We start from the raw sequence: 57,671 nt of genomic DNA on the forward strand, positions 1-57,671 counted from the left end.
ATTTTAATTAAAATTTACCAGCTTTAGCAGCTTCTTCAATACTAACTGCAACAGCAACGGTAGCACCTACCATTGGGTTGTTACCCATTCCGATAAGTCCCATCATTTCAACGTGTGCAGGTACAGAAGAAGAACCAGCGAACTGTGCGTCAGAGTGCATACGTCCCATAGTATCTGTCATACCGTAGGAAGCAGGTCCTGCTGCCATGTTGTCTGGATGAAGTGTACGTCCTGTACCACCACCGGATGCAACGGAGAAGTATTTCTTACCCTGCTCGATACATTCTTTCTTGTATGTACCAGCTACCGGATGCTGGAAACGTGTTGGGTTGGTAGAGTTACCAGTGATGGAAACACCAACGTTTTCATGATGCATGATAGCAACACCTTCCTGAACATCATCAGCACCGTAACATTTTACAGTTGCACGAAGTCCTTCAGAATATGCTTTTTCATATACTACGTTTAATTTTGCTTCTTTGTAGTCATATTTTGTTTCAACAAATGTAAATCCGTTGATACGGGAAATAATCTGTGCTGCGTCTTTTCCTAAACCATTTAAGATAACGCGTAATGGTTTCTGACGTACTTTGTTTGCTTTTTCAGCAATACCGATAGCACCTTCTGCTGCTGCGAAGGATTCATGTCCAGCTAAGAAACAGAAACATTCGGTTTCTTCTTCTAATAACATTTTTCCTAAGTTACCATGTCCAAGACCTACTTTTCTGTGGTCTGCAACGGAACCTGGAATACAGAATGCCTGAAGACCTTCACCGATTGCTGCAGCTGCATCTGCTGCTCTCTTACATCCTTTTTTGATAGCGATTGCTGCACCTACAGTGTAAGCCCAACATGCATTTTCAAAACAGATTGGCTGGATTTTCTTAACCTGTTCGTATACATCAAGTCCAGCGTCTTTTGTAATTTTCTCAGCTTCTTCAATAGAGCTGATTCCATAACTATTTAACACAGAATTGATTTTGTCAATTCTTCTTTCATATGATTCAAATAAAGCCATTTGAAATGTCCTCCTATTTTCCTGATACAGTCTAACTCTTATTTATTGGTGATTATTCTTCTCTTGGGTCAATAATCTTAACAGCGTCATCTACACGGCCGTACTGTCCTTTTGCTTTTTCCCAAGCAGTGTTAGGATCGTCACCTTTTTTGATGAAGTCTGTCATTTTTCCAAGACTTACGAACTGATATCCAATTACTTCGTTATCTGCATCCAGAGCGATTCCAGTTACATAACCTTCTGCCATCTCTAAGTAGCGAACACCCTTTTTGTTAGTTGCGTACATAGTACCAACCTGAGAACGAAGTCCTTTTCCAAGGTCTTCCAGACCTGCTCCAACCGGAAGTCCGTCATCAGAGAATGCACTCTGTGTACGTCCGTATACAATCTGTAAAAACAGTTCTCTCATAGCTGTATTGATAGCATCACAAACAAGGTCTGTATTTAATGCTTCTAAGATGGTCTTTCCCTGTAAAATTTCTGCTGCCATAGCTGCAGAATGGGTCATACCGGAACATCCGATTGTTTCAACCAATGCTTCTTCGATAATACCCTCTTTTACATTTAAAGTAAGCTTACATGCACCCTGCTGTGGAGCACACCAGCCTACACCATGTGTAAGACCAGAAATATCTTCAATTTTCTTGGAATGTACCCATTTTCCTTCTTCTGGGATTGGAGCCGGCTCATGCTTTGCACCTTTGGCAACCGGACACATCTTTTCAACTTCCTGTGAATAAATCATTTTAAGACTCCTTTCAATCCATACATTAAATTTTGATTGTTATGTATTTAACATACTTACTCATATTTAATCACATTTTGACGAATTCGTCTAGTAGTTTTACAAAAAAACTCTTTTTGCCCTATGACAAAAAGAGTTTTTTCATTTCATTATATCTCTAACATTTCCATTTTCATAAATGAAACGGATGCTCCCGCTGCACCTGCAAAAGTCAAAATTCCCATTACAAGAATCATCAGGAAAAATCCGGCTTCTAATCCCCAGATAAAATATCCGACTACTGCTACTAAGATTGCAATACACATGGCAATTCCCTGAAGAATCATTTTAACAATTGTTTTCCCGGTATTTCCGAAATTTTTTCCAATAATTACATCTGCAAACATTCCATAGTAAAGACGATTTGCCATTAAGCAAACATATAATAATATGGTAAGTACTGTCATAACGGGTCCAATTCCAAATGCGATTGCTCCGGGAAGTGTTACAAAAATTCCATCTACAATGGCACGAATATGCTCGATTTTGGTAGAATACCATACTTTTTTTAACGCTGAATCCGGTATTAGATAAGTATACGGATTTTCTAACTCCTTAGACCACTTGGTAGCATAACCACTAAATATGAATACGACATAAGCGACAACGCCCGGAATAATGAATACTTTCAACGAACCAAACTCTTTCTCTATGTTGTTCATGTAACCATAAACTCCCATTGCTATTCCAATACCAAAACATAAAAGTGTATTCCATCCAAAAATAAAAGTTTTATTCTTTTTATACTCCAAAAGTTGCCGGAAATAAATTGCTTTCGCGTAATTTCCCTTATACTCAACGGAAGCTTTTCGATATTTTTTCTTCTTGCCAAATCCTATGGAAGCAACACCTTTTTGGGCTTCCCTTCGTTTTGTCTGATACTCATCTGCAAATTTGGTTGCATCTTCAAAGTATTCTCCGGTACATTTCATTTTTACTGCTGCGATAAGCATTCCTATGGTTGATACTAAAAATAGTACCGTTCCAATTACATTAATAACACTAGGACCTATAAAAATAAGATGCATCACCGCGATGTTCCATCCTACAATCGGTATCAACTGGATAATTGGCATTGCAAGATATTCCCGTATCACTGAAAATTCTGCCTTCTGTGTAAGCAACAGATAAGCACCGATTCCTACCATCACTGCCATAAAAATATACATGACAACGGTCAGTCTCTTAAAAAACTTCTCATGAAATCTTTCATTTCCATAACAGAAAATAATAATACTTGCTTCCAGTATACTTTCAAACACTACAAAGAACACGAAATATAGCAGCATCTGTCCGATTCCTGCATGAAACCAATAAACTCCACCAATCGATACAATAATTCCTATTATTATATTACCTATAAATGATTTCACTCCTGTAAACATCAATATTACCTTCGGACTTACCGGAGCCGGAAAGACAAAATGTGCCTCCGATGGACGAAACAAAAGTCCATGCCGCTTACTATAACTGATTACATTACTTGGAAGAAGTAATAAAACAATACACGATAATACTGTTACCAGATTCTCCGGTGTTGCAATCTTGGCATCCTTGATGACTAAATTAAAACTTCCATATATCATGATAACATACAAAACAAAAACAAATGCCCACACATATGTCATCGGACGCTTTAACGCCTTCTTTACTCGGTTTGCGATAGTTCTCTGATAAAGATAAATCAATCCCTTCATTCTGACTCACCGCCTCCCGTAATCTTGAAGAACAGTTCCTCTATATCCTCATCCTGCGCCTGCTCTCTGGTAAAGCTTCCTACGATTTTTCCTTTTTCCATAATGAACATAACATCCCATAGGTCTTTTACCATCTCCAGCATATGAGTACTAATTAAAATGGTAACGCCCTGCTCTTTTAATTCCAACACTACTTTCTTTAATTCTTTAATCGCTGCCGGGTCTAATCCCACCATCGGTTCATCTAACATAAGCACTTTTGGCTTTACTGCCAAAGCACAACAGATACTTACTTTCTGCATCATTCCCTTAGAAAGTTCATTTCCTAGTTTTTCCTGTTTGTCATCTAATTCAAATCTTTTTAATAATGCCTCAATTTCTTCATCCGTAATACCGGAATTGTAGGCACGACGTATATACTCAATATGCTCTCGCACTGTCAATGCATCAAACATCGCCGGCATCTCCGGTACATACCCAAAAATTCTTTTAGCTTCAAGGCTTCTGGAAGGTATTTTTTGAATTCCAACTCCACCCTGATAGCGTAACAATCCTGCAATACTTTTTATTATGGTAGATTTTCCTGCCCCGTTAGGTCCTAGTAAAATTCCAACCTTTCCATCCGGAATAGAAAAACTCACTTGATCTACTGCCAAATTCTTTCCGTATTTCTTTGTCAACTCTTGAACTTCTAACATAGCTCTTCTCCTCTTCTTTTAATATGTAAAAACAACGCATGTTTCTGTATTAACTACTTAATACAATAATACATGCGTTGCTTTGTGTCAATATAATTAACCTTAAGATAACCTTAAAATTTTCTATCAGCTACTGTTTCTCTACTACTTCATTTTTATTCTTATAAATGGATTTTTCGGGCACTACCCCACGCACCATAGACAATGGATACACATTGCTATGATTTCCAATGACAGTTCCCGGATTCAACACACTGTTACATCCCACTTCTACTTCATCCCCCAACATGGCACCAAACTTTTTCAGACCTGTTTCGTATTCTTTCCCAATTGTTTTATCCTTTACTACAACTAATGTTTTGTCTGACTTTACATTAGAAGTAATGGAACCGGCCCCCATATGTGCTTTGTATCCCAAAATAGAGTCTCCTACATAATTATAATGAGGCACTTGTACCTTATTAAAAAGAACTACGTTTTTAAGTTCTGTGGAATTTCCTACTACTGCACCTTTTCCCACAATCGCATTACCTCTGATGAACGCACAATGACGAACTTCAGCTTCTTCATCAATAATAGCAGGACCATTAATAAATGCTGTCGGTGCTACTTTAGCACTTTTGGCAACCCAGATATTTTCTCCACGCTTTTCAAACTTTTCAGTATCCAGTTTTTGACCCAATTCACAAATAAATGCACTGATTTTGGGCAATGCTTCCCACGGGTAGGTAAGTCCTTCAAATAAATCTGCTGCTATGGTTTCTTTTAATGTATATAAACTGCTGATTTTTGCTGTTTCCATTTTTATTTCCTTCTTTCCAAAATATTTCTTCTTATATTAAGATATCGGCTCTGTTTCTTTTACTTCTGCTTCTTTTTTCTTGCCTTTTGCTTTCCCAGTCTGCTTGGCAGGTGTTTTATAATAAGTTGCTGCCTTTTGAAAATATCCTCTTAACGCATACTGATTGTTCAATCCTAACACACCGCTGGTTCGTGACCGTATGAAGTTCTCCAGTTTCACCATATATTCTTCCGGCGTGATACTTCCTTCTGCCACATAGTTCAGGCCTTTTTCCCAACTTGCAGTTAATTCCGGATTCAAAAGTGAACGAATCGACGCATTTACCACATCATATATCATTTCCCCAAGCAATGTCGGTGTAATAATCTGGGTCTTTTTATTCAACGCCAGATATTTATTATTTACCAGTTTTTTCAAAATCTCTGCACGGGTAGCACTAGTGCCGATACCACTTCCTTTAATCTGTGCACGCAGCTCCTCATCTTCAATGAGCTGTCCTGCATTTTCCATGGCCAGAATCATAGAACCAGAATTGTAACGTTTCGGAGGCGCGGTCTCTCCCTCTTTGATATTCAATTCTTTTACGTTCAGTTCCATGCCTTTCTTTAATCCGGAAAGAATCTCCATAAAACTTACATCACAGGATTCTTCACTCTCTTCGCCATTATTCTTACTATTATCGCTTTCCTTCTTTTTCTGGAACGAATATTCCATTACTTTCAAATATCCCGGTTCTGCCAACACCTTAAAGTTTGAGAAAAACTTTTCTGTTCCCACTCCTGTCACCAAACTTATCTTCTGATAAATCGCCGGTGGACAGAAAATGCCAAGAAATCTTCGCACAATAGTCTCATAGACATTAAGTGAGGTCTGATTCAGTGTCCTAATCGCTCCGAATCCCTGTCCGGTAGGAATAATCGCATAGTGGTCTGTAATCTGCTTATCATTGACATATCTTGTTTTGGCAATATTTTTATAGGTGCCTTTTTCCAGAATAGCCTCCGCATATGCCTTTACAGATGGAATATTTTTCAGTCCACCGATATTTTTATGTATTTCCTTTGCCACTGCACTGGAAAGCACACGAGCATCGGTTCTCGGATAAGTCACCAGTTTTTTCTCATAAAGTTCCTGTACTACCTGCAAAGTCTGGTCCGGACTAATTTTAAAAAGTCTGGAACAATCGTTCTGAAGCTCTGCCAGGTTATACAACAACGGTGGATTTTTCGTCTCCTTCTTTTTTTCCATAGAAACTACTACTGCCTTGAGTTCTCCTTCCGGTATACTACCTTTCAAATCCTCAATAAGCTGCTTAGCGTCTTCTTCCTTTAAAAAACCGTTTTCCTTATATAATTTTGGAGACTGAAAGTAAGCAGAACCTTCCACAGCACGCCATTCCCCATCCACCTGATTACCTTGAATATCTAAGGTACTTAACACACGATAAAAAGGTGTTTTTACAAAATCGCGAATCTCCCGTTCCCTTCTTACTACCATACCAAGGACACAGGTCATAACACGTCCTACACTAACTACGGTATACTTTGTATTCAGGAAATTAGAAATGGTATTTCCATACTTTAGGGTGAGAAGTCTTGAAAAATTAATACCCATCAGATAGTCTTCTTTTGCACGCAAATAAGCGGATTCACATAGATTATCGTACTCTGATAAATCCTTTGCTTCTCGTATTCCACGTAAGATTTCTTCCTCTGTCTGAGAGTCAATCCAGACTCTTCTTCTCTCTTTTCCTTCTACCTTTGCTTGACGCTCCACTAACCGGTAAATATATTCTCCTTCTCGCCCGGAGTCGGTACAAACATAAATGGTTGTTACGTCCGGACGATTTAAAAGTCCTGCTACAATATCATACTGCTTTTTCACTCCCGGAATGACTTCATACTTAAATTCTTCCGGAATAAATGGCAGGGTAGCAAGACTCCACTTTTTGTATTTTTCATCATAGACCTCCGGATAGCTCATGGTAACCAGATGTCCTACACACCAGGTTACAATTGCCTCCGAAGATTCCATATATCCATCATGATTTTTTAAATCCAGTTTTAATGCCTTAGCAAACTCTCTGGCAACACTGGGCTTTTCTGCTATATATAAAGCTTTCGCCATAAATCCATATCCTGCTTTCTTTTATAACTGATTCATATCCACTAACAGGATACGTTTATCGGCAGAAACCATTTTTCTCAACTTTTCATCAAAAGACTTTGCAGAAAAGAGATAATAATAGTTTGCCGCGAGTTTCGCTTGTTCCATACTCTGAAACAGTTTCTGACACATTTCAAAAGTCATCTCGGGTTCTGACCAATTGCACAAACAAATAAGATTTTCACGCACCTCATTCTGCACGATAATGTCAATATGTCCCTGTTTTCCAATCCAAGTTCCCATCTTATGCATCTGCAACGGAAGCTTATGTACCTGATTCATCAATTCCAAATATTCTGCACACACTTTCACAAAATAACGGTTCAAATACTCTTCTAAACCATTTGCAATATATGTGTCATAAAATTTCTCCGGTTCCATTCGATATAAGTCAGACAGATGAGGATATACAAACTTAAACCAGAAATTAATAAAAGTATCTTTTATCTGATACAATCCTTTCTGGGCATTCTCCCATCCTCCCGTTTCAAAGGATGTCACCTTTTCCACCATATCAAATGCCATCAGATTCTTCAAATATACGCTAATTTTTGCTCTGGAAAATCCTGTCTCCTGATACAAGTCATTGAGCTTACGCTTTCCGGATGCTAACGCTTCCAAAATGGTATTATAAACAGAAAATTCCCGTAATTCCTTACTGATAATTCGCTCTGCTTCTCCAAACAAAAAACCATCCGGAGACAAAATATGTTTACAAATATTGTAACGAATATCGCGAGACTCATCCCACTTTTCCATATATTCCTGCACACCGCCAATCACGCCATAAACTTCCACGCTCTGACTTACGGTATAATCTGGAAAAGACTGCACCATCTCCACGAACTTTAACTCAGAAAGTTGCTCTGTTGCGTCAATTTTCTTTTTATACTTTTCCAATGTTTTGAACATATTCTGCTGCGCCCAGGCAACTGCTGAAGTATACAAAAGAATCATAACCGGACCAGGATACAACTTATGCTGTTTTAATTTTAAAATACTTTCCATAAATTGTTGGTCTTTTTTTACAATATGCTCAAACTCATCGATAATCAACACCAACTTACTGGCATCCCCGCTTTTCACACGGCTAAAACAGCTATCATAAGATTCTTCGGAAAGAGAAACATCATACTGCTTCTCTACCTCACGAATCATCCTTTGTTGCTGTGCCTTTGCCGAAACCTCCGGCGCATAGTAATAAAAGGATTTTTTCTCTTTACAAAAATCCTGTAACAATTCACGGATTCCATTTTCCCGTCTTCCATACAATATTACCAGTTGGTTTCCATCCTGCTGATACAATTCTTCTAATCTTTTTATCTGTGCTTTTCTCTCTGTCATGGCTATCTCCTTTTGAAATTATAAGGTATTTGCCCTGTCCTTAATGTTCTTCTTAAAATTAATGATTTTATGATCATAAGACTCATTCATGAAGGATGAAGTAATCATAAAATCTGCTGTTGCTCGATTATTGGCAATTGGAATATCATATACTTGAGCAATTCGAAGAAGTGCCTTCACATCCGGGTCATGCGGCTGTGCTGCCAACGGGTCCGAAAAGAATACAACAAAGTCAATCTTTCCTTCTACGATTTTTCCACCAATCTGCTGGTCTCCACCTAAAGGGCCACTGTTATATCCTTTTACCGGAAGTCCGGTCTGGTCTGTAATCATTCTGGCTGTAGTTCCTGTTCCGCACAAAAAATGCTTTTTTAATTCTTCCTTATGTTCCTCACACCAAGAAATCAATTCATGCTTCTTGCTGTCGTGTGCAATTAATGCAATATTCTTTTGTTTTCCAATCGTTAATGTAATAAAATCTGGTTCATTCATAAGTGTAAATTCCTTTCTCGCTTTAACTACTCTGCATAACTATATTATAAGCAAAAAGAGGCTGCCTGCGCAACCTCTTTTTTATATCATGATTTTATTTTGCTGTAATATATCCCTGTGCCTTTAAAAGTTCTGCACAAAGTACTGCTCCGCCGGCTGCTCCTCTTACGGTATTATGGGAGAGACCAACAAACTTCCAGTCATATACAGTATCTTCTCTCAAACGACCAACGTTGATTCCCATACCATTTTCATAGTTTACATCCTCTGTTACCTGTGGACGATTATCTTCTTCTAAATAGCGGATAAACTGCTTTGGAGCACTTGGAAGATCTAATTCCTGTGGCGCACCTTTGAAGTTTACTAACTTCTCAATCAACTGCTCTTTGGTTGGTTTTTTCTTGAACTTCACAAATACAGCTGCAGTATGTCCATTTAATACCGGAACACGGATACACTGACATGTGATAACCGGGCTTGTTGCCGGTACAATAACACCGTCTTTAATTTCACCCCAGATACGAAGTGGCTCTTTTTCAGATTTCTCTTCCTCTCCACCGATGTATGGAATGATGTTTCCAACCATTTCCGGCCAATCCTTAAAGGTCTTTCCAGCTCCTGAAATTGCCTGATATGTAGTAGCTACTACTTCATATGGCTCAAATTCCTTCCATGCTGTTAAAACCGGTGCATAGGACTGAATGGAGCAGTTTGGTTTTACTGCAACGAATCCTCTTGTAGTTCCCAGACGTTTCTTCTGGAAATCAATTACTTTCATATGTTCCGGATTGATTTCCGGTACTACCATTGGTACATCCGGTGTCCATCTATGAGCACTGTTATTAGAAACAACAGGTGTCTCTGTCTTAGCATATGCTTCTTCAATTGCCTTGATTTCATCCTTAGACATATCTACTGCGCTAAATACAAAATCAACTTCAGCAGCAACTTTTTCTACTTCGTTTACGTTCATAACAACGATTTTCTTTACTGCTTCCGGCATTGGAGTATCCATCTTCCAACGATCTCCTACTGCTTCTTCATATGTCTTTCCTGCGGAACGTGGGCTTGCTGCAATAGTTGTTACCTCAAACCATGGATGATTCTCTAACAAAGAGATAAATCTCTGTCCTACCATACCTGTTCCACCAAGAATACCTACTTTTAACTTTTGACTCATTTTTCTAATCTCCTCGTTTTTATTCTGTCCGTTTCTCACGCACAACTGTCTTTGTAGTAAATATATTATTACACTTTACGAGAAAATGCAACCCCAAATATTATACAAAATTACCATTTTATCTAATTCGTTTATAGGTAATCTGTATAAATATACATTTTTTTCTTATTTCATCAGCTTACTTTCCCAATCGGTAAGTTCGTCCTTCCAATCCTTAGAAAGATAGTCTTTTTCTATGGCAATTACCTTCTTCATCGCCTCCTGTCCCGGAGCACCAATGGTAAGACGCTTATTCACACAGGTATCCATAGAAATTGCTTCAAATATATCCTCTTCGAATACCGGGCTGATTTCCTTCAATTCTTCCAAAGACATATCATCGATGGAGATTCCTTTGTCTATACAGTAAAGAACAATTCTTCCTACGATACCATGTGCGTCACGGAAAGGCACTCCATGATTTACCAGATAATCTGCGGCATCTGTTGCATTGGTAAAACCATTTTTAGCACTTGCTTCCATTTTATCTTTATTAAATTTCATAGTTTCCAACATTCCGGTAAATAAAGCAATACATCCCTTTACAGTATCCATTGCATCAAAAGTCAGTTCTTTATCTTCCTGCATATCTTTATTGTAAGCAAGAGGAATACCTTTCATTGTGGTAAGAAGTGCTGTCAGCGCACCATAGACACGTCCTGTCTTTCCTCTTACCAACTCTGCGATGTCAGGATTCTTCTTCTGAGGCATGATACTGCTTCCGGTACTATATGCATCGTCAATTTCCACAAACTGGTATTCATTCGAATTCCAGATAATAACTTCTTCCGAAAAACGACTCAAATGCATCATAATCGTAGACATAGCAGATAAAAATTCAATCAAGTAATCTCTATCTGATACTCCATCCATACTGTTTAAAGTTGGTCCATAGAAGCCCAACAATTCTGCAGTATAGTCACGATCCAGAGGATAAGTTGTTCCTGCCAGCGCACCTGAACCTAATGGACAATAATTCATTCTGTGATAAATGTCCTTCAGACGTAGACGGTCACGCTTGAACATTTCAAAGTATGCTCCCACATGATGTGCCAAGGTTACCGGCTGTGCTTTCTGCAAATGTGTAAAGCCCGGCATAAAGGTATCTGTGTTATTTTCCATGATTGTTAAAATTGCATTTAATAATTCTTTTAACAATTCATCTACTGCCAAAACTTCCTGTCTGGTGTAAAGACGCATGTCAAGTGCTACCTGGTCATTTCTGCTTCTTCCGGTATGTAACTTTTTCCCGGTATCTCCCAAACGATCAATGAGAGTTGCTTCCACAAAACTGTGAATATCTTCGTATTCGTGAGAAATCTCCAATTTTCCTTCTTCTACTTCTGTCAAAATTTCATGGATGGTCTTTACAATATCATTCATCTCCTGTTCCGTAAGAATGCCCTGTTTTCCAAGCATCTTTACATGAGCAATACTGCCCTCCATGTCCTGTTTATAAAACTTCTTGTCAAATGATATGGACGCATTAAAATTATAAACCAACTGATCGGTTTCTTTGGTAAAGCGTCCGCCCCATAACTGTGCCATATAATTTACCTCTTTCTTTTTGTATTTTATTTATATAATTATAATTTAATTATTTACTTATTTGTATCTGTTGCAATACTTTTCCATTAATAACAGAATCTTCCTCTATCTCTTTTTGGTATAAAACTTCATCTATTGCTTTTATGCATAACTGTTCTTTTGTTTTTATATTTTCCAGATATACGGTATCTGTTGGCTTCTCGCCCTCCGGTCTGCCTTCACATCCAAAATCCGGTTCTACAATCCGTAGTATCCGATATTCCTGCTTCTGGCGTTCCCGCTCCTGCATGGAAAATACACATCCACAATAATCCTGGCGATACATCCCGTATTCCTTTGAAATCTCTGTAGAACGCTTGTACCCGTTTTTTTTCTTAAAATCCGAAATAAGGTACTGTATACCATATTCCTGTGATAACTTTTCTCCAATTTCATTGAGCTTCTTAGCATTTTTCATGGGACTAATGGACAAGGTCGTTGTAAAATAGTCCATCCCAAACTTTTTGGCATATTCTGCCGCTTCCCTAATCCGCAGTTCATAACATAAGAAACAACGCTCACCGCCCTCCGGTACTTGTTCCAAGCCCTTTGTCTTCTCGTAGAACCTGTCCTTATCGTAATTCCCTTCTATAAAAGAAATCTTATATTTTGCCGGAAAACGCTCGATAAAGTGCTTTTGTTCTTCCACTCGCTTGTAATACTCCTCATCCGGATAGATATTGGGATTGTAGTAGAATACCGTAATGGAAAAATATTCCGACAAATACTCCAATACATAACTACTACACGGCGCACAGCAACTGTGCAAAAACAATGTAGGTACTTGTCCCTGTTCTTTTATTTTTTCCAAAAGTTCATCCAACTCTTTTTGATAATTACGCTTCATGCCTTTACCTCATAAAAGTACATTGCACTTATTTTACATTAATCGTAACCAAAATGCAATGTTTATCCTCATCTAAATATCTTTTTCAAAATGCTGGTAATCCTTAACCGAATTCCAACTTCCGCCCCATGTAAAACCATGCTCTATAAATAACTGATAACATAGGTCGCTCTCTGTTATCTTATGTGAAAACTCCTGTGTCCGGTCGACATACTCCGCTCCATTAGCAGGTTCTACAGAAACTTCACCATTTATGGTTCTAACGCAAGGATTAAATCTAGGATTAATATCTACAGCAAGTCCCAGACTGTGCTTGGATAATTTAGAACTGCCATTGACGGTACGATAATTAAAGGCGGATGTATTGTTGTCTTCCATGGAATTCTCATCATTTGCATCATATTCGTCAATTAATACCATCTTTTCGATGGGGTATTGATTCTTGTATAATTCCTGCATAATTTCTAAAATGTCAGTTTCTATTTTCCGGTTAACAATCAGTTCTCCTATATGAGTTTCCCCGTCAAATCCATAATACAGTACTCGCAAATAACGTAATTCTGATAGTGCTATGTTATCATTTTCTCGATAGGAATTTCCTATGATACGATTTTGCAGTTCTTCAGTAATTTCTGTGCTATAGAATAGACTGTCGATTCCTTTCGTTTCAAGTGTTGCATTGGTGACGATATCACCGGGGGATAATGGTTCAATGATGTCGCTGACCGGAATATCATGGTATTGAACACCAGTCGTTGTATGGGACTGATTTTCCCTTTCGTTTTCTACTATCTCAGAATCCTGTTTTTCTCTTTTAAAAAAAACACATATTGCAAAAATACATATGATAACTATAAAGAATATAAAACGCCTATATTTCATGGTTTTCTACTTCCTATTTTGCATCACAATTTTTATATGGTCTTAATCTTAGCATAATTCTTCCTCCACTCACACTTTATCGTTCCACAACATATCTTCGCTGATTTTTTCTTTACAATGAAGGTCACAAAAGAAATCTACAACTTCCTTGGGATAATATTTCGGATATATATTTTTAATGGTCTTTTGAACTACATCAAATATCTGCTCTGTGTCTTTCTCTATTGCTCTTATATACTTCATTATGCTACCTCTCTTGTGTCCGTTTTTATATTAACGTATTATACCATATGCTTCTTAGTTTTTTCCACACACATCTTGTATTATCTTCATATAATATATAAAAGAAAACGGAGATTTTTATGGAAAAACTTATGGAAATCAGCCATGTGGGTTACTCCTATCACACTATGGAAGGCGAAACCCCGGCTTTAATTAATATAAATTTTACTGTTCATAAAGGTGACTTTCTAAGCATTGTAGGCCCCAGCGGATGTGGCAAATCCACGCTTCTTTCCTTGCTTTCCGGACTGATTGAACCGGAACATGGTTCCATCCTGCTCTACGGTCAGAAACTATTCCAAAAAGGCAGTGGAACCATTGGTTATATGCTTCAGCATGACCACCTGTTTGAATGGCGTACGATTGAAAAAAATGTACTTCTCGGGCTGGAAATTCAAAACCGACTTACACCGGAAAACAAAGAAAAAGTTATGGATATGCTAGAACGCTATGGCTTGTACAAGTTCAAAGATTCCAGACCTTCACAATTATCCGGTGGTATGCGTCAGCGTGCCGCACTGATTCGCACCCTTGCTCTGGAACCGGAACTACTGCTTTTGGATGAACCCTTTTCTGCCCTCGATTATCAGACAAGACTTACCGTCGGAGATGATATTGGGTCTATTATTAAAAAAGAACAAAAAACTGCCATTCTAGTTACCCATGACCTTTCCGAAGCAGTCAGTCTTGGCAGTCAGGTTCTTGTTCTTAGCAAACGTCCCGGTACGGTAAAAAGTATGATTCCTATCACTTTTTCAGATAACCTAACCCCTTTGGAGCGGCGAAACACACCGGAATTTAAGGACTATTTTAACATTATATGGAAGGAGTTGAACTCAGATGACTGATATTTCTCTTGCACAACAGAACTTTCTCTCAGCACAAAAAAGACATAAACGCTCTGTCACAATCAGCCGTCTATGTGTTTTTCTTTTATTTCTTGGCTTATGGGAAGTTACTTCTCAAACAGGATTGATTGACTCTTTTATCTTCAGCAGTCCATCCAAAATCTTTCTCTGTGCTTATGGTATGGCACTAGACCATTCTCTCTTTATCAATATCGGAATCACACTTTTCGAAACACTGGTAAGCTTCTTTCTTGTGATTCTTTTCGCTCTTATGGCAACTATTATATTATGGTTTAACAAACATATATCCGAAACATTAGAGCCATACCTGGTAGTCTTAAACAGTCTTCCCAAGTCTGCTTTGGCCCCTCTACTAATTGTATGGCTTGGTGCTAATTATAATACCATTATTATTACCGGAATGTCTGTTGCCATCTTTGGCTCTATCTTGAGTCTTTACAACAGCTTTCAAGCAGTGGATAAAGAAGAAGTGAAATTAATCTATACCCTTGGCGGCAACAAATTTCATGTGCTTACCAAGGTGGTACTTCCCTCCAGCTTACCTTCTCTTTTTTCTATCATGAAAGTGAATATTGGACTATGTCTGGTCGGTGTCATCATTGGCGAATTCATTGCTGCCCGTGCCGGTCTTGGCTATCTTATCATCTATGGCAGCCAGGTATTCAAGTTGGATTGGGTCATTATGAGTATTGTTATTCTGTGTATTATTGCTGTTGCTCTTTACCAGGGAATTGCAGCTATGGAAAAATTCTGTTTGAAACATCATTAATATTCTTTTTTCTAAATCTAAAACAGGCTGCACGCTATTTTTTTCTTAGCGTGCAGCCCATAGAAAGCTTTCTTTCCTACAAATTAATATTTTTATGAATGTTCTTTAGATTAATTTGAATCAATCCTTTTTCACTCAAATCAATCAACGTATACCGTTGCTCTTGGGTCAAATCATCACTATATACCTGATTCTCATAATCTACTACTACTGCATTTGTCTGAAATATCATATAAAACAGTGGTGAAATATCATCTGGAAGTTCCACCAGCAGATTCCTTGTTCTCCCCAAATCCATCAATACCTCTAAGTGTCCTTTAGGACATTCAAACACTTCTCCCTGCGGATCTATCACGCAAGGGCAATAACCCTTAGGGTCATTTTTATGCTTTTCCATAAATTCTTGCTTTGTCATATTATTTTTCTACCATATCCTTCTTCTAGTCTCGTCTTATACTACTTCTGCTACACTTCATTTGAATCTTATTTTCATACATCCGTGCATCTGCTTCTCTATATATTTCTCTTGCCGTCTGAGTAGCATTTTCACCTTTTTTACAAAATCCATAAGCTGCACTCATATTCAGTTCCGGATGCTCCTGATTCATTTTTTCTAACTGCTTCCAAAATTTTCCCATAAGTTTATCGATATCGACATTTGTCATATCCGGTAATACTACAATAAATTCATCGCCCCCCATACGTCCTACCATACCGTAGGGTTCAAAAACTGCCGAAAGACTCTCTGCAAACTTTTTAATCAGAAAGTCTCCTGCATCATGTCCCTTGGTATCATTCGTTCTTTTAAGATTATTCAAATCGAAGGATATCATTCCATATTTTTTTCCTTCTCCATCTAATCTATCCCACTCAAGTTCCACTTTTCTCCTATTTGCAATTTCTGTCAACACATCAATATATGCCATTTTTTCTAACGTTCTCACTCTTTCTGTTTTACGAAGAACCTGAGTAATTCCTAAACAGAAGTCCACCATCGCCAATATCACAAAAATCAATGCTCCGATACAAAGCCAGCTTATAAACATTCCCCCCTGAAATGCCGTTATGTATTTCTGCAAGTTAAATCGAATCATATCACACAAACCAATGCCAATCATTATTAACATTCCAATGAGTGTTGCCTTGTTTCTAATTTGTCCGATTCTTATATCATATATCATACTTATCAAAGAATATAATACAAACACGAAAAGAATCACATGCTGATACTTCAAAACAGCCGGCAAATGACAAACATTTGTAATTTGAAAAATGATTGCAACTAATGTAAATACTGTCTGACACGCAAGCAATAACGTATACATAATTCTCAATTTTCGTTTTCTTCGCGATTTCATATCCTCTTTAAAATACAAGATTACAAACAACGTAGAAGCATAAAGAGAAGTATATTCTATATAGGCTTTTACAAGAACATTATATGTAAAGATTGTAATCAAATTATAGTTGCACAAAGACCATAGTCCAATCCCTATAGAAAAAAGGGCTATACAAGACAGTTTCCCAAACTCATTATTCTTAATTGCAAATATAAGACTTACTACCAATACACAAACTCCAAATACAATCAAAAACAGATTAACTGCTAGTGGAAGTTTATTCTCCATAATAAAATCCTGAAGCACCTCATGTGCATTGCAAATTACCGGAACTTCAAAACTAGTAAATGCATTGTTTTCCGTAACATACATCAAAATTTCAAGTTTTTTCCCTGCATATGATTCCGAAAGTTCAATAAAATGATAGCCTAAACCTACCATCTTCCCATTCTCACGCAGTTTTTGACCATAAGAATAAATTTCCTCTCCGTCAATCCATACCTGAATATCTGTATGCACCGTATAAATGCGCAATTCAGGATTCAACATCAATTTTTCCGGCAACACAAGAGACATTCGTACTTCGTCTCCCTTATTCTGCTGTTGCAGTTTTAATTCATTCAAATCAACATTCTCATATTGAATACCATCTGCCGTAATCTTCCAACCGTTCTTCAGAAATATATAATCTGCCGGATTCTTCTGATACGCAGTCACTTTGCACACCAATAACACACCAATAACACTCAAGCACAATATTCCACTTAATACAACTGTTCTGACTTGCTTCTTCATAACGCCTCCTCGACATCAAACATCTGGAACTTCCCGAAACTTATCGTCCTTCATTTACCAGTATCCACTTTACATTGGCACTCTCTTTGGTACACAATGACATCCAGTATTCCTTCTCATCCTGTTGATAAAACTTTCCTTCTTTACTGCATATAATCTGAATATCTTCCTCTTCCTCTATAATGTCAAATTCTACTTCATTTAATGGAATTCGCATTCCCTCACCCGTCATCTTTATATAGCTCTCTTTCAAGGTCCAAATCCGAAAAAAACGCTCTTGTTGTTCTTTCTCCTCTGCATCAAGAATGTATGCCTTTTCACCGGGACCTGCACATTTTCTCAATATTCCCTTTCGAAAAGGCTTTTTTTTCTCTGCATCTACTCCAATTTCCATATCAGATACAGCACAAACTACCAGCCCATCCGTATTGCTAATATTAAAATGATACTGTTCCATTCCTTTCAAAAAAGGCTTTCCATTGGATTCTTTCCCAATCCGCTTTTCCGTTCCATCTACATGAAACATCTCTTGCAATCCATAATTCAACAGTTCATCTGCCAGTTTTCTCTGATACTTATGATAATCTCCTGTCCAATTTTTCTTTTCCATACAATAGGTATAGTAAACATTTACCTGTTGATTCATAGCCATCCTTCCTGTTTACTCATAAAATGAAGCGCAAGAATTGCAGCAATGTAAATCAAAGCTCCAATTATCATAAAAACGGTCTGCCCAAAAATGATTCCTGCTACAATACTTATCATAATTTCGATTCCGTGCACCCATATGGGCATATCATGAAGACAAATGCCGATTAAAGACTCCAACACTAGTATAATACAAACCAGAACCACCGGCAACTTCAACAGAAACATTCCTAACAGTATCGCCGCAAAAAATGTTATGCCAAATACTGCCAGAATCAGATAATTTTCATAACCCTTTGATTTCGTACTACCTACACCCTTTTTCGTACTAGTCTTAAATTCTTCAATTACAATTTCTTCTTTGTCACTTTTCATGAGTTCCCCCTATACCTTGTTCCTTCTATTTTATTGATTTTGATAAAATAACTCTTACCACAACGGTATCTGCTGTCTCTTCTTCCTGTGTCAAAATTATAGCGTCTTTCTTTTTAAATATTCATCATATCTACTTAATAATATATCATATCTAAAAGAAAAATCCTAGAGTTAAAAGCATTCTGAATTCTATCTGGTACCGGTAAAGTAATTGAAAAAAAATGGAGTTTTTGATAAAACAGGTGAATATCATCTACTTTATCAAAAACTCCATTTTTATCTTCAGCCAAAGAAGGGACTCGAACCCTCGACCTGCGCATTACGAATGCGACGCGCTACCAACTGCGCCACTTTGGCATTGTCCAAAACAGACACTTTGTTATTATATATGTTTTTATTATAAAATGCAAGAGATATAAAAAAGAATTTTAAAATTTGTAAATCCCTTAACAAGAAAAGCATTTATCATTGTTAAACCCTTGATAAATGCTTTTTCTTATATCCCTTAAACTCTTTCTTTTAGCTCCTTCGCTTTAAACTGCTTTGTTTTCTTTCTTCCAATCTCGAACATGGTCACAAGACTCAACAATCCTACTCCAAACCATCCAAAGGACGTTGTATCACCGGTCTTTACTACCTTATTCGATTCTACTGTAATTTTTCTTTCTGCGGTCGCAGTATTTCCTGCATTATCACTGACACGGTAAGTAATGACATACGTTCCCAGTGTATGAATATCAAATTCTCCAATTACCTGTATTTCTGCTGTTAGGTCTCCATCCACCTCATCCTGCGCTGATACCCCTTGCCGTACATCAAACTCTTCTCCTACTTTTATTACTGTATCCCCCGGTATTGTAAGAACAGGCGCCTTTATATCTTTGTTTTCTCTACTTTCCCTGCTTTTTCCTTTTTCCAATACCGTAATCTGTCTCGTTACCTGTGCTTCATTTCCACTACTATCACTAACTGAGTAAACAATCGTATAAGTTCCGGGTGTATGGATATCAAATTCTCCGTTTATCTTTATTGCAGAAGTCAAATCTCCATCTCTGTCATCCGTTGCAGTGATACCATCCATTATTGTAAACTCCGCATCCTGTATTACTTCATTCATTTCCGGAAGCGTAATTACCGGAGCTGTGATATCCCGATTCAAAGAAAAATATCTTACATCAGTATATGCCATTCCACCAAAATCATCTTTGATTTCTGCATACCATCCAAATACTCCATTTGGAGCACCCTTCCATGTATATTCTGCTTTACTTCCACTTTGAACGTTCTCTACTTCTCCAATTATCTGTTCTGTATATACATTTACATCAAAATCCGTAGTGGATAACACTTTTTCTTCCGGAACAATTCCAAGTTCTGCAAAAGGAATTTCAAAGTTTTCCTCACCTACAATAGCTTCTCCACCTAAATTACTATTATCCTTTGCATCATAATCATCCAGCGATGGAGAATACGTTCTTACGATAATTCTTTGTCCATCCAAATCAAAATGCATTAACCGCATATACCCCATTCCACCTTCGGAAAGCCCTTGATAGTCGAAAAGCATTTGATATACATTACGTTCTGCTACCCCATCTCCATCATCATCAAAATGACTTACTACGGTCTGTGCATTGTGATAATGTCCTGACAGTACCATACATACATTAGGATTTTTGGAAACCACTTCATCGTATACCCGCTGCGGTTCTTCTCCTAATCCGCCACTCGCCAATAAATATTCATGGAAGTTCAAAATTGCTTTTCTTTCCGGATATTGGCTTAGTACTTCATTCATCCAATCAATTTCTTCATCGCCAATTCCCCATCCGGTATACAACATAATAAAATCAATGCCTCCAACTGTAATCAAATCATAGTGCTGGCGGTTATTTTGATTCGTTCCACCGTACCACGGATTGCTCTCATAGCGATCTGCTCCAAAGTATTTATAGTAGTTTGTATAGTCTCCACTTAAATGACCTACATCATGGTTTCCGGCAAGAATACCATAAGGAATTCCAGCATCATCTAACTTCTGATATGCTTTGTCTGCATTCTCCCACTCTGAAATCAAAGGCTCGTCATCAATAATATCTCCATCATGGAACAGATACTGAATATTCATTCTTGGCTGATTTGCAATAATCCAATCATGAATATCCAATTGGTATTGATACTTTCCCTCTACATCCTTGTTTGGATTTCCTGCATAATCCTCATTGTAATATTGTGTATCAGACTCAACTGCAAATGTAAAATCATACTCACTTCTTGGTGTATCTTTTTCATTACTTGTTTTTACATTTGGATTGTCTGATGGTAACGCTGCTGCACCTTCTTCATACTGAATCGGTGTATACCCCTCACCACTTTGAACCATTACTTTTACACTTCCATTTTCTATATGGCCTGCCAAACTTATCAATGCAGTTAGAGTCTTTTCTCCTGCTTCCTCTGTACTCTTTGTCTCTGCCAAATCCCATTTTCCTGTTTCTACAGAATAAACATACATCTTAGTTTTATCACTATTGCTGTTTCCCTTCCACGCTACCTGAATCCGGTCATTTTCTGTTACCTCTTCTCCGACCTGAATCTCAAACTGCTGATATGGGAATCCATTTCGTGTCCCCGTCTCTTCTTTCGCTCTGGCTTTTTCCATGGAAAGGATTTCTCCATCGCCAGCAGTTCCTGCTGTATCAGAAACTCCCTGGCTCATAGAAATATTTTTATCTCCTAAAACATAACGTTCACCCTTTTTAAAGATTACATCCATATTATCCTGTGTAGGGTCTTCCACCATAACACTGAATACCGGATCTTGTTCCAATTCCGTTCCTGCCTCCGGTGTTATTTCTGCTCCCACCTCAGCATTTTCCTCCGGAATCGTAAATTTCACGTTTTGGCTACTTGCATTTCCACAATAATCAACGGCATTCAATTCAATCGTATGTTCTCCTGCTGTCATTTCCAAAGAACGAAACTCATACGGGAGTTCTATTTTCTTTCCATCCAGTTTTGCAGTCACGGATGAAACGCCTGATCCTTCTTCTAATACAGACGGCTCGATTGTATAAGTTCCTTTACATACTTCTCCTTCTGTAATATTCGAAATGATTTCAGCCGGTGTATTATCCACCTTTACTGTCAGTTTGCGTTCTTCTGCTCCTGCCTTTGCAATAAATACATGTTCTCCGTCCTCAAGTTTATTCGTATCCACATCATAACGAATTGCCTGATAAGAAACATCCGGTGCAGTAAATTTAGCATGAAGAATCTCTATTTTTCCTGCAGAATCCCCCATATTTATAATTGTCTCCGGATTCTCATACCCTTCTGCACGCAAGGTTCTTCCGTCAGGCAGGACAAGACGAATATTTTTCACTACAAAGTCGTCATTATTTTCTTCATTATGTTCTAATGGATTTGCCTTATTTCCTGCATGAATATCAATAGTAAGGCTTTCACCCTTTACAAAATAAGAAGCATCCACATCATACCCTACCGTTGCCCAATTCTCATACGTTCCCTCATTAAAAATTCCAAGTACATCATCACCAATAGCAACTGCATTTTTGAAAAATGTATCTGTCTGGCTAACATCCACCAAAATCTTTGCCTTTCCCGGAATGGAACTTACCGTTTCTGATGTCACATCTTTTCCATCTAACAAGAACTGGCCTCCGGTAGTAATGATAGATGTCTCACCGGATAAATACTGATTATCCCCAGACTGGTACTGATTTTGTTCCACTTCAAACCGTAATGCATCTTCTTGCGTACTTGCAGAAGTTATCCTATTTTCATCTGTTACTACAGTATGAAAACCATCACTCACAATAAATCTGTAATCAAAATATTTCTTTCCGTATAAATCTACTGCATCCATACTTTTCTGGAAAATATCACTTTCTCCATCTTTCAGTAAATTATAACTTTCATACTCTTCCATCGTATTATCTTTGACTTGAAGCACTACACGTTTGACAGAACCCTTATCCGAAGAAGCCTGTACAGAAAATGTTACACCCTCATCATTCTTAAACTGCTCCGCTGTCTGATTATTAATTGTCGGTTCTGCATCCGGTATACTAACTTCTGCCTGCATTGGACTTTCTTCCCCGGAAACGACTCCCGGGGTCGGAGCTGCATCATTTGCAGTCATAATAGTCTTATTGGAAATGGCATCGTAACGATAAGTAATTCCTTTATCAGCATGAGGATCTTTTACTCCTGCTTCCATATTATGCCAACAAAATCTATCTGTTCTTTCGTTCTTGTAGTAAGACGAAGTGCTCTTGCACTACCGTTTGCCATTCCACCATTATAAATTTCAAACAGATTTTTATTTAACTCCAGACTGGTTTTGAATTTCTTATTAAAATCCTCTACTGTCAACTCATTATTTTTACCATTTTTTATCCATAATACAATCGTCTTTCCCGGTTCCAATTTCAACTCTTCTTCCGGTGCAAACCAAAGGACATCGCTTGCATCACCATTATCCGGATAATTATAATACAAACTATAATCCTGCAAATCCAATGTCTGATTTGAATTATTATACAATTCTATATACTCATAAGCATCGGCACCATTGATGTTACTGGAATCAGGCATAATTTCACTAATAACAATAGGTGGAATTTTCGTTTTATCTACTGCCGTAGCTGCAATTGTAACTGTTTTCTCTGTTGTAGTCTTTTCTGTCACTCCATCTGAAAATTCTGTATAATAGGAAAATCCACTCTTGCCTGCCATTTCTGTCCATTCCAGACTTCCCTCATATCCATCCTCTGTCTTCTTCATAGCAATCTTCTGATATTCTTCCTCACCGGAAAACTTTACATATAGATATGCCGTATGAATCATATTATTTCCATTTGCTTCCGCTGTCACCTTCCAATCTTCCCCTTGGTTTACATAAAGAACAGCATCACAGGAAACAGATAACGTAGATGGAGTTTGGAACTGATATGTCTCTGTCGGGATTTGCTCAGAATTAATTTCTCCAGGTATCGCTTTGTATTCATATCCTAATCTTGTCTCTTTTTTTTCACCAGACTGGTATGTAAAGCAAATTCCGCCATTCTTTCCCGAAGTAGTGTTTCCCTGTAACTTTACCGCCTTTACATTACCATCATTATAAGTTACACTAGCCAGTTCTTCCCCTGTCTTTGTGGTTAATTTCAAGGTACGCTCCGCTGAATTATGAAGCCCACCACTATGTATGGTAGCAAGATTTTTTCCTATTTCTAGATTTGTGCCATAATAATTATTAAATTCTTCTACTGTACAAGCCGTATTTCCATTATTAATTATCCACAATACTACTGTTTTTCCCGGTTCTATGACAATTCCACTTTGATCCGGACTCCATATAACTCCACTATAAATTAATTCATACTGATCTAACTGAATGGTCTGGCTGCTTGTATTATAAAGTTCTACATACTCCCATGCATCTGCTCCATTTTTATTGTCTGTATCCGGTACAATTTCAGTAATCATAATTGGAGTTTTCATCATCTCTGAACTCCCGGACGCATAAACATTAATTGGCACAGATGACGTCAACATTGCAGTAGCACCTACGATTGCCATCCCTTTACAACATATCTTTTTTTCTTTCTGGTTTCTTTTCATAAAAAAAGTTCTCCTTCATTCCAAATTCTTGTCACTAGCTTTTAGAATAAAAGAAGAACTATTTTTCTACCATCGCTCTTTTGTAATTTCTGCGTAAAATCACAGTAATTTTTTGATGTTATTCCACCACCACAGCTTCAAATCCCAAATCATCCAATGTTTCAATGGCTGTCTTGACACAGTGCTCACATCCATCAATGCTTACGGTCCTTTCCGCTAAATTTATCTCGTGGGTGATGTCTGCCTCGGTCAGTGCCTTATGGATTCTTTCTACACATTTTTCACAATGCATATCTTCTGCTTTTAATACTGTCATAATCATTCCTCCTGTTTCATTTACTTTTATTCTTTATTACTTCATCAGCTTTTGAATGGTGCTGCAAAGTTCATCTACTACCTCTTCATTTCCTGCCTTGATGTTCTCTACTACGCAGGACTTGATATGCTCGGAAAGCAGGCACTTCGAAAAACTGTTCAAGGCTGACTGAATCGCCGATACTTGCGTAAGAATATCTACACAATAGCGATTATCCTCTACCATGGCCTTTACTCCTCTGACCTGTCCTTCTATTCGATTCAATCGATGAATCATATCCTTAATTTCTTCTGCGCTTCTCTCTTTTTTCTTTTCACAGCAACAACAATCCTTTGTGCATTCCTGCATTTCTTTTTCTTCCATATTACATATTCCTTCCTACTTTTCCAGATTTAGTCGGCGTAACCGCAGTGCATTTCCCACCACACACACAGAACTAAATGACATAGCAAGTCCTCCAAGCATTGGGCTTAACAGTGGCCCGCCGAAAATATACAATACACCTGCCGCCACAGGAATTCCCAATGTATTATAGAAAAATGCCCAGAAAAGATTTTCCTTAATATTGCGAATGGTTCCTCTACTTAATTTTACAGCCTTATAAACGTCCTGCAAATCGGATTTCATTAATACCACATCACTGGATTCCAACGCAATATCACTACCGTTTCCAATGGCTACTCCCACATCAGCCTGAACCAATGCAGGCGCATCATTGATACCATCTCCGGCCATCAACACTTTCTTGCCCTGTTGTTGCAGTTCCGATACGATTCTTGCCTTATCCTGTGGCAGAACTTCTGCAATGACACGGTCTACTCCCACCTGACTACCAATAAATTCCGCAGCCGCCTGATTATCTCCGGTAAGCATGATTACTTCCATTCCTGCTTTTTGAAGACTTCTGATGGCTTCCTTACTGGTACTTTTTACCGTATCTGCCACTACGATAATTCCTTCTAGCTGCCCATTCAAAACTACAAACATAGGTGTCTGGCCCTTTTTTGCACAGCTTTGTGCTGCTTCCTCCAATTTAGAAATATCCTGTCCTTTTTCTTCCATAAAGCGTCTGTTTCCGATTAATACAGAGATACTTTCATATTCCGCTCGTATCCCTCTTCCGCTGACTGCCTCAAAGTTTTTCACAGAATCCGCTACCTCTTCCGAAATCAATTCTTTCTCTTTTCCATAATCTACAATTGCCTGAGCCAATGGATGCTCGGAAAGACGTTCACAAGACGCTGCTATTTTCACCAATTCCTCTTTCGAATAAGCAGTCCTTGATGTCTGAATGACTTCTACTACTTTAGGTTTTCCTTCCGTAATGGTTCCCGTCTTATCTAACACCACCGCATTGGTATTCTGTAGGATTTCCAACGCTTCTCCACTATGAAACAGAATTCCGTTATTGGCGCCCAATCCGGTTCCTACCATAATCGCAGTAGGCGTTGCAAGTCCTAAGGCACAAGGGCATGCAATAACTAACACAGACACAAAAATATTCAAAATAAATGCGGTATCTTTTCCTGCCAGAAACCATCCCAAAGCAGCAATCACTGCAATTGTCATAACTGTCGGCACAAAATACCCTGCCACCGTATCTGCCAACTTGGAAATAGGTGCTTTCTTCCCCTGTGCTTCTTCAATCATAAGAATAATTTTAGATAACGTCGTATCTGCTCCGGTTCTTGTTACTCGTATCTGCATGGTTCCATTGTAATTCATACTTCCACCAATCACTTCGTCTCCCGGATGCTTCTCTACCGGAATACTTTCTCCAGTCAGCATGGACTCGTCCACAGAACTTTCTCCCTGAATCACTTCACCATCCAGTGGCACTTTGCTTCCCGGTCTGATTAAAAGTACCTCTCCCGCCATAATCTCATCCGTAGGAACTTCTATTTCTTTTCCATCTCTTATGAGAACAGAAGTATCCGGTGCTAATGCAATCAGCTTTCGAATTGCCTCTGATGTCTTTCCTTTACTTCGGCTCTCCATGTATTTTCCAAGCATAATAAGAGTAATGACAACGGCCGCTGATTCGTAATACAGGTGATGTACCGCCTCTGAATTCTTTGGAATCTGAATAGTCATCACCAGACTGTATAAAAAGGCACTTCCGGTTCCAATCGCCACCAGCGAATCCATATTGGGATGCCCCCGGAATAAAGTCTTAAATCCTACCGTGTAGAACTTCCAACCACATACCATAACTACTACTGCCAATATCATCTGAGCAATGGCAAAGTTCAAAGGATGCATCATCATATCCAGAAATTCCGGTAATGGCAATGTAATAGGAAGCATATGCCCCATAGAAATGTACAGAAGTGGAATTAAAAAAATTGCCGCCACAATCAAACGGTTGCGTTTCTCTTTCAATTCCTTTAATTCCTGTACACCAAACTCATCCTTCCGGTCTTCTACAATATCCTTTGGTTCAAAACCTGCCTTGGTAATTTTATTCTTAATATCAGAAAGTTTAACTTTTTCCGTATCATATATAATATGCGCCCGTCGGGTAGCCAGATTCACTTCGCAGTTCTCTACCCCCTCAAGCTTTCTGGTAACACGTTCCACTGCTGCCGAACAAGAGGCACAGGTCATACCATTTACTTCAAGAAAAATATCCTTTTTCATTTTTTAACCTCCTTATACCCCCATGGGGTATATTTATCATAGACCGAAATAGGAGGTTTGTCAACCTTATTTCTCCGGAATTCCACAAATTGTTTCTTCTTTTTCCTCATTATGATAAAAAAGAATTCCCAAATCTCTGGTATCATATACATGGATAATTTCAGCAAGTTCCTGCATCTGTGGACTGATTTCTGCCATAATTTTAGAATAACAGTTCCGGCTCTCGTCCAAAAGCATTGGATTCCAGATGCAAGTCTTTTCATTTTCATAAATGGCACCATAATAAATATCTGCTTCTACCAAATCCTGAAACATATGACTACCAAAGGAAAGTTCCGGGCAATATCCTGCCTTCGAATAAGAAATCTCACAGATTCCCATAAAATTGCAAATATCCGCGAAAACAACAGGTACTCCCAATTCCGGGGAGGAAGTTCCGATTCGTCCCGGTGTCAACAGCAACAGATGCATTCCCTTTTCCTTATAATAACGATTCACTTCTCCTACCGCTCTTGCCACCAATGGCTTGGAGTAATATGGAAAAGTGTAATACGCCTGTGGATCAATATATACCACATGCGTAATTTCTTCCATTCTGGAATGTCCCATAGATGCATTTTTTATATGAAACAATACGTTCTCCTTCTGCATCTTAGGCAATTCCTCTCTGATTTTATAATTATAATTTTTCCCAAGCTGTAACGGACGGCATTGTAAAAGATTTATCACAAAATCCTCTTTTTCACCGAAATTCACCGTAAATTCAATATCTACCGGATACTCGTAATGCTCCTGTAAAATGCTTAAAATACGCTTCATTGTATGAATTAACTTTTCGTTTCGGATAAATCCCTTACAGGTAATCAGATAAATATCACGACTCTGCCCACGTTCCCGGAACATACGCTCCAATTCATAATCATGCTCTACCAGTCTGCTTTTTCCTGCCACTCCAAGATTTGTCAGTGTTTTTGTACTTAACTTTCCTTCTCCGGTGTCTAATACATCAATATTATGCTGGGAATACTTCTGCCTCTCCTCCGGCTTTTTCTTCAATGCCTCTTGGGCACAGGACAGACCTATGATACAAGGATAATCTCCATTGGTACGGTCTACTGCACGAGTACCTAATCCCATAACGACCCGAAGCATCCCTTCCTCCGGTTTCATATCGGAAGAAACTTTGTAGGAACTATAAGAATATCCTACCCCGGCAGCATCTGGCATAAAAAATCCGTCGTAAGAAGAACCGGAAACCCGCTGTACCAAAAGTGCCATCTGTTCATCCCGATCTGCAAGCCCCCGCTGTTTTCGATATTCCAGTGCAGAGTTATCCATGGTACTGGCATATACTGTCCGTACCGCATCCTCAAAAGCTTTCAGTCTCTCTTCTAACTCGCCCTGATTCACACAGAATACAGACTCATATTTTCCTGCAAAGGCATTTCCAAATCCGTCCTCCAAAATACTACTGCTTCGAACAATAATTGGACTCTGCCCATAATACTCCAGCATCTGAATAAACTGTTCTTCAATATCCTTGGGAAAATTTCCGGTCCGCAATGCTTCCTGTAACTTTGGTGCAATAGAGAAATACTCTTCTTCGCTACGCTGCCGGATACGCATATTCCAGAATCCGTTGGCTACAATATAAGTATAAAAAACATCAGAACCAATATAGAAGGAATCATGTGGCTCCATGACAGCTCCGGCATTTTCCAGTTCTCGCTCTACCAGCTTTCGTGCCAGTAGCATTCCGCAAGCTTTTCCACCAATCATTCCGCTTCCAATCATTCTTGCCCTAATATGAAATAAATCTTCAGGAGTAAATGCACTATATACCATTTCCCTCATTTTCTCATCTCTGGTCATCATGGTTTTGCACATAATCTGAAATGTATCACTACTCAATTCAGAACGCTCATACTGAAGCTTTGCCAAATCAAAAAATCGGTCATAACTATCCTGACTATGCTGTGCATTGTAGCCATCCTTTCGATTCAAAACAGCATAAAAGCGACTGGTACTGACACCATCCGTCAAGGGCTTAAAAATACCCTCTGCAGGTATATATGCATGTGGCAAAAACATAGTTGGAGAATAACGATTCCACACTTTCAATGGATGTACATATAAACTCTTTTCATCAGAATATACGTCCAAAAAGAGCTGCGTGGTCTCTCTTATCTTTGCCACCGCCTGAAAAGAATGTCTTCCCCGTAAAATAGGAAAATATGCTACCGTGTCCAGTTGAAATAAGAAGGGACAGGTCACTCGGAAGAAATTTCCCATCATTAAATCCGTAGACCACGCTACCTGCAATTCAGACAAACAGTCAAAAACATAAAAAGCATCTCTGCCCTCTTTTTCAATAATTCGGTGAATCTCAATAGTAAAAGTTTCAAACCGATGAGACAGCTTTACCTGATACACCTTGATTCCATTTTCTTCTATAAGAATCGGTTCATGTGCTGCAAATCGTATGTAGATAATATTCCTGCCATCCTGCTTTGCCTGCTCTACATAAGGTTCCACAAAAGTTCGAAATTCTGATAAGTCTGACACCTGCCATACTACATTGTCTCCCAAGCGGATATTGTCAAATGCCTGATCCATCTGTGGGATTCCTGAAAGTACTCTTTCAAAAGCTGCCATAATTTTCCCTCCTTTTTCCCTTTTTTACAGTATACCACTTTTTACATGAATTCTATTGACTTTTTCTATTTTCTGTCTATAATATATCTTACTTTGTTTATTATTATTAAACATAAAATATATTATCAGTTTTAGTTGTGACAGAAAGGATGACAAAAGATGGATATCGGACACCGTATGAAGGAGTTGCGTATTCAGTATGGTCTCACCCAGCAGGAACTGGCAGACCGTAGTGAGCTTTCCAAGGGCTTTATCTCCCAATTGGAACGGAATCTTACCTCTCCTTCCATCAGTACTTTACTGGACATTATCCAATGTCTCGGCACTACTCCTGCTGAATTTTTTACCGATGAAGAACCGGAACAATTGGTATTCAAGCAGGAAGACTATTTTGAAAAAGAAAACGAAGAATTGCACAGTAGCATGAAATGGCTGGTTCCCAATGCTCAGAAAAATGCCATGGAACCGGTACTTATGACTTTGCATCCCGGTGGAACTTCTGATGTCCATCTTCCACACGAAGCAGAGGAATTTGGCTATGTATTAAAGGGAACTATAAAACTTTATCACGGTTCTCGCTCTACTACGTTAAAAGCAGGCGAAAGCTTTTATTTTAAAGCAGGAAAAAAACACTATATCGAAAACTACGGCAACAGGGAGGCCACTGTCCTGTGGATTACTACTCCCCCAAGCTTTTAGGAGGACTATCATGAGTAAAAAACTAATTGACTTACAGCATATTACAAAATCCTATGACGGACAGATGGTTTTGGACGATTTGAATCTATATATTCGCGAAAATGAATTTCTTACCCTTCTTGGTCCCTCTGGTTGCGGAAAGACCACTACTTTGCGCTTAATCGGAGGATTTGAGTCCCCTGACAACGGTAAGGTTATTTTTGATGGAAAGGATATTACGAATCTTGCACCCAATGAACGTCAGCTCAATACCGTATTTCAGCGCTATGCTCTCTTTCCACATATGACCATTGCTGAAAATATCGCCTTTGGTTTAAAGATTAAGAAAAAGAGTAAGGCTTATATCAATGATAAAATCAAATACGCTCTGAAGTTGGTGAACCTGGATGGTTTTGAAAAACGAAGCATTGACTCCTTAAGCGGTGGTCAGCAACAGCGTATCGCCATAGCTCGCGCTATCGTAAACGAACCTAAGGTACTGCTTCTGGATGAACCGCTTGGTGCTTTGGACTTAAAGCTTCGTCAAGACATGCAGTACGAGCTGATTCGTCTGAAAAACGAACTGGGCATTACCTTTGTCTATGTTACCCACGACCAAGAAGAAGCACTTACCATGTCTGACACTATCGTGGTTATGAATCAGGGATATATTCAGCAGATTGGTACACCGGAAGATATTTACAACGAGCCTTGTAATGCTTTTGTAGCAGACTTTATCGGAGACAGTAATATTATTGACGGTATCATGTTGGAGGATAAATTAGTAAAAGTGCTGGATGCGAAACTGCCTTGTGTCGATGAAGGTTTCGGCACCAACACCCCGGTAGACGTAGTGATTCGTCCGGAGGATGTAGAACTGGTTGCTCCGGAACAGGGAAGTCTGAATGGGGAAGTAACCTCCCTCATTTTCAAGGGCGTACACTGGGAAATCGAGGTACTTGCCAATGGTTATGAATGGCTGGTACACACTACCCAGATGCATCCGGTAGGTTCTAAGGTAGGTATTAAAATTGATCCATTTAATATTCAGATTATGAATAAACCGGAATCCAGTGACGAAAAGGCGGTGGAATTAGATGCGTAACTTAAAACGCCAGCTTCTTGCTGGACCTTATATGATATGGATTGTGGGATTCATTCTGTTGCCGGTAGTTATGATTCTTTACTACGCTTTTACTACCTCCAGCGGTTCCTTTACCATGTCCAATGTACTAACAATTACACACCCTATCTTTTTTAAAGCATTATTGTTCTCTCTAAAGATTGCACTCATCTGTACCGCAATCTGTTTGATTCTGGCATATCCACTTGCCATGATACTGAACAATATGAAAGGCAAACATCAGGGATTTATCGTATTTATCTTTATCCTCCCTATGTGGATGAACTTTATGCTGCGCATCCTTGCATGGAAAATGCTGTTATCCAATAACGGTATCATCAATACTGTATTAGACTTCTTTGGACTACCGGAGCTTCATATTATGAACACACCTGCTGCGGTAATTCTCTGCATGGTCTACGATTTTCTTCCCTTTATGGTGCTGCCTATTTACAATGCATTGGCACACATCAACCGGGATGTTATCGAAGCTGCCAGAGACCTTGGTGCCGGAAGCATTAAGATTTTTTTCAAAATCATTGTTCCATTAAGTTTGTCCGGTGTCATCAGCGGCATTATTATGGTCTTTGTCCCTGCACTGACCTCTTTTGCCATCTCCGACCTTCTTGGAGGTGGAAAAGTATTGTTAATCGGAAATATTATTGAACAGGCATTTACTCAGGACTACAACTGGAATCTTGGCTCCGGCCTTTCCTTTGTACTTATGATATTTGTCCTAGTCAGCATGGCTCTTGTAAATTCTCGCGACACGGAAGGAGGCGCTAACGTATGGTAAAAAAATCTGCAGAACGAATCTATCTTGGACTAATTTTTTTATTCCTATATCTGCCCATTTTAGTTTTAATTGTGCTTTCTTTTAATAACTCTAAGTCAAAGGTACACTGGGGCGGCTTTACTTTGAAATGGTACAAGAAAATGGTTTCCAGTCCTTCTATTATGGAAGCTTTCTGGACTACTATCATCATTTCGCTTGCTTCTGCCCTGATTGCCACTTTGCTTGGCACATTGGCTGCCCTTGGTATTGATGCTATGAAAAAGAGAAATCAAACCATTATGCTTGGAGCTACCAATATTCCTATGCTAAATGCAGATATTGTGACAGGTATTTCCACGATGCTCCTGTTCGTAAGATTTACGCGTCTTGGCATGAGCACCGTATTGATTGCACATATTACATTTAATATTCCTTATGTTATTTTAAATGTACTGCCAAGACTTCGCCAGTCCAGCAAATACACATATGAAGCGGCTCTGGACCTTGGTGCTACACCTTTATATGCCTTTTTTAAGATTACCTGGCCTCAGCTCCGCCCGGGAGTGTTGTCTGGATTTTTAATGGCAATGACCATGTCTCTGGATGACTTCTCCATCACTTATTTTACTAAGGGCGCCGGAATCAATACCTTATCAACCATGATTTATACCAACATGCGAAAAGGCATCAATCCTGAAATGTATGCCTTGTCTACGATTTTATTTATGGCTGCATTGATTCTTCTGCTTATGATGAACTTCGGTCCTTCTGCCAGAAAAGAAAAGGCAACTCACTAAAAATATAAGGAGCATTGACCTCATGAAAAAGAAACTAATATTTATCCTTTGTAGCATTACCGCTGCCGCACTTTTCAGCGGATGCGGTTCGAAGAAATCAGAAAATACACTGACCATATTAAATTATGGAAAATATATTGAACCGGAAGTCATTGAAATGTTTGAAGAAGAAACCGGTATTAAAGTAGACTATGAAGAATACATCACACCCGAAAATATGTATACCAAATACAAAGCAGGTGCTATTGACTACGATTTAATTTGTACTTCCGACTATATGGTAGAAAAGTTAATCAACGAGGGACAGGTTCTGGAAATGAACTATGACAATATTCCTCTTGCACAAAATCTGGATAAGACTTACTTTGACTTCTCTAAGTCCTTTGATCCAGAGAACAAATACTCCCTTCCCTACTTCTTCGGAACGGTAGGAATCCTTTACAATAAGGAAATGGTGGATGAATCTAAGGTAGATTCCTGGGATATTCTATGGGACAAAGACTACGATGGACAAATTATTATGCCGGATTCTGTCCGTGATGCCTTCATGGTAGCCTTAAAACGTTTGGGATATTCCCTCAACACGGCTGATGAAACAGAACTTCGTGAAGCACAACAACTACTTCTGGACCAGAAATCCATGATTTACTCTTATTTGGTAGACGAAGCTCAGGACGAAATGATTGCAGAAAATGCCGCTATGGCGGTAGTTTACTCCGGAGAAGCCGGATTTGCCATGGAGTTCAACGAAAACCTTGCCTTTTCTGTTCCAAAAGAAGGCTCTAATATGTGGATTGACTCCTGGTTTATTCCCAAAACATGCACGAATCAGGAAAATGCAGAAAAGTTCTTAAACTTCTTATGCCGGGAAGATATTGCTATGATGAATTTTGACTACGTTTACTACGCAACACCAAATACAAAGGTAGTAGAACAGTTAGATACCGAATTACAGGAAAACACCACCATCTTTCCACCAAAGGAAATCCTTGACAACTGTGAGGTACTGAAATCACTAGATGATGATACCACTACCCTTTACAGTGAGCTCTGGTTGGAATTAAAAGCCTATTCCGAGTAGTGCATATTCAGTATGCAAATATCATATTTTTCCTTTTTTACTTGTATTCTTTCAATATTCATGGTAAATTAAGCCCACATAGTCCTTGTGGGCTTTTTTCCTGCTTTGCCAGCACAGCGCAGGAGGTCTTATGACATACGAAGTATTTAAACATCATTTATTAGATAAATTAAAGGAAAAATTTCCTTCCGGCACATCTATTACGATTCACCAGATTCCCCATAATAACAATCAGTTAGAAGATGCACTAACAATTTTAGAACCGGAACTTAATATCTCACCTACGATTTATCTAAAGTCCTATTTTCAACAGATAGAAAGAGGATTTCCTATTTCTTCTGTCATTTCAGAGATTTACAGTTATTATCAGGAACATCGTGTCACTCATAATATCGATACGTCCTTTTTTACCTGTTTTGACAATATTCGTTCCCGTATTGTCTACAAATTAGTTCATCAGGAAAAAAATAAGGAACTCCTAAAAGAAGTTCCCTGGATTCCCTATTTGGATCTTGCTATTGTATTCTACTGTCTTTTATCCAAATCTCCTACGGAAAACGCTTCCGTATTGATTCGAAATGAACATCTTTCTTATTGGAATGTCACCGTACACGACCTGTTCACCCTAGCACAAAAGAATACACCATTTCTTTTAAGTTCCTGCTGTGACTCCCTTGCAGAATTACTGCTTCCGGCATTAGAACAACTTCCACTTCAAGAACAAAAGAACACCAAACATGCCTTTTCTTCTACTTCTGCAGTTCCCATGTATGTACTCACCAACCAGCAACGCTTTCTGGGGGCTTGCTGCATCCTTTACGATAATGTCCTAAAGGAAATTGCAGACCGCTTGGACTGCGACTTATATATTCTTCCAAGTAGCATCCATGAAGTAATTTTAATGCCAACTACAGTAACAGAATCTGCATTGGCATTATCCCAAATGGTATGTGACATCAATCAATCCGAAGTTGCCATAGAAGAGGTTTTATCGGACCATATCTACTATTACCATCGCAACACAGATAGCATTACCATGCAATAATTTTTAATCAGTAAGCTTTGCATAGAGATTTTCATACTTTTTCGTTACACTCTGCCAGGAACTGTCCCGCTTCATGCAGCGTTTCATCATAGCACGCCATGCTTTGGGCTGTTCCTGGTAGATTTTAAGGGCATATCGAATAATATACAACATTTCGCCCGCATTGTAATTGCGAAATCCAAAACCGTTTCCCGTTTGCCAGATTTCATTGTAAGGCTCAACCGTATCCTTAAGTCCCCCGGTTTCCCTTACAATAGGCACCGTTCCATAACGCATACTGATTAACTGACTTAATCCACATGGTTCAAACTGGGATGGCATCAAGAACATATCTGCACCTGCATAAATTCGATGAGCCTTATCTTCACTATATCCAATATTTGCAGATACCCGGTCTGGGTATTTCTGTGCAAACCAGGAAAAGTCATGCTGAAACCGCTCTTCTCCGGTTCCAAGTACTACCACCTGTACATGTTCTGTTTGAAGTAGTTCTTCCATCACCGACACCACCAGTTCAAATCCTTTCTGCTGCGTCAGTCTGGATACGATGGCGATAAGACAAGCCTTACTATCCTGCTTCAATCCCATCTCCTTCTGCAAAGCCTTTTTGTCCTTCTTTTTCTCTGCTATATTCCCTACTCCAAACGGATATGGTATATTCTTATCTATCTTTGGATTATACTCCTCTTCATCAATTCCATTGGTAATTCCCAAAAGCTTTTCGGAAACCTCACGCATCACACCCTCCAGTCCCTCACCGCCTTCCGGTGTTTGTATCTCTCTTGCATAGGTTTCACTCACTGTAGTGACCTGATCCGCATAGAGAATTCCGGCCTTTAAAAAATTACTTTCTCCATAAGCTTCCATAGCTCCATAGCGATATTTTTCCGGAATATCTCTGCAATTTTCAATATCGTCAATTCGCCATCTTCCCTGAAACTTCTGGTTATGTATGGTAAGAATTGTCTTTATATTACTGTAAAAAGCGTTTTCATTGTAAAATACCTTTAGAAACAACGGAAGTAACCCAGTCTGCCAGTCATGGCAATGAATCACATCCGGACAGTAATCCATTTGTGGTAATGCTGCCAATACTGCTCTGGAAAAAAATGCAAATTTGTTCACATCTTCGTAAATCTGATTGTAAGGTGCATTTCCTGCAAAATAATACTCATTGTCAATAAAGTAATACGTAATACCAGATTCTTTCATCTTATAGATTCCGATATATTCTTGCTCCCTTGGCATATCTTCATAGAAATGTGTCACTTTCTTCATTTTCTTGCGATACCGCTCCGGTATACACTGATAAAGAGGCATCATGATACTCACCTCATACAATGACTTATCTATATACTTTGGCAATGCTCCCACCACATCTGCCAATCCACCTGTCTTTATAAATGGATTTCCTTCTGATGCTGCAAAAAGTATCTTCTTCATTTGAACCCTCCGGTTAGTAATTATTTTCCTATCTTATATTCTAACCGAATTTTGTCTGCAATTAAAGCTATAAATTCTGAATTTGTTGGTTTTCCTTTTCCATTATGTATGGTATACCCAAACAATTCATCTATAGTATCCATCTTTCCCCTACTCCATGCCACTTCAATTGCATGCCGAATCGCACGTTCCACGCGGCTTGGAGTTGTTTGAAACTTCTTTGCAATACTTGGATACAAAATTTTGGTGATGGAGTTAAGCATTTCCATATCGGTCACAGACATCATTATTGCCTCCCGAAGATACTGATAACCTTTAATATGTGCCGGTACTCCGATTTCATGAATAATATTAGTTACATCATTCTCCAAATTCCGTTCTTCCAGTTTTTCCTTTTTCTCATAAGGATTTACTTTTCTAATCTCTGCATTTTTACGTTTTTCGCTGTCTCGCACATGCTTGATGCGATTAATCACCACATCGCTGTCAAAAGGCTTCATAATATAGTAATCTGCACCCAAATCAAAGGCATCTTCTGTAATTTTTTCCTGCCCAATGGCACTTATCATGATGAATGCCGGATGCTTTTTTATATTTCTGTCATTTTTTATCTTATCCATTACTGCTAAACCATCTAGCTTAGGCATAACAATATCCAACAGAACTACATCCGGTTCCTTCTTTTTTATCATTTCATATGCTTCTTCTCCGTCTTTCGCGGTTCCCACCACATGAAATTCTTCATCACTTCTTACAATATCCCCTAATACTTGCAGCATTCTTTCATTATCATCTGCAATTGCTACATTTAATTTTTCCACGTCATATCCTCCTGTTGCTTTTCATTATAAAACCTCGCAAAACGAGACTATTTGTATTATAGCCGTCTTAAGATTTTACTTCAACGAAAAGATTTCTCACAATTTCGACAGCTCCTCTCTTATTTCTTCATTTTAGCACGAACCATGTCATTTAAAAAGAATTAACCTGCTTTTCTTATTGATAATATCTGTTTCATCTAGTTGGATTTTGTCGAAAAGTGTCGGCAAGTTTTTTATCTTTCATGTTTCATCATCTACCTCGAAATAGCATTGGGTTGCACTAGCCTTTTCCTCCTTGGAAATAGGGGCTTCATTAATTTTATTCAAAATATATTTTGAAAAGCTGTGAAGCTTTAAACCTTTCACTTCATGTATTTTTCTAAACCATGCCATCATTTCCATCATAGTAACATCTTTTCCATAAGTTGTAAGTCTGTCATACATGGATTCTCCATTTATCAAATCCATTTTGATGCTATTGGGAAATTCCGATTTATAATAATGTGGAATAGGAAGACCGCTTTTTACAACCTCTTGTTGAAGCTCAAATTCATAATCAATCCATTCTTTGGGATATCCCTCATTAAAACATTTGTAAGCATATCCATTATACGAAAAAACTTTTGCCACCATTCCTGCACCAATTTCTATTCGTTCCTGTAAAAAGACTTCATATGTATTCATGTGTTGTCTCCTCTTTTCTCTAAAAATTCTGATTTGCCAAATTCTTTATTTTCTGATATATTTTTTCTACTTCCGCTTTATAGACACTCTCTGTCTTAGAGTCAAATAACACCCATTCAACGAGATCAAAACTATTCTCGTTATCCTCTAAAAATCTGCTTACTGTTTTTACTGCAATCTTTGCTGCCAGCTCTACCGGAAAACTATACACTCCGGTGGATATAGACGGAAATGCAATTGTTCTTATCCCATGTTCAAGTGCCAACTGCATAGATTGGAGATAACAACTTGCAAGAAGCTCTTCTTCCTTACTCCTTCCACCATTCCAAATTGGCCCTACCGTATGTATCACATAATCACATGGTAAGTGGTATGCTTTTGTAATCTTTGCCTGTCCTGTTTCACAACCATGAAGAGTTCGACACTCTGCTAAAAGTTCCGGTCCCGCTTCCCTGTGAATAGCACCATCAACTCCACCGCCACCTAAAAGAGAATTATTAGCAGCATTTACAATTGCCTGGACACCTGTAATTTTTGTAATATCACCTTTTACTGTCTTTATTAAATACATCTTATCATCTACCTGCCCTTATTCTTTTTAAATAGTCTCATAAGATTCTCCTTATCTTGCTAAAACCTTCGAAACCAATTTTTCAAAAGACTGTGTAAATTTTTCATCATCCTCATCTGTTCTTTTTCTAGGTCCTTTTATATGGTTCTTTTGAGAGCCCCTTCTTGCCTTCTTATTCAAATGTCTTTCCATTAACATCTGGTCTATATTGTCATTCGTGTACCACTTGCCCGATTGATGAATTGCATACTGTCTACGCTCCGCTTCGGTCGGCTCAAAGCCAAGGTCCACTGGACCTTGTGAGCCCTTTCCCAAGTGCCATTGCTGCTACTCCATAATCCTGAGTAACAACGATGTCTCCTTTATGACAAATACTGATTAATTTATAATCAACTGCGTCTGCTCCTGCACCAACCACAATGACTTCACTGTAATCGGAACTCAAAATGTGATTCGTATCGCAGAGTAATGTTACGGCAATTCCATATTTTTCTGCCACTTCTTCAACAATACGAACCACAGGACATGCGTCTGCATCTACAAAAATCTGCATATAACCATTCCTTTTTATTATTCCATTATATAATATCACATGTCACATTATCGTGACATATAATATTTTTTTAATCCGTTTTTTTAATCAACTAATATTCTATTATCTATAAATTATCATCTGTTCCGCAAATACCCCATATCCCCTAGCTGCATCTTGAACAAATACATGTGTCACAGCACCTATCATCTTCCCATTCTGAATAATTGGACTGCCACTCATTCCCTGCACAATCCCTCCCGTCAACTCCAACAGTTCCGGGTCTGTCACCTCAAAAAGAATTCCTTTATTCAGGTTACTGCCACTATAATCCATCCCTATAATCTCAATGTCATACTCTTTCCTTTCTCCGGATAAATAAGAAACAATTTTGGCCGGTCCCTCCTGTACTTCCTGCTTCATACCAATGGCGCAATATTCTACTCCCTGTAACTGTTCCGGCATTCGCTCCAGTTTTCCGTAAATTCCAACCTCCGTATTTTCCTCTACCGTTCCAAGCTTAAACTGATCCAAATAAGTAATAATCCCTGATACTTCCCCCGGCTTTCCCTTTTCTCCCTTAGTAATTCCTGCTATTTTTGCTTCATATAAAGTTCCTTCTGACATAAGAACTTTAGTTCCTGTATCCATATCGCTTACCTGATGACCTAATGCTCCATAATTTCCGGCACTGTCACAAAAAGTGAGCGTTCCTACACCTGCCAGATCATCTCTAATCCAGATACCCAACTTATATTCATTTCCCCCTGTTTTTACCGGCTCTACTTTTAATTCAATGTACTCTCCATCCCTCAATATTCCAAGCACCACTGACTTTCCTTCACACCCATTAATAGCCTCAATTACATTTTCCTTTGTCTTTACTACCTGTTCATTTATGGTTTTAATATAATCTCCACTTTTCACAATATTGGCTGCCGGTTCGTAATTCATTCCATCCGTTCCTGTTACTGCCCCTGTTCCGATAATCAGCACTCCTTCTGTTTTTACATAAATTCCTACGGGTATTCCGCATGGAACTACACTTTCCTCTTCAATAACCTCTACCGCAACTTCCTTTACCTCAAATATTCCAAAAAGTCGACACACGATAGAATAACTACCACGGTTATCAGATTTCATAGAAAAATCCTTATTCAAGTCTACATGGATTTCTTTTCGTTCTATTGCAGGTGACTGGTTTCCAAATACCTCTAATCCTTCCGCTTCCACTACTCCAGTCATTGGAACATGAAAATTGAAGTTTTCCTCTTCTCCCTGTACCATCCATATTTTATCCGGGACAGACTCCTTCATAATAAAAAAAGAAAACACCAGCAAAAGTCCAAAGCCTCCTAGTATGCTTGTTCTTGCAATCCACTTTTGTATTTTCATGTTTCCACATCCCTTCTTGTTATTCCAATTATATAGAAAAAGGATTTCAGTACTTAACTGAAATCCTTTTTCTAGTATATGAAGTTCTTTCATTTTTAACTCTGGGATTTTTTAACTGATTTCGCCAGTTCTTTCATCTCTCTTGCACTTTCTAAAACAGTATCTGTTACTTTTACACCACCAAGCATTCTTGCCAGTTCTTCTATTGTCTCTTTTTCCTCTAAGCAAACAATATTGGAAACTGTTGACTGATTTACCACATTTTTACTAATTAAAAAATGCTGATCTGCCATAGCTGCAATCTGAGGCAGATGAGTAATACAAATAACCTGATGATTCTTTCCAATCACATTCATTTTCTCTGCTACCATCTGAGCAGTACGTCCACTGATACCGGAATCAATCTCATCAAAAATCAATGTTTCAATCTGATCGCTCTCCGCTAAAACAGTTTTTATTGCCAACATGATACGGCTTAATTCACCGCCGGATGCTACCTTTCCTAAAGGTTTTACCGGTTCTCCCGGATTAGTGGAAATCAAAAACTCTGCATCGTCTGTCCCGTTCGCAGTATAAGAAGATGTGTCCTGAAATGCCATGGTAAATTCCACATCCAGGAAATTCAAATCAATCAATGCTTCTTTTACCTGCTTTGTTAATTCTTTCGCATAACGCTTTCGGATTGCTGATACCTCCTGACAAATTTCCTGTAGTACCTTTTCTGCCTTCTTTTCCCGCTGTGCCAGTTCCTCCAGATAATGCTCATAATCCTTCAGTTGCTGATAGCGCTGTTCTTTTTCCTCTTTTGCCGCTAACACTGCCTCAATGGTTCCACCAAATTTGTCCTTTAAATGATTAACCTCATCCAAACGTTTCTCCGTCTCATAGAAGGTTTCTTCATCAAACTCTCCGTCTGAAATATACGCTGCCAGCTCCCGGTTAAAATCATTCAACAGGCTGTCTATTTCTCCAATCTGTTCTGCAAGCTGTTCCAAGTCACTGTCATATTCCACTACAGATGTAAGTTCCCGCAATGCCCGTCCAATCTGATCTGTAGCATTTCCATCGCCACTAGTCATATTGTGGGCCGCATTCGCTGCTTCCATAATCTTACGACTATTTGCCATCTTTCTATAAGCACTTTCTAATGTCTCATCTTCTCCCGGAATCAGCTGCGCCTCTTCTACTTCATTAATCTCATATTCCAAAAAGGACAATTCCCTTTCTCTCTGGGCATCATCCGTCACCGCTTCCTTCTTTTCTTCTAATATCTTCTGATATTCCTGATAGCGAAGTTTTAATTCTTCCTTTTTCTCTTTTAACTCATCCTTAGCGTATTCATCCAGAATCTCCAAATGCTTCTTCTTTTGAAGTAATGACTGATGCTCATGCTGTCCATGAATATCAATCAACAACGCAGCCACTGCCTTCATGCAGGAAGCCGATACTGTCTCAGAGTTAATCTTTCCAACACTCCTTGAAGCAGTAATCTTTCTTGACATGATAATTTCTCCATTTTCCGGAAAAATATCCATCTCTTTTAATACGTTTAATTGTTCTTGATTTTCTACTCTGAAAATCAACTCTACCAACGCATATTCTGCGTTTTCCCGCAGCATTTCTTTGGGAACCTTTTCTCCCAAAGCAAGATTAATGGAGCCTATGATAATAGATTTTCCAGCTCCTGTTTCACCGGAAAGAATATTTAATCCCGGTCCAAATTCTACCTCTGCTTCTTCAATTAATGCGAGGTTTTTTACATGCAGACTTACTAACATATCCGTTCTCCTTCTGCTCTCTCATTTACAACGGCTTAAAAATCAGTATCTTACATTTAATTATCTATGATTTTTCTTAATCTTTTCATCAAATTTTCTGTATCTTCTACTGTTCGTACTGCACACATAATAGTATCATCACCTGCAATACTTCCCACAATTTCATGACAATCCATAGCATCCAGAGCCGCTGCAACCGCCATAGCCATACCTGATACCGTCTTTATCACTAAAATATTTTGCGCCATATCCATAGAAGAAAAGCCATCCTTAAATACTCGAATGTACTTCTCACTCATATCCACATGATTTTCGCTAAGTGCTACATACTTCTGTCTTCCTCCGGTTCCACTTGCTACCTTAGTAAGCTTAAGTTCCCGTATATCTCTTGATATAGTTGCTTGTGTTACCGCAAATCCTTCCTTCTCCAAGCGGTCCGATAATTCCTCCTGGGTTTCAATATTATACTTCCTTATAAGTTCCAAAATCTTTGCCTGACGTTTTGATTTCATATATCCTCCTTCTCACTATCCGGTATATCCTTGCAATTTCTTTCCCAGACGTTCTAGAAAACTTAACTTGCTTAGTTTCAAAATCCCTGTTCGAGTTCCTGCCTTTTTCACTACAATTTTCTCTCCAACAGTAAGAATTCCTACATGCTCCCCGTCAAAGCTGACCTCTGCCTTTTCATCATTTTCTATTCTTCTTGGAGCCACCTCTACAGTAATCTCAGCATCTGCTCCAAGTACAATACTTTTGGCATTCAACGTATGAGGACTAATTGGTGTTATCAATATTAATTCCGCTCTCGGATCCACAATCGGTCCTCCTGCCGACATATTATAAGCAGTAGAGCCGGTAGGTGTTGCTATAATAATACCATCTGCACTGTATGTATTGAGATATTCTCCATTGACAGAAATAATAAAATCCGCCACTTGAAGAACTCCCGAACGATGAATTACAATATCATTTAATGCAACCTGCTGTCCTGACTGCCCTGTTTTATTCACCAGATACCCAGTCAAAAGCATACGTTCTTCTACCGAATAGCCTTTGCCCTCCATGAGAATTTCCAGCCCATTCATAACATTTTTTCCATCCAGTTCGCACAGATAGCCTACATGCCCGGTGTTTACTCCAATCAGAGGAATATTCCGTTCTGCCATATCCCGAGCAACCCGAAGTAGGGTTCCATCTCCACCAACTACCAGAATACATTCTGTTTCCTTTGGTATTTCTACTGCATCATACTCTTGATTTATCTGATAACCACAGTTTCCACCATGCTCCGCAATATACTTTTGCATCTGCTTTGTTAGTACCAATTCCTTATCTTTTTGTGGATTTACAATAATGTAAAAATGCTTCATTCTCTTATGCCAGTGTGCTGTGCGCCTGTGCTACTACAGCCTTTATGTCTACCGGCCCCTCCTGACTCTCCATGCCCTTTTGAATGTATACAAGATACTCTATGTTACCTTCCGGTCCCTTAATCGGGGAAAACTCCAGATTCTTTATTCCAAAACCAATTTCTTGTGCAAAGGAAATCACCTTTTCAATTACTTCTTCATGCACCTTTGAATCTCTTACTACTCCTTTTTTTCCAACCTTTTCCTTCCCCGCTTCAAACTGCGGTTTAATCAAGCATACCATCTCACCTTGCTCCGTTAACAATTCCTTTGCTGCCGGAAGCACTTTGGTAAGAGAAATAAAAGATACATCTACCGATGCAAAATCTAAAATATCATCAATATCCTCCGGTGTTACATAGCGGATATTTGTTTTTTCCATACATACCACACGTTCATCCTGTCTTAATTTCCAGGCAAACTGTCCATATCCCACATCGACTGCATATACTTTTTTTGCTCCATTTTGAAGCATACAATCTGTAAAACCTCCTGTAGAGGCGCCAATATCCATGCAAATCTTGTCTTCAAGGGAAATACCAAAGTTCGCCATTGCTTTTTCTAACTTAAGTCCACCACGGCTTACATACTTAAGTGTATTTCCTCTTACTTCTATTTCTACTTTATCATCAAAGGAAGTTCCTGCCTTGTCTTCCCGCTGTCCTGCTACGAACACATTTCCTTCCATAATCATGACCTTTGCTTTCTCTCGCGAAGGTGCCAGTCCACGCTGTACCAGCAATACATCCAATCTTTCTTTCATGCTATAACCTTTCCCGTATTTTAGCATATTCCGCTACAATTTTTTTCACTATGGATTCTTTATCAATACCGACTTCTTTTCTTAAAATCTCCACATTACCATGTTCTACATATTCATCCGGAATAGCAATGTTAATGACTTTCATTTGAGACTCTTTTGAATCTCTTTCATTCATATATCGTACCACATGTTCACCAAATCCGCCACTTATTACATTTTCTTCCATCGTAACCAACAGTTCATGTTCATGTGTTAATTCTTCTAACACTTTTGTATCTAATGGCTTTACAAACCTTGCATTAATGAGCGAACATTGATAACCCATACTTTTTAAAATCTCTCTTACTTCAACAGCTGTTTTCACCATACTACCAACTGCCAGAAGTGCAATCTGACTTTCCTGCCTAATCACTTCACTTTTCCCAAACGTAATAGGAGCACGAAATTCCTTTAAACCGTCATAGGCTTCTCCTCTCGGATAACGTATGGAAATAGGATGCTGATATTTCACTGCAAATTTCACCATATCCGAAAGTTCCCATTTATTCTTAGGTGCCATAATTGTCATATTGGGAATCGTTGACAGGTAGGATAAATCAAAAATTCCTTGATGTGTTTCACCATCACTTCCTACCAATCCTGCCCGGTCTATGGCAAACACTACGGGCAAATCCTGAATACAGACATCATGTAGAATCTGGTCATACGCTCTTTGCAAAAAAGAGGAATAAATGGCTACAATCGGCTTTAACCCTGCGGCTGCAAGGCCGGCAGCGAATGTTACTGCATGTTCTTCTGCAATTCCCACATCAAAGAAACGCTCCGGGAACATATTGTGAAACCGTTTTAATCCAGTTCCATCCCCCATAGCTGCTGTTATCGCAACTACCTTTTCATCCCTGTCACCGAGTTTTCGCATAACAGTAGAAAATATATCTGTATAATTTGCTACTGTCCTTGGATTTGCCGGAAGACCCGTTTCAATTTCAAATGGTTGTGCTCCATGGAATCTTGCCGGATGGCGTTCCGCCGGAAGGTATCCCTTGCCCTTGCGCGTCATAACATGCACTACAACGGCACCATCTACCTTGACCGCTTCTTTAAAAATCCGAAGCATTGCAGGAATATCATGACCATCCACAGGCCCCAAATAGGTAATTCCCATATCTTCAAATATCATGCCCGGAATAAACAATTGTTTTATACCACTCTTTGTTCGACGTATCTGAGAAACCATGCGCTCCCCATATACAGGAATCTTACTAAGAGAATTGGTTACTCCTGTTTTCAAATCCTTATATGCATCTGTAGTACGTAAATTTCCAAGATGCCTGGAAAGTCCACCCACATTTTCTGAAATAGACATATTGTTATCATTCAATACGATAATAAAATTACTTTTCATACGGGAAGCATTATTCAACGCTTCATATGCCATTCCTCCTGTCAGTGCTCCATCTCCGATTACAGATATTACATGATAGTCCTCTCCAGTCAATTCTCTTGCCTCTGCATAGCCAAGTCCTGCTGAAATGGAAGTGGAACTATGCCCGGTATCAAAGCTGTCACACTCACTTTCCTGACGCTTAGGGAAGCCACTCATGCCACCATATTTTCGCAGTTCATCGAATCCTGCCTTTCGCCCTGTCAACAATTTATGAGTATAAGACTGATGTCCCACATCCCAGATAATCTTGTCTTCCGGCAGTTCAAACGCCAGATGCAATGCCATAGTAAGTTCCACTACGCCAAGGTTTGATGCCAGATGCCCACCATTCTCTGCAATTTTATGAATGAGGAAATCACGTATTTCATCTGCAAGAACAGGTAATTCTGCATTTGTCAGCTTTTTTATATCATTAGGCTTATTTATTTTTTCTAATACCATGAAGAATTCCCTTCTTTCTTTGCGAATTCCATTATTTCTTTCTATTCACCAATTCCATCATCAAGTTTGTTAAGAATTCATTTTTTACAACTAAGGTATTCAGCAATTCTACGCTATGTCTGGAACGTTCTTCCACCTCTTTGTATGCTTCCTCAATTCCTTTCAGAGTTACATAGGTGGTCTTGTGATTCTTCTCGTCACTTCCCACTGGTTTTCCCAACACCTCAGTGCTACTGGTAACATCCAGAATATCATCCTGAATCTGAAATGCCAGCCCCAGTTCTCCTGCTGCCTGCTCCACAATTCTCTGTTCACTTTTGGTTGCTCCTGCCAAAATCGCTCCAATCATCATGGAACTTTCCAATAATGCCGCTGTCTTCAATTTATAAATATACTGTAACAGCTCTTCTGTTACTTCTTTTCCCTCAGACTCTATATCTACACACTGTCCACCCAGCATACCATGAATTCCTGCCTTCTGTGACAGTATCTGAAATGCTCGTCCGATATTTCCATTTCCCGGCTCAATCTCAAATGCTTTCGTTGCTGTTTCAAAAGCATAATTCAAAAGTCCATCCCCTGCAAGAATTCCCATTGCTTCTCCATATTGGGCATGGGTGGTCTTTTTTCCTCTTCGAAATTCATCATTATCCATTGCCGGAAGGTCATCATGCACCAAAGAATATGTATGAATCATTTCCATTGCTGCCATAAAAGGTTCAATCACCTTAGAACGTCCTCCAAACATTCGATAGGTTTCCATCATAAGCACAGGACGAAGTCTCTTTCCTCCTGCTAATACACTGTAATTCATAGCTTCTATTACCGTTTTCTGAAATCCCTCTTCCGTCGGAAGATATTGTCTTATAATCTGTTCTGCCTGCTCGGTACGGGCTGCAATTTCTTTCTTCATATCCATACGCTTTCTCCTATTCCGCATCCAATGGTTCCAATTCTCCCTGACCATTTAACAGAAGCATCTGTTTTTCTACATAATCTATTTTATCATTACACTGTTTCAATTTCTGTATCCCTTGCTCATATAGGCAAAAAGAATCCTCAAGGGATACTTCTCTTTGCTGCATCTTTTCAATAATACCTTCCAACTCCTGAAAGATTTCTTCTAATGTCTGTTCCTGTTCTCCCATGAGAAAACCTCCGTTTCTGTTACTTCTGCCGTCACCTTACCATTTAGCATATGAACAATAATATTATCGCCTTTTTTTACCTTGTTTACATCATTGACTGCTTTCCCGGCATCATCTGATACATAAGAATATCCTTGGCTTAATTTTTTCACCGGAGACATTCCTTCTAACTGCCCTGCATACAACTCCATCTGATGTTTTTTTTGCTGAATTTTCTGTTGCATATACATCTGCAGTTTTTCCTCTAAGTCTACTATAAACTGACGTTTTTCATTTAAACGATGCTGTGGTGTCAAAAGCTTCAACTGTCTTTCATACTGTCTGATGCGTTCTTCCGTTTGCTCCAACTTATCACTGATACTGCGGTTCAATTCCATCTTAATTGCTAATATCTGCTGTTCCAGTTCCCACCAATCATAAACTGCCAATTCTGCCGCTGCTGACGGTGTAGGTGCCCGCAAATCTGCTACATAATCTGCAATAGTCGTATCTGTTTCATGCCCCACCGCAGAAATAATAGGAATACTGCATTCAAAAATGGCTCTTGCCACAATTTCTTCATTAAATGCCCAAAGGTCCTCAATGGAACCTCCACCTCTTCCTACGATAATCACATCTACCTTAAGTTCTTCCAAAGCATGAATCCCATTTACAATACTTGCAGCAGCGCCTTCTCCTTGAACCAGAGCCGGATATAGAATCGTCTGCACATAAGGATTCCGTCTTTTACTGATATTTTGAATATCTCTTATAGCTGCTCCGGTAGATGCTGTCACAATCCCAAGGGTTTTTATATACTTCGGAATGGGACGCTTGTATTCCTTTGAAAACATTCCCATTTCTTCTAATTCTTTTTTTAATTCTTCGAACTTCTGATATAATAATCCCGCTCCATCCAAAATAATCTCTTTGGCATAAAGCTGATATTTTCCATCTCGTTCATATACGGAAATAGAACCTAATACAATAACATTATCTCCGTTCTTCATTGGGAAGGTAAGCCCCTTGCGACTTCCGGCAAACATAACCGCAGTCAATGCTCCTGTTTCATCCTTCAGTGTAAAATAAATATGCCCTGAGGTATGATATTTACAGTTAGACACTTCTCCCTTCACATAGATACGGTTCATCATGAAGTCCTGAGCAAACATGTTTTTAATGTAGGCATTTACCTGACCTACCGTATATACATTCTTCGTCATGCCAATTTTGCAAGAATTCCATTCACAAAGGAAGCGGAATCATCTGTCCCATACGCCTTTGCAAGTTCTACCGCTTCATTGATTGCCACTCCTGTAGGAATATCTTCTTCAAATTTTAATTCATAGGTTGCAAGGCGAATCAAGGTCAAATCTACTTTCCCCATACGACTTGTTTTCCAGCCCTCTGCCACTTCGTTTATCATAGCATCAATTTCTGTCAAACGCTCCATAATATCGTTATATTTTTTCTGAATATAGTCTGTATCCTTTTCTTCACGCTGATCTAATTCTTCAAAAAATAATGCCAGCTGTTCCGACATATCATTTTTTTCATAAAATTCTGCACGAAACAATAATTTGAATATCTGTTCTCTAATCTCTCTTCGACTCATCCTTTTTCCTTTCAAAAAAGGTGTCTTAAAAAGACACCTTTATGCTATTGTTTTAAATACTTGCCATACAAATAATCACGTTCTGTTTATTTTTCAAAGTTCTTTTACTTGCTCTTTTCCATCTCTACACCGGCAATTCTCACATTAACTCCGCAAACTTCCAATCCGGTCATATTTTCAATGGCAGTTTTTACACGTTCCTGTACCTTTGCAGATACTTCCGGAATCACAAAACCGAACTTAATATGAAGGGAAACATCAACACTTACCACATTGTCCATTACTTCTACTTTGATTCCCTTAGAAAGATTCTTCATTCCCAGCTTGCTTACCAATTCATTGGTAATGTTTCCTGCCATGGAACTTACGCCTTCCACTTCTGTTGCTGCAAGTCCTGCAATAATTGCAACTACTTCGTCTGCAATGCGTACCTCTCCTAAATTACCATCTTTTATCATATATGCTTTTCTATCTTCAGCCATTTTCACGCCTCCTAAAGTTATTCATTGTTATATTATAACAGAATATTGACCGTTTGCAAAGATTAAACTACACTTCTTCTATTTCTTCTGCGGAACTGTAATATACTCATATGGAGTAGTCTGGTAAACATAATAATTCAGCCAGTTGGTGTAAAGCGCATTGGCATGGGAACGCCATACCAGATTAGGTTTTACGGTGCAATCATCGTTTTCGTAGTAATTTTCCGGCACCTGAATGTCCAATCCCTTTTCCTTGTCACGCATATATTCTGTATGCAACGTCATACGGTCATATTCCGGATGTCCCATAACGAATATTTTCTTTCCGGTTTCATCCATTACCAGAAATACACCTGCTTTTTCTGATTCAGCCAGAATGGTCAGCTCCGGTACTTTCTCAATATCTTCTTTCCGCACTTCGGTATGTCTGGAGTGTGGTGCCAAGAAACAATCGTCGAATCCACGCACCAGCGGAACCTTACGGTTACTTACTCTATGTTCGAATAATCCAAACATCTTATGCTCCAGCATATGCTTCGGTATTCCATAATGATAATAAAGGCCTGCCTGCGCACCCCAGCACAGATGCATGGTAGATGTTACATTTGTTTTCGTCCACTCACAGATTTCTTCAAACTCTTTCCAATAATCTACCTCTTCATATTCCATCTGTTCTACCGGTGCTCCGGTAATAATGAAACCATCAAACTTTCTATCCTTTATTTCTGCAAAAGTATTGTAAAACTTATTCAAATGGCTCACAGATGTATTCTTGGACTCATGACTAGATACCGTTACAAAAGTAACATCCACCTGCAACGGAGTATTGGAAAGGGCCCGTAATATCTGCAATTCCGTATCTTCCTTTAACGGCATCAAATTCAATATTCCTACTTCTATCGGACGAATATCCTGATGCATCGCCCGATTCTCATCCATTGTAAATACATTTTCCCATTCTAGTTTTTCTCTTGCGGGTAATCCGCTTTGAACCTTAATTGGCATATTCTCTCCTGCTTTCTGTCTTATACTTATTCTTCCATCGTTTTCTTTTATGCTTCTTCAATCATAGCCAGAAACTGCGCTTCATCTATGATATTGATACCAAGTTCCTGCGCTTTTGTCAGTTTACTTCCTGCACTTTCTCCTGCTAAAAGATAAGTTGTCTTTTTTGAAACGGAACCGGATACTTTTCCACCCTGCTTTTCTATCATGGCAGCTGCTTCTTTTCTATCCATGGTTGGTAATGTTCCGGTAATCACAAAAGTCATACCTTCTAACTTGGTTCCTGCTCCTACCGTTTCTAATGCTTGCATATTTACTCCATAGCTTCGCATTCGTTCCATTAACACTTTATTTTTTTCATTTGCAAAAAAGTCAGTAATGCATCTGGCACTTACTTCTCCAATATCATTCACATTCTGAAGTTCTTCCATGGTAGCGTGTTCTAATGTTTCCATATTCTTAAATTCTTTTAAAATTGCCTTGGCAGCAGCCTTTCCCACATTCGGAATTCCCAATCCGGTCAATAACTGATACGCATCATTTTCTTTTGATTTTTCAATAGCAGCCAATAACTTATCGGTATTTTTCTCTTTTCCGATGATTCCCTGTTCAATCAGTTCTTCCCGATGCTCTCTTAAGGTATAAATATCTGCCACATCTTTAATATAACCCAATCGTACCAGTTCTTCAATATAAACGGTACCAAAACCTTTGATATCCATAGCATCTCGACCCACAAAATTAATGATATGGCGTTCTAACTGTGCCGGACAGTTTGGTGATGTACATTTGATATCTGCAGTATCTTTTTCCCGCTGCGTCTTCGCCCCACAGACCGGACAGACATCCGGAATTTTAAATGGCACTGTTCCTTCCGGACGTTTTTCTTTGATTACCTTTCGCACCTTTGGAATAATCTCGCCTGACTTATATACCTGTATGGTATCGCCAATTCGGATATCTAATTCATCAATAAAGTCTTGATTATGAAGGGTCGCTCTTGAGACGCTTGTCCCACACAACCGTACCGGTTCAAAAATCGCCGTCGGTGTAATCCTTCCGGTTCTTCCTACTGACAATTCAATATCCAACAATTTTGTTTCTTTTTCCTCTGGTGGATACTTATATGCAACTGCCCACCTTGGTACCTTGGAAGTATTCCCTAACTTTTCTCTGTCTGCCAAGGAGTTCAGTTTTACCACCGCACCATCAATGTCATATGCAAGATTTCCCCGATTTTCTCCGATAGCACAAATCGCATCCCATACTTCTTCCTTAGTATGACATACTTTATAATCGTCGATGACATGTATTCCGTTTTTCTTTAGATACTCATATCCTTCTGTGTGTGTCTTAAATTCCATTCCACGCACCTGTTGGATATTAAAAATAAACATAGAGAGTCCACGCTCTTTTGTAATTCTACTGTCTAACTGACGAAGTGTTCCTGCCGCACAATTTCTCGGATTTGCAAATGTTTTTTTTCCATTCAGTTCCTGCATTTCATTAACCCGGTCAAAGTCCGCGTTTTTCATATAGACCTCTCCACGGATTTCCAAATACTCTGTGGGAACTTTTAATTTCTTTTTCACATCAGGAATTACTTTTGCATTTTCTGTAACGTCTTCTCCAAAAGTAACACCATCTCCACGAGTTAGGGCAAGTTTTAATTCCCCTTCTTCATAGCGAAGCGCCATGGAAAGACCATCTATTTTATACTCTACAACAAATTCAGGATTATCAAGTTGCTCCTGCATCTGCTCTACGAATTCATCTACTTCTTCCTTGGAAAATACATCCTGAAGGCTCAGCATTGGTACATTGTGAGCAACCTGTACACCAGCCTCTCTTTTCGCTGTTCCGCCTACCTTCTGGGTAGGGGAATCCTTGGTTACCAGCTCCGGGAATTCCTTTTCCATCTTCTTTAATTCCTGCATCATCATGTCATACTCATAGTCAGTAATTTCCGGACTGTCCATGTTGTAATACCGATTATTGTGATACTCTATCTGTTTTCTCAATTCTTCAATTCTTGCTTCTGCCTGCTTCTTATCCATCCTGCTATTTCCTTTCCCTCTTTACCACTTCGGAATTACTGTTTCATTTGAAGAATCCTTGATAAGTTCCTGTAACTCCTTCCATTCTTCCTGCGATATTTTCCGGTAGGTTCCCTCTTTCAAATCTCCTAATCGTATATTCATAATACGAGTACGTTTTAAATCTACTACACGATAATGAAACTTCTCGCACATTCGACGAATCTGTCGATTCATTCCTTGGGTCAAAATAATTCGAAAAGTACGTTTCCCCAACTGTTCTACCGGACATGGTCTTGTAGTGGCATCCAATTCTTCCAGATATACTCCGGCTGCCATTTTTTCCAGAAATTCCTTTGTTATATCCCGGTTGACCCTTACGATATACTCTTTTTCATGCAGATTACCGCTTCGCATCATTTTATTGACCAGCTCGCCTTGATTTGTCATCAGAATCAGACCTCTTGATTCTTTGTCCAAACGTCCAACCGGATAAACCCTTTTGGGATAATTTACAAAATCTACAATATTATCCCTTTCCCGCTTTTCCGCTGTACATACAATTCCTCTCGGCTTATTCACCGCCAGAAGAATTATCTCCTCTTCTTTTGATACCTGCTTCTTTCCAAACAGCACTATGTCCCCTGGTGCCACCTTATCGCCCATTACGGCTTTTCTTCCATTAATAGTAACATGGCCCGCCTCAATCTGTCGGTCTGCTTCCCGTCGGGAACATACCCCTGCTTCACTTAAATACTTATTTATCCTTATTGGTTCTGTCATTTTCCTCACCTGCAAAATTGTTTTAACCGTTCTATATTTTCTTCTTCAAAATCCATCAATTCTTCCGCGACTTCATTTGCATAACTACCTGCATTTTTATTATTATGCCTTACTTTCATCAAATCTGCAATACCTCTTGTATTTCCCTGTATCATCATATCTGCTACATGAGGGGTACTGATATTTAATAAGGTGTTTGCCTGTATGCCTCCCCACAGCATTGCCTTCTCCCATCCGGATTCTTTTGCCGCAATTCCATGCTCCCATAATCCGGCCTCTGCCTTTTTCTCAAATTCTTGAAAACGATTTCTTTGAGACGTCAGTTCGTAAGCAAATTCCTGATTGTACACCTTACTCATAAGAATATCTATGGCATTTATTGCCATGGTTGCATTCCTTTTTGTTTCCTTTAATACATTGATTTCCTCATAGTTTTTCATATATTTCCTCCTAATCTTATTCTTATTGATTAGGTTGAAACATTTTTCTATTTTTATGCGGTCTGTTTTATTTAAAAAGAGAACTGCTTTTTAAGGCAATTCTCCTTTCCATCATCCGCTCTATCTTTTCTTTAATTATTTAACAGAAGATCTGTCTTAATAAATCCTGTTTTTCCGTTCCATTCTACCTTAGTCCAGCCTTCTTCATAACTCAAGATAACCTTAATGGTATCTCCAATTGCTGTAGTCCCTACTTTATCAGAAGTCTCACTCATAGATACTCTGATATTATAAGCATCATTTGCAGTTAATGTAGTCCCTTCCGGAAGGTAATTCAAACCATTATTATTTTCCTGCTGTTGTTGAGCTGCCTGCTCCGCCGCTGCTGCTTGTTCTGCCGCCGCTTGCGCTGCTGCTTGTTCCGCTGCCGCCTGTTCTGCCGCCGCTTGCGCCGCTGCTTGTTCCGCCGCTGCTTGTTCCGCTGCTGCTTGCTCTGCTGCCGCTTGTTCTGCCGCTGCTTGCGCTGCTGCCTGCTCTGCCGCTGCTTGCTGTTGTGCTACATAATTAGCTGCCCAACTCTTAATTCCTTCGGTTACAGTATTTACCATATTCTCAAGATTTGCATCGTTTGTAATCGTCTGTGTATAACGATTCTGGAAATCAGCCTGTAATTCCTTTACATCAGAAGCTTCTTTAAATTTCTCTATCAAGGCATCAACTTCTGCATCCGTTTCCTGTTCTTCCATCTCACTGTTAAAAGAGCTGTATAAATTATCAATATAAAGGCTACCATTCTCATTGGTTCTTACATAAAAAAATTCCATTCCCGGAACAGTTCCTTCTACTCCATTGAACTTCATTTCATAAGTTGCTGATACCAGATAAGAATTCTCTTCCAATCCCTTCTTAGTATAACAATCAATATTATTATAGCTTTCTACATAACCACTCATCATCTGAATATAGCTTTTCTCCATATCAGAAACAGGCGTTGCTACATTCGCAAGCTCATCTACATTACCAGCTGCACATAATTCATAATACTTACTAATAAGAGTATTCAATTCTTCATTTTTATTTACTTCATATGCATCCTGCGCATCTGCAACCTGCTCTTGCTTTGTTGCTTCCTTTCCGTCTGTTTTCCCACTATTAGTTGCTGTTACCGCTAGCACAACCACTAAAATCACAGTCAGTACTCCGGCTGAAACGTACCTTACATTATTTCTGCAAAATGTAACTATTGTATCTATATTAATCTTAGAAAAATCAAATTTTTTATTCTCATTCAAAGAGTTCTTCATAGGTCCTCCTTATTAAATTCATCTATATAAAAAAGTTATTTACGGTTGCAATGCACCCAGAGGGAATCGAACCCCCAGCCCCAGAACCGGAATCTGGTATTTTATCCGTTAAACTATGGGTGCTTTCTTCAATATACTGTCTACAACTTTGTAAGTATATCATACTTCTTACGAAAAATCAAAGCAAAATTTAGGAGATTCCAGATTTTGTTTTAGTTCCTTTGCCATATCTAAAGCTTCTCTTCCATCGGTAGGAATTACAATTTCTCCGGCAGCCTTATAGTAGGTCTCACGCTTTTCCATCAGTTGCTTAATGTATGTCGTATTCATATGTCCGTTTAAAATCGGACGTTCTCTCCCATTCTTCACTCGTTCCAGTACCGTTTCCGGGGTTGCTGTTAATAATACGATAACGCCTGTTTTTTTCATTAACTTTACATTTTCTTCCCGCAGAACCATACCACCACCACAAGATACAATACAATGTTCCCTCTTTTGCATTCCCTTCAAAAATTCTGTTTCCAGATTACGAAAATATTCTTCTCCATACTTCTCAAAAATTTCAGGAATACGCATATTTTCCTGTTTCACAATTTCCTGATCCGTATCAATTTCTTCATATCCTGTAATCGCTGCCATATGTCTGGAAACAGTACTTTTTCCAGTTCCCATAAATCCAATAAAATATATATTGCTTTTCATATTATTTTTCCATACTTTCTGAAATCTTATTTAAAATCATCATAACGTCTTCCAATGGCATCTGACCGGGCGCAGAAGCTTTTCCGACCGCCGCAAAGGTCACACATGACCCAAAGGTCTGTCCTGCAATTCTCGAAATCATTCCGGTTGCTCCCATAGACATGGTAATTATCGGATAATCTGAGCAAAGTTCTTTTGTTTTTACCGTTGCTTCTAAAAGTTTAAGTACATCTTCTCTACTATTTGGCATCACTGCCAGCTTCGCTATATCCGCTCCTATTTTCTTCATATATAGAAGTTTTTCTGTCATAATGTCAACTTCCGGTGTCTTAGAAAAATTGTGGTCCGATGCCACAACTACAGCTCCATGCTGATGCAATTCCTCTATCACTTTTCTTGGTTGCTCTAATTCACATACTTCCACATCCAGAATATCTGCCTTTCCCTGTTGTGCAAAGTTATACAACATTTCTATGTATGCTTCTCTGGTAATTTCCCTTTCTCCCCCCTGCGCTTTGCTACGGAAAGTACATAAAAGAATCTTGTCCTTCAAAATTTTTGCCAATTCACTCGTAACATTGCGCAACGCTTCTCCCGAATCACTGTTCTCATACCAATCGATTCGCCACTCTATCATATCTACCGGCCGCTCTGCCAGCATATTTGCCTCTTTTAAAATTGCTTCGCTTGTCTTTTCTACAATCGGTACACACACCAATGGTCTGCCTGTTCCAATCTCTTTTCCTTTTATATTCACAGTTACTCTACCTCTGCTTTATCTTCTTACTCCTTCGCAGTGCATGCTCGTCTCCGCTTCGCTTCGTCTCGCTCACGGGCTCTCGCCCTATCAATCCACTCAAAGTCAAAATTGCCAGCCAGCTGTCATTTTGCCTCTGACTGTCTTGGCACTGCTCGTTGCTATCCTGAACATTATAACTTACAAAAAGAAATGCCGCAAGTCATTGACATATTTTTTATAATCTATTAAGATAGTGCAAGGGATTTTCCCACACTAATAAACTAAAGCAGGTGAAAACATGAATTATGAAATTACCGGCAAAACGAAACTTACCGGTCTTTTAGGAAGTCCGGTAGCACACAGCATTTCTCCGCAGATGCACAATGAAGCATTTCGTCAGCTTGGTCTTGACTATGTCTATCTTGCCTTTGATGTACCACCGGAGCATCTTGAAGCTGCTGTTTTAGGATTGAAAGCTGCCGGAATTTGTGGTTTTAATCTGACCATGCCACTAAAGGTACATATTATTCCTCTATTGGATGAACTTACTCCGGCCGCTCGTCTTGCTAATGCCGTCAATACCGTTATCGTTAAAGACGGTAAGTTGATTGGACACAATACGGACGGCATCGGATATATGCAATCCGTTATCGATGCAGGATATGATATTATTGGGAAAAAGATGACTTTACTAGGAGCTGGTGGTGCTGCCACTGCAATCTGTGTACAAGCAGCCCTGGATGGTGTTTCTTCCATTGATATGTTCAAACGAAAAAATGCT

53 protein-coding genes, 2 tRNA genes and 2 pseudogenes (1 of these 57 running past the window's edge) are annotated in these 57,671 nt (G+C 38.9%); 9 read left to right on the forward strand and 48 right to left on the reverse strand.

The annotated features are described in order from the left end of the window. Positions 1-7: 7 nt before the first annotated feature. The 13 genes and pseudogenes from BIV20_RS08355 to BIV20_RS08415 form a co-directional block, all read right to left on the reverse strand. A complete protein-coding gene (locus BIV20_RS08355) occupies positions 8-1,018 on the reverse strand; it encodes a GGGtGRT protein (RefSeq protein WP_075719939.1) in 1,011 nt (336 codons plus the stop codon). A gap of 52 nt (positions 1,019-1,070) precedes the next feature. After that, positions 1,071-1,763, reverse strand: a complete 693-nt coding sequence (locus tag BIV20_RS08360) for an iron-sulfur cluster assembly scaffold protein (protein ID WP_075719941.1) — start codon at positions 1,761-1,763, stop codon at positions 1,071-1,073. 149 nt (positions 1,764-1,912) lie between these two features. After that, positions 1,913-3,499 carry a putative ABC exporter domain-containing protein gene (locus tag BIV20_RS08365; RefSeq protein WP_075719943.1) on the reverse strand — a complete coding sequence of 529 codons (1,587 nt, stop codon included), beginning with the start codon at positions 3,497-3,499 and terminating at the stop codon, positions 1,913-1,915. After that, positions 3,496-4,197, reverse strand: coding sequence for an ABC transporter ATP-binding protein (locus BIV20_RS08370; protein ID WP_075719945.1), 702 nt, complete (start codon positions 4,195-4,197; stop codon positions 3,496-3,498). The genes BIV20_RS08365 and BIV20_RS08370 overlap by 4 nt, the downstream gene beginning before the upstream one ends. Before the next feature lie 130 nt (positions 4,198-4,327). Continuing rightward, positions 4,328-4,999 carry a UDP-N-acetylglucosamine pyrophosphorylase gene (locus BIV20_RS08375; RefSeq protein ID WP_075719947.1) on the reverse strand — a complete coding sequence of 224 codons (672 nt, stop codon included), beginning with the start codon at positions 4,997-4,999 and terminating at the stop codon, positions 4,328-4,330. A 36-nt stretch (positions 5,000-5,035) separates the two neighbouring features. Beyond that, positions 5,036-7,126 carry a DNA topoisomerase gene (locus tag BIV20_RS08380; RefSeq protein WP_075719950.1) on the reverse strand — a complete coding sequence of 697 codons (2,091 nt, stop codon included), beginning with the start codon at positions 7,124-7,126 and terminating at the stop codon, positions 5,036-5,038. A 21-nt stretch (positions 7,127-7,147) separates the two neighbouring features. Beyond that, positions 7,148-8,509 carry an ATP-binding protein gene (locus tag BIV20_RS08385; RefSeq protein WP_075719952.1) on the reverse strand — a complete coding sequence of 454 codons (1,362 nt, stop codon included), beginning with the start codon at positions 8,507-8,509 and terminating at the stop codon, positions 7,148-7,150. 18 nt (positions 8,510-8,527) lie between these two features. Further along, positions 8,528-9,001, reverse strand: coding sequence for a methylglyoxal synthase (locus BIV20_RS08390; RefSeq protein ID WP_075719954.1), 474 nt, complete (start codon positions 8,999-9,001; stop codon positions 8,528-8,530). Positions 9,002-9,095: 94 nt separating this feature from the next. After that, positions 9,096-10,181: an aspartate-semialdehyde dehydrogenase gene (asd, locus tag BIV20_RS08395; RefSeq protein WP_075719956.1), complete on the reverse strand. Its 1,086-nt coding sequence runs from the start codon at positions 10,179-10,181 to the stop codon at positions 9,096-9,098. A 165-nt stretch (positions 10,182-10,346) separates the two neighbouring features. Next, positions 10,347-11,768 carry an argininosuccinate lyase gene (gene argH / locus BIV20_RS08400; RefSeq protein ID WP_075719958.1) on the reverse strand — a complete coding sequence of 474 codons (1,422 nt, stop codon included), beginning with the start codon at positions 11,766-11,768 and terminating at the stop codon, positions 10,347-10,349. A gap of 268 nt (positions 11,769-12,036) precedes the next feature. Continuing rightward, positions 12,037-12,654 (reverse strand): annotated as a pseudogene (locus BIV20_RS08405) (epoxyqueuosine reductase QueH); the annotation flags it as partial. A gap of 72 nt (positions 12,655-12,726) precedes the next feature. Next, complete coding sequence (locus tag BIV20_RS08410) at positions 12,727-13,536, reverse strand: M15 family metallopeptidase (RefSeq protein ID WP_083655143.1); 810 nt, start codon at positions 13,534-13,536, stop codon at positions 12,727-12,729. 69 nt (positions 13,537-13,605) lie between these two features. Continuing rightward, positions 13,606-13,779: a hypothetical protein gene (locus BIV20_RS08415; protein ID WP_158024924.1), complete on the reverse strand. Its 174-nt coding sequence runs from the start codon at positions 13,777-13,779 to the stop codon at positions 13,606-13,608. A gap of 119 nt (positions 13,780-13,898) precedes the next feature. On the opposite strand from BIV20_RS08415, the gene BIV20_RS08420 reads away from it, so the two are divergent. Next, positions 13,899-14,666: an ABC transporter ATP-binding protein gene (locus BIV20_RS08420; protein ID WP_075719960.1), complete on the forward strand. Its 768-nt coding sequence runs from the start codon at positions 13,899-13,901 to the stop codon at positions 14,664-14,666. Beyond that, positions 14,659-15,456: an ABC transporter permease gene (locus tag BIV20_RS08425; protein WP_075719962.1), complete on the forward strand. Its 798-nt coding sequence runs from the start codon at positions 14,659-14,661 to the stop codon at positions 15,454-15,456. The genes BIV20_RS08420 and BIV20_RS08425 overlap by 8 nt, the downstream gene beginning before the upstream one ends. Before the next feature lie 76 nt (positions 15,457-15,532). Here BIV20_RS08425 and BIV20_RS08430 read toward each other — a convergent pair whose 3' ends face one another. From BIV20_RS08430 to BIV20_RS08480, 11 genes are all read right to left on the reverse strand, one after another. Beyond that, positions 15,533-15,871, reverse strand: a complete 339-nt coding sequence (locus BIV20_RS08430; protein WP_075719964.1) for a hypothetical protein — start codon at positions 15,869-15,871, stop codon at positions 15,533-15,535. 25 nt (positions 15,872-15,896) lie between these two features. Beyond that, positions 15,897-17,591, reverse strand: coding sequence for a GGDEF domain-containing protein (locus BIV20_RS08435; protein ID WP_075719966.1), 1,695 nt, complete (start codon positions 17,589-17,591; stop codon positions 15,897-15,899). Positions 17,592-17,631: 40 nt separating this feature from the next. After that, the gene (locus BIV20_RS08440; protein ID WP_075719968.1) at positions 17,632-18,237 is read right to left on the reverse strand and encodes a 4'-phosphopantetheinyl transferase family protein; all 606 of its coding nucleotides are present in this window, start codon (positions 18,235-18,237) and stop codon (positions 17,632-17,634) included. Further along, positions 18,234-18,614, reverse strand: a complete 381-nt coding sequence (locus tag BIV20_RS08445) for a hypothetical protein (protein WP_075719970.1) — start codon at positions 18,612-18,614, stop codon at positions 18,234-18,236. The genes BIV20_RS08440 and BIV20_RS08445 overlap by 4 nt, the downstream gene beginning before the upstream one ends. A 284-nt stretch (positions 18,615-18,898) precedes the next feature. Beyond that, positions 18,899-18,971: transfer RNA gene (locus BIV20_RS08450), tRNA-Thr, on the reverse strand. A gap of 148 nt (positions 18,972-19,119) precedes the next feature. After that, positions 19,120-22,857, reverse strand: a complete 3,738-nt coding sequence (locus BIV20_RS08455) for an immunoglobulin-like domain-containing protein (RefSeq protein ID WP_075719972.1) — start codon at positions 22,855-22,857, stop codon at positions 19,120-19,122. After that, a complete protein-coding gene (locus tag BIV20_RS08460; RefSeq protein ID WP_075719974.1) occupies positions 22,842-24,260 on the reverse strand; it encodes a lamin tail domain-containing protein in 1,419 nt (472 codons plus the stop codon). The genes BIV20_RS08455 and BIV20_RS08460 overlap by 16 nt, the downstream gene beginning before the upstream one ends. Positions 24,261-24,378: 118 nt before the next feature. Continuing rightward, a complete protein-coding gene (locus tag BIV20_RS08465) occupies positions 24,379-24,576 on the reverse strand; it encodes a heavy-metal-associated domain-containing protein (protein WP_075719976.1) in 198 nt (65 codons plus the stop codon). Between the two features lie 36 nt (positions 24,577-24,612). Next, positions 24,613-24,939: a metal-sensing transcriptional repressor gene (locus tag BIV20_RS08470; protein WP_075719978.1), complete on the reverse strand. Its 327-nt coding sequence runs from the start codon at positions 24,937-24,939 to the stop codon at positions 24,613-24,615. Positions 24,940-24,954: 15 nt separating this feature from the next. After that, on the reverse strand, positions 24,955-27,216 hold the full coding sequence (locus BIV20_RS08475) for a heavy metal translocating P-type ATPase (protein ID WP_075719980.1): 2,262 nt from the start codon (positions 27,214-27,216) through the stop codon (positions 24,955-24,957). Positions 27,217-27,282: 66 nt separating this feature from the next. Beyond that, positions 27,283-29,871, reverse strand: coding sequence for a PEP/pyruvate-binding domain-containing protein (locus BIV20_RS08480; protein ID WP_075719982.1), 2,589 nt, complete (start codon positions 29,869-29,871; stop codon positions 27,283-27,285). Between the two features lie 159 nt (positions 29,872-30,030). Here BIV20_RS08480 and BIV20_RS08485 point away from each other — a divergent pair, with 159 nt between their 5' ends. From BIV20_RS08485 to BIV20_RS08510, 6 genes are all read left to right on the forward strand, one after another. Further along, a complete protein-coding gene (locus BIV20_RS08485) occupies positions 30,031-30,570 on the forward strand; it encodes a helix-turn-helix domain-containing protein (protein WP_075719984.1) in 540 nt (179 codons plus the stop codon). A gap of 10 nt (positions 30,571-30,580) precedes the next feature. Continuing rightward, entirely contained in the window at positions 30,581-31,654 is a 1,074-nt protein-coding gene (gene potA / locus BIV20_RS08490; protein ID WP_075719986.1) for a spermidine/putrescine ABC transporter ATP-binding protein, read from the forward strand. Then, on the forward strand, positions 31,647-32,468 hold the full coding sequence (locus tag BIV20_RS08495; protein ID WP_075719988.1) for an ABC transporter permease: 822 nt from the start codon (positions 31,647-31,649) through the stop codon (positions 32,466-32,468). The genes potA and BIV20_RS08495 overlap by 8 nt, the downstream gene beginning before the upstream one ends. Beyond that, positions 32,462-33,244: an ABC transporter permease gene (locus BIV20_RS08500; RefSeq protein WP_075719990.1), complete on the forward strand. Its 783-nt coding sequence runs from the start codon at positions 32,462-32,464 to the stop codon at positions 33,242-33,244. The genes BIV20_RS08495 and BIV20_RS08500 overlap by 7 nt, the downstream gene beginning before the upstream one ends. Positions 33,245-33,266: 22 nt before the next feature. Further along, positions 33,267-34,325 carry an ABC transporter substrate-binding protein gene (locus BIV20_RS08505; protein WP_075719994.1) on the forward strand — a complete coding sequence of 353 codons (1,059 nt, stop codon included), beginning with the start codon at positions 33,267-33,269 and terminating at the stop codon, positions 34,323-34,325. 130 nt (positions 34,326-34,455) lie between these two features. Then, positions 34,456-35,370: a DUF5688 family protein gene (locus BIV20_RS08510; RefSeq protein WP_075719996.1), complete on the forward strand. Its 915-nt coding sequence runs from the start codon at positions 34,456-34,458 to the stop codon at positions 35,368-35,370. A 3-nt stretch (positions 35,371-35,373) separates the two neighbouring features. Here the strand turns inward: BIV20_RS08510 and glgA are convergent, their stop codons facing one another. The 24 genes and pseudogenes from glgA to aroD all read right to left on the reverse strand — a co-directional run bounded on the left by glgA (position 35,374) and on the right by aroD (position 56,908). Continuing rightward, complete coding sequence (gene glgA, locus BIV20_RS08515) at positions 35,374-36,813, reverse strand: glycogen synthase GlgA (protein WP_075719998.1); 1,440 nt, start codon at positions 36,811-36,813, stop codon at positions 35,374-35,376. A 20-nt stretch (positions 36,814-36,833) separates the two neighbouring features. Beyond that, positions 36,834-37,634 (reverse strand): sporulation transcription factor Spo0A, encoded by an 801-nt coding sequence (gene spo0A / locus BIV20_RS08520; protein WP_075720000.1) that lies wholly within the window; start codon positions 37,632-37,634, stop codon positions 36,834-36,836. A 240-nt stretch (positions 37,635-37,874) separates the two neighbouring features. Beyond that, positions 37,875-38,318 (reverse strand): hypothetical protein, encoded by a 444-nt coding sequence (locus BIV20_RS08525; RefSeq protein WP_075720002.1) that lies wholly within the window; start codon positions 38,316-38,318, stop codon positions 37,875-37,877. 19 nt (positions 38,319-38,337) lie between these two features. Then, positions 38,338-38,889: an O-acetyl-ADP-ribose deacetylase gene (locus BIV20_RS08530; protein WP_075720004.1), complete on the reverse strand. Its 552-nt coding sequence runs from the start codon at positions 38,887-38,889 to the stop codon at positions 38,338-38,340. A gap of 51 nt (positions 38,890-38,940) precedes the next feature. Next, positions 38,941-39,442 (reverse strand): annotated as a pseudogene (locus BIV20_RS16680) (DUF188 domain-containing protein). A gap of 102 nt (positions 39,443-39,544) precedes the next feature. Continuing rightward, complete coding sequence (spoIVB, locus tag BIV20_RS08545) at positions 39,545-40,816, reverse strand: SpoIVB peptidase (RefSeq protein WP_075720090.1); 1,272 nt, start codon at positions 40,814-40,816, stop codon at positions 39,545-39,547. A 95-nt stretch (positions 40,817-40,911) separates the two neighbouring features. Next, on the reverse strand, positions 40,912-42,594 hold the full coding sequence (recN, locus tag BIV20_RS08550; protein ID WP_075720006.1) for a DNA repair protein RecN: 1,683 nt from the start codon (positions 42,592-42,594) through the stop codon (positions 40,912-40,914). Between the two features lie 56 nt (positions 42,595-42,650). Beyond that, positions 42,651-43,106 carry an arginine repressor gene (gene argR, locus BIV20_RS08555; protein ID WP_075720008.1) on the reverse strand — a complete coding sequence of 152 codons (456 nt, stop codon included), beginning with the start codon at positions 43,104-43,106 and terminating at the stop codon, positions 42,651-42,653. A gap of 15 nt (positions 43,107-43,121) precedes the next feature. Next, entirely contained in the window at positions 43,122-43,967 is an 846-nt protein-coding gene (locus tag BIV20_RS08560) for an NAD(+)/NADH kinase (RefSeq protein WP_075720010.1), read from the reverse strand. Positions 43,968-43,971: 4 nt separating this feature from the next. Then, on the reverse strand, positions 43,972-44,769 hold the full coding sequence (locus tag BIV20_RS08565; RefSeq protein WP_075720012.1) for a TlyA family RNA methyltransferase: 798 nt from the start codon (positions 44,767-44,769) through the stop codon (positions 43,972-43,974). A gap of 1 nt (position 44,770) precedes the next feature. After that, positions 44,771-46,657 carry a 1-deoxy-D-xylulose-5-phosphate synthase gene (gene dxs / locus BIV20_RS08570; RefSeq protein ID WP_075720014.1) on the reverse strand — a complete coding sequence of 629 codons (1,887 nt, stop codon included), beginning with the start codon at positions 46,655-46,657 and terminating at the stop codon, positions 44,771-44,773. A gap of 31 nt (positions 46,658-46,688) precedes the next feature. After that, positions 46,689-47,576: a polyprenyl synthetase family protein gene (locus BIV20_RS08575; RefSeq protein ID WP_075720016.1), complete on the reverse strand. Its 888-nt coding sequence runs from the start codon at positions 47,574-47,576 to the stop codon at positions 46,689-46,691. A 10-nt stretch (positions 47,577-47,586) separates the two neighbouring features. After that, a complete protein-coding gene (gene xseB / locus BIV20_RS08580) occupies positions 47,587-47,805 on the reverse strand; it encodes an exodeoxyribonuclease VII small subunit (protein ID WP_075720018.1) in 219 nt (72 codons plus the stop codon). Further along, positions 47,781-49,007 carry an exodeoxyribonuclease VII large subunit gene (gene xseA / locus BIV20_RS08585; RefSeq protein ID WP_330554273.1) on the reverse strand — a complete coding sequence of 409 codons (1,227 nt, stop codon included), beginning with the start codon at positions 49,005-49,007 and terminating at the stop codon, positions 47,781-47,783. The genes xseB and xseA overlap by 25 nt, the downstream gene beginning before the upstream one ends. Further along, entirely contained in the window at positions 49,004-49,399 is a 396-nt protein-coding gene (gene nusB, locus BIV20_RS08590; protein WP_075722044.1) for a transcription antitermination factor NusB, read from the reverse strand. The genes xseA and nusB overlap by 4 nt, the downstream gene beginning before the upstream one ends. A 104-nt stretch (positions 49,400-49,503) precedes the next feature. Beyond that, positions 49,504-49,881 carry an Asp23/Gls24 family envelope stress response protein gene (locus BIV20_RS08595; protein ID WP_075722043.1) on the reverse strand — a complete coding sequence of 126 codons (378 nt, stop codon included), beginning with the start codon at positions 49,879-49,881 and terminating at the stop codon, positions 49,504-49,506. Between the two features lie 78 nt (positions 49,882-49,959). Further along, positions 49,960-50,886 (reverse strand): homoserine O-acetyltransferase MetA, encoded by a 927-nt coding sequence (metA, locus tag BIV20_RS08600; protein WP_330554274.1) that lies wholly within the window; start codon positions 50,884-50,886, stop codon positions 49,960-49,962. Positions 50,887-50,933: 47 nt separating this feature from the next. Beyond that, on the reverse strand, positions 50,934-52,943 hold the full coding sequence (ligA, locus tag BIV20_RS08605; protein WP_330554275.1) for an NAD-dependent DNA ligase LigA: 2,010 nt from the start codon (positions 52,941-52,943) through the stop codon (positions 50,934-50,936). Positions 52,944-52,964: 21 nt separating this feature from the next. Then, on the reverse strand, positions 52,965-53,705 hold the full coding sequence (locus BIV20_RS08610) for a pseudouridine synthase (protein WP_075722033.1): 741 nt from the start codon (positions 53,703-53,705) through the stop codon (positions 52,965-52,967). Positions 53,706-53,710: 5 nt separating this feature from the next. Further along, positions 53,711-54,145, reverse strand: a complete 435-nt coding sequence (locus BIV20_RS08615) for a hypothetical protein (protein WP_330554276.1) — start codon at positions 54,143-54,145, stop codon at positions 53,711-53,713. Positions 54,146-54,276: 131 nt separating this feature from the next. After that, positions 54,277-55,449 carry an SH3 domain-containing protein gene (locus tag BIV20_RS08620; RefSeq protein ID WP_330554277.1) on the reverse strand — a complete coding sequence of 391 codons (1,173 nt, stop codon included), beginning with the start codon at positions 55,447-55,449 and terminating at the stop codon, positions 54,277-54,279. A 51-nt stretch (positions 55,450-55,500) separates the two neighbouring features. Next, positions 55,501-55,572 (reverse strand) — tRNA-Arg (locus BIV20_RS08625). Positions 55,573-55,617: 45 nt separating this feature from the next. Further along, positions 55,618-56,151, reverse strand: a complete 534-nt coding sequence (locus BIV20_RS08630) for a shikimate kinase (protein WP_075722034.1) — start codon at positions 56,149-56,151, stop codon at positions 55,618-55,620. 1 nt (position 56,152) lies between these two features. Beyond that, entirely contained in the window at positions 56,153-56,908 is a 756-nt protein-coding gene (gene aroD / locus BIV20_RS08635) for a type I 3-dehydroquinate dehydratase (protein ID WP_330554278.1), read from the reverse strand. Between the two features lie 280 nt (positions 56,909-57,188). Here aroD and aroE point away from each other — a divergent pair, with 280 nt between their 5' ends. Further along, positions 57,189-57,671, forward strand: partial view of a shikimate dehydrogenase gene (gene aroE, locus BIV20_RS08640; RefSeq protein WP_330554279.1) — the 5' portion only. Its footprint extends 387 nt past the window's final position; only the first 483 of its 870 coding nucleotides appear in the window; the start codon lies at positions 57,189-57,191; the stop codon falls past the right edge of the window.

The organism is Roseburia sp. 499, from assembly GCF_001940225.2.
Classification (GTDB): Bacteria; Bacillota; Clostridia; order Lachnospirales; family Lachnospiraceae; genus Petralouisia.

Excerpts from the sequence above, each read along its gene's own strand:
- BIV20_RS08355 (WP_075719939.1), bottom strand. The coding sequence starts at position 1,018 with ATGGCTTTATTTGAATCATATGAAAGAAGAATTGACAAAATCAATTCT.
- BIV20_RS08360 (WP_075719941.1), bottom strand. The coding sequence starts at position 1,763 with ATGATTTATTCACAGGAAGTTGAAAAGATGTGTCCGGTTGCCAAAGGT.
- BIV20_RS08365 (WP_075719943.1), bottom strand. The coding sequence starts at position 3,499 with ATGAAGGGATTGATTTATCTTTATCAGAGAACTATCGCAAACCGAGTA.
- BIV20_RS08370 (WP_075719945.1), bottom strand. The coding sequence starts at position 4,197 with ATGTTAGAAGTTCAAGAGTTGACAAAGAAATACGGAAAGAATTTGGCA.
- BIV20_RS08375 (WP_075719947.1), bottom strand. The coding sequence starts at position 4,999 with ATGGAAACAGCAAAAATCAGCAGTTTATATACATTAAAAGAAACCATA.
- BIV20_RS08380 (WP_075719950.1), bottom strand. The coding sequence starts at position 7,126 with ATGGCGAAAGCTTTATATATAGCAGAAAAGCCCAGTGTTGCCAGAGAG.
- BIV20_RS08385 (WP_075719952.1), bottom strand. The coding sequence starts at position 8,509 with ATGACAGAGAGAAAAGCACAGATAAAAAGATTAGAAGAATTGTATCAG.
- BIV20_RS08390 (WP_075719954.1), bottom strand. The coding sequence starts at position 9,001 with ATGAATGAACCAGATTTTATTACATTAACGATTGGAAAACAAAAGAAT.
- asd (WP_075719956.1), bottom strand. The coding sequence starts at position 10,181 with ATGAGTCAAAAGTTAAAAGTAGGTATTCTTGGTGGAACAGGTATGGTA.
- argH (WP_075719958.1), bottom strand. The coding sequence starts at position 11,768 with ATGGCACAGTTATGGGGCGGACGCTTTACCAAAGAAACCGATCAGTTG.
- BIV20_RS08410 (WP_083655143.1), bottom strand. The coding sequence starts at position 13,536 with ATGAAATATAGGCGTTTTATATTCTTTATAGTTATCATATGTATTTTT.
- BIV20_RS08415 (WP_158024924.1), bottom strand. The coding sequence starts at position 13,779 with ATGAAGTATATAAGAGCAATAGAGAAAGACACAGAGCAGATATTTGAT.
- BIV20_RS08420 (WP_075719960.1), top strand. The coding sequence starts at position 13,899 with ATGGAAAAACTTATGGAAATCAGCCATGTGGGTTACTCCTATCACACT.
- BIV20_RS08425 (WP_075719962.1), top strand. The coding sequence starts at position 14,659 with ATGACTGATATTTCTCTTGCACAACAGAACTTTCTCTCAGCACAAAAA.
- BIV20_RS08430 (WP_075719964.1), bottom strand. The coding sequence starts at position 15,871 with ATGACAAAGCAAGAATTTATGGAAAAGCATAAAAATGACCCTAAGGGT.
- BIV20_RS08435 (WP_075719966.1), bottom strand. The coding sequence starts at position 17,591 with ATGAAGAAGCAAGTCAGAACAGTTGTATTAAGTGGAATATTGTGCTTG.
- BIV20_RS08440 (WP_075719968.1), bottom strand. The coding sequence starts at position 18,237 with ATGAATCAACAGGTAAATGTTTACTATACCTATTGTATGGAAAAGAAA.
- BIV20_RS08445 (WP_075719970.1), bottom strand. The coding sequence starts at position 18,614 with ATGAAAAGTGACAAAGAAGAAATTGTAATTGAAGAATTTAAGACTAGT.
- BIV20_RS08455 (WP_075719972.1), bottom strand. The coding sequence starts at position 22,857 with ATGGAAGCAGGAGTAAAAGATCCTCATGCTGATAAAGGAATTACTTAT.
- BIV20_RS08460 (WP_075719974.1), bottom strand. The coding sequence starts at position 24,260 with ATGAAAAGAAACCAGAAAGAAAAAAAGATATGTTGTAAAGGGATGGCA.
- BIV20_RS08465 (WP_075719976.1), bottom strand. The coding sequence starts at position 24,576 with ATGACAGTATTAAAAGCAGAAGATATGCATTGTGAAAAATGTGTAGAA.
- BIV20_RS08470 (WP_075719978.1), bottom strand. The coding sequence starts at position 24,939 with ATGGAAGAAAAAGAAATGCAGGAATGCACAAAGGATTGTTGTTGCTGT.
- BIV20_RS08475 (WP_075719980.1), bottom strand. The coding sequence starts at position 27,216 with ATGAAAAAGGATATTTTTCTTGAAGTAAATGGTATGACCTGTGCCTCT.
- BIV20_RS08480 (WP_075719982.1), bottom strand. The coding sequence starts at position 29,871 with ATGGCAGCTTTTGAAAGAGTACTTTCAGGAATCCCACAGATGGATCAG.
- BIV20_RS08485 (WP_075719984.1), top strand. The coding sequence starts at position 30,031 with ATGGATATCGGACACCGTATGAAGGAGTTGCGTATTCAGTATGGTCTC.
- potA (WP_075719986.1), top strand. The coding sequence starts at position 30,581 with ATGAGTAAAAAACTAATTGACTTACAGCATATTACAAAATCCTATGAC.
- BIV20_RS08495 (WP_075719988.1), top strand. The coding sequence starts at position 31,647 with ATGCGTAACTTAAAACGCCAGCTTCTTGCTGGACCTTATATGATATGG.
- BIV20_RS08500 (WP_075719990.1), top strand. The coding sequence starts at position 32,462 with ATGGTAAAAAAATCTGCAGAACGAATCTATCTTGGACTAATTTTTTTA.
- BIV20_RS08505 (WP_075719994.1), top strand. The coding sequence starts at position 33,267 with ATGAAAAAGAAACTAATATTTATCCTTTGTAGCATTACCGCTGCCGCA.
- BIV20_RS08510 (WP_075719996.1), top strand. The coding sequence starts at position 34,456 with ATGACATACGAAGTATTTAAACATCATTTATTAGATAAATTAAAGGAA.
- glgA (WP_075719998.1), bottom strand. The coding sequence starts at position 36,813 with ATGAAGAAGATACTTTTTGCAGCATCAGAAGGAAATCCATTTATAAAG.
- BIV20_RS08525 (WP_075720002.1), bottom strand. The coding sequence starts at position 38,318 with ATGAATACATATGAAGTCTTTTTACAGGAACGAATAGAAATTGGTGCA.
- BIV20_RS08530 (WP_075720004.1), bottom strand. The coding sequence starts at position 38,889 with ATGTATTTAATAAAGACAGTAAAAGGTGATATTACAAAAATTACAGGT.
- spoIVB (WP_075720090.1), bottom strand. The coding sequence starts at position 40,816 with ATGAAAATACAAAAGTGGATTGCAAGAACAAGCATACTAGGAGGCTTT.
- recN (WP_075720006.1), bottom strand. The coding sequence starts at position 42,594 with ATGTTAGTAAGTCTGCATGTAAAAAACCTCGCATTAATTGAAGAAGCA.
- argR (WP_075720008.1), bottom strand. The coding sequence starts at position 43,106 with ATGAAATCAAAACGTCAGGCAAAGATTTTGGAACTTATAAGGAAGTAT.
- BIV20_RS08560 (WP_075720010.1), bottom strand. The coding sequence starts at position 43,967 with ATGAAGCATTTTTACATTATTGTAAATCCACAAAAAGATAAGGAATTG.
- BIV20_RS08565 (WP_075720012.1), bottom strand. The coding sequence starts at position 44,769 with ATGAAAGAAAGATTGGATGTATTGCTGGTACAGCGTGGACTGGCACCT.
- dxs (WP_075720014.1), bottom strand. The coding sequence starts at position 46,657 with ATGGTATTAGAAAAAATAAATAAGCCTAATGATATAAAAAAGCTGACA.
- BIV20_RS08575 (WP_075720016.1), bottom strand. The coding sequence starts at position 47,576 with ATGGATATGAAGAAAGAAATTGCAGCCCGTACCGAGCAGGCAGAACAG.
- xseB (WP_075720018.1), bottom strand. The coding sequence starts at position 47,805 with ATGGGAGAACAGGAACAGACATTAGAAGAAATCTTTCAGGAGTTGGAA.
- xseA (WP_330554273.1), bottom strand. The coding sequence starts at position 49,007 with ATGACGAAGAATGTATATACGGTAGGTCAGGTAAATGCCTACATTAAA.
- nusB (WP_075722044.1), bottom strand. The coding sequence starts at position 49,399 with ATGAGTCGAAGAGAGATTAGAGAACAGATATTCAAATTATTGTTTCGT.
- BIV20_RS08595 (WP_075722043.1), bottom strand. The coding sequence starts at position 49,881 with ATGGCTGAAGATAGAAAAGCATATATGATAAAAGATGGTAATTTAGGA.
- metA (WP_330554274.1), bottom strand. The coding sequence starts at position 50,886 with ATGCCAATTAAGGTTCAAAGCGGATTACCCGCAAGAGAAAAACTAGAA.
- ligA (WP_330554275.1), bottom strand. The coding sequence starts at position 52,943 with ATGGATAAGAAGCAGGCAGAAGCAAGAATTGAAGAATTGAGAAAACAG.
- BIV20_RS08610 (WP_075722033.1), bottom strand. The coding sequence starts at position 53,705 with ATGACAGAACCAATAAGGATAAATAAGTATTTAAGTGAAGCAGGGGTA.
- BIV20_RS08615 (WP_330554276.1), bottom strand. The coding sequence starts at position 54,145 with ATGAAAAACTATGAGGAAATCAATGTATTAAAGGAAACAAAAAGGAAT.
- BIV20_RS08620 (WP_330554277.1), bottom strand. The coding sequence starts at position 55,449 with ATGAAGAACTCTTTGAATGAGAATAAAAAATTTGATTTTTCTAAGATT.
- BIV20_RS08630 (WP_075722034.1), bottom strand. The coding sequence starts at position 56,151 with ATGAAAAGCAATATATATTTTATTGGATTTATGGGAACTGGAAAAAGT.